Below are 57671 nucleotides of genomic sequence, written 5' to 3'. Positions count from 1 at the left end.
ACAGGTATTCCGTCCACTACAAAACAACGATCTTATCGTTGGTGCGGTTGGTGTACTTCAGTTTGATGTGGTTGTGGCACGTCTTAAAGCTGAATACAACGTTGAAGCGATTTATGAAGGCGTTAACGTAGCAACTGCACGTTGGGTTGAATGTGATGACGCGAAGAAACTTGAAGAATTCAAGCGTAAAAACCAATCTCACCTAGCACTCGATGGCGGTGATAACTTATCTTACATCGCACCAACCATGGTTAACCTAAACCTTGCTAAAGAACGTTTCCCTGAAGGTGATTTCCGCGCCACTCGCGAACACTAATCCTCTCACAGGTTACTAATACCAAAAAGGCCGTATTCATCTGAATATGGCCTTTTTATTGGTCTTTATTTATAGGTACTTTATAAGTAAATCAGCCAAAAGGCATAAACATATACGCCATGATCAACGCATCTTCACGACCATCAACCGCAGGATAATAACCAACACGACGATTGGTTTCATTAAATCCGGTTGCTTCATAAAGCTTATACGCACCAATGTTACTCTCACGTACTTCAAGCCAAATTTCTTCCGCTTGTTTTGCTTCTAACGCATCAATAAAACCATTAAGTAATAACTTACCGTAGCCTTTACGTTGCTGAGCTGGATCAATGGCAATATTCAATAAAGTACCTTCACCTGCGACAACTTGGCCAAAGCAATACCCAACCACTTGCTCATCAACCACTAATACATAGTTGGCCGCAATTCGGTTAGGCTCTTTGCGAATCATTGATTCTGCCCACGGAAAGGTATTCGCTGCTTGTTCTATACGCCAAACATCATCGGTATGGTGTGCTTCTAATGGAATAATTTTATGAGTCATAACTACAAATCTGTTGCCATAATGCTTTCTTAGATGAAGGATCATTATGCATAAGTTTTAATGAGGCCGAATTCAGAACCTGACAACCCGTCGGGTATGTCCCTTGGCAACCCGCAAACCAACACCACGTTAAATGATGCGCTGCGATTTGATCAAGTGCCGATAGCGGCAAGGATAATGCTTGCTCTGGCGTCAATTTCATACTTGATAAAATACGTCCAAACAACCAAGCATCATGCTCATTCAATTCCTCAGCCGAAATAAAAAGCAGCTTACACTCAGCGGGCAGATTGATCACAGGTAGCACTTGGTTAGGAAAAAGCTCAGGCTTTCGCACTTGCCAATAAGTGATCCCCATTTCCTGTAACACCTGAATATCGCGTTGCTTCATACCCTACCTGCTATGGAATATAAATGGAGGCTGATCCTAGCAAATCTGCACTGCTTTGTACTCATAAACTATCATCTTTTGTCTCTAATGGTTTAAAAACAACAATGCCGACATAATGTCGGCATTGATTATTATTATTCAGCCATTATCAGCATGACATTTTAGTCATGGTAACGTTGTGCTAATGCATCAGCAGCAACCATTGCTTGGTAGACGCGGTCAGCATTGACCTTAACCGCCATATTACACATAGTGTCACCTTCAGCACAGGCAATCTCAGCCACTTGACGCCATTCAGATTCCACCATTTCTTCAATACCGAAATCAGCTAAAGTTAATGGTAAACCAGCTGTTTTCATTACATAAATAACGTTTTCAATTTCTTCAGCATCGGCTTTTTCAAGCACTAATTGAGTTAGCAAACCAAACGCTACTTTCTCACCATGCTGAATATGGTGTAATTGTGGTAATGAAGACATACCGTTGCTAACAGCGTGCGCAGCCGCTAAACCACCAGATTCAGCACCGATACCACTGAGGTAAATCGTTGCTTCAACCATTTCTTCTAATGCTGGAGTCACCACATGGCGACGCGCGGCATCCATTGCCATTTCTACGTTTTCAACGATCAACTCATAGCACATAAGCGCCATGCCAAGACCGGTACGTGATACGCGTTTTTGTACTAGGTTTAAACCGTCAGCATAACAACATGCACGAGCTTCAAAGAAGGTTGCTAGCGCATCACCAATACCTGCGGCAAAGAACTTAGTTGGCGCTGCTGCAATAATACCGGTATCAGCAATAACAGCATCTGGGTTTTGAGGTAGGAATAAGTAACGGTCAAATTCACCGTCATCTTTATATACCACAGATAACGCAGTACAAGGTGCATCTGTTGACGCAATAGTTGGGAAAATAATAACGGGAATGTGAGCAAAATGCGCAACCGCTTTAGCCACATCCATGGTTTTACCACCACCAATACCCACAACTACATTTGCGCCAAGGTGTTTTACGATCTCATGGATACGACCAATTTCAGTATCAGTACATTCATATTGAAATTGTTCTGCATGAGCAGTAATGTCCGCTTGTTGTAACGCTGGTAGTGCTTCTTCTTTAACTTTATTAAGAATAAATTCATCACAAATCAATACAGCATTATTACCAAAATCTTTAATAAAACCGCCAAGTTGTGGCAATAGGTTTTGACCAATAATGAATTTTTTTGGTGAGGTAATACTACGAGGGATCATGAATGTCATTCCTTAATGATTTATTATTAGCAATAAAATACCACCACCAAATATTAAGCTAAATGACAAATAAAGAGTTCTTACTTCTCAATATTAACCTTATTGCAGTGCAATATTAATAGGCTATTAATGGATATAAAAAAACCACGCTCCTCCTCGCAGATAGTAATAAAACTATCGTATTAAAAGGAAGAGCGTGGCTTATTAGTTACTGCCGAAAAGTCAGTACTTCATTTATTATGCTAAAGCATTAAACTCTTCGCAGTATTCAACCAATCCTTGATGTTGCTGTACACTACCCGGCGCAATTTCTAATACCATAAAGGCAGCTTCTGTTCCTGGCCAACGGCAAGTTAAACCATGTGGTAAAGCTGCTTCATAGCCAGCACGATGGTAATAATTAGGATCACCTAATACCACCACCGCAGGATAATCAAAATCAGCTAATGTTGCTTGCGCTTCTGCTAATAATGCTAAGCCAACCCCTTGATTACGATGGTCTTGATGAATAGATAAAGGTGCAAGCCCTTGCCAATTTGTTTCTTGTCCTGCCACCGTTACTGGGCTAAAAAAAGCATGCCCAATCACTTCACCCTCATCAGTACAAGCGACTAATGATAAGGTTCGGCAACCATTTTCACGCAAGCGCATCACTAAGTTCGCTTCGGCATCGGTGTCAAACACTGATTTTAATAATGCATCGATCAATAAAATATCAGCGGGTGCTTCAGATCTAATGAGCATGTGTAACCTCTTTATCAATCACGTTAGCCTGCATTCCCTGATGAATAAAATCAGCTGATTGCTGTAACACAAATTTCACGGCAGAAGGCAAAGAATCAAGATCAATACTGTCCATCAAGTTCTTCACTTCCAAACCCAATTCAGTATCACCTTCAATACGAAGGCGACGTTGGAAAAACAGTGTATCAGGATCTTCTTTACGTGCTGCAATTAACACTAAGTCATTACACTCGCCACTAAAGCTCACATCATGGTGTTCACAGTGTTCCGTTACTACCAATGCTTCATCTTGATAACTAATGAACCACTGTAATCCTAAATCACGCACTTCAACTTTTAACCAGCGATCCTCCAGAAATTCAAAATCGCCATCGGCCAATGCTTCTTTGAAAACCATCGCAAGGCTATCTAACATGATCTTTTTTTGAATAGAGAAAGGTGTCAATTTTGCAGGGACACGTAATAATGCCGGACCATGTTGAACCAATTGTTTTCTAAGTTGAGCAATCACTATTTGTATTCCCGTTTAAAGTCGAACGCTAAAAATGAATTGTATGGCAATCTTAACCATTTGTTTTATGCCTTAAGTCAAAAAAAAGCAATTGCCTCACTAAAACAAGTCATTATTTTGTTAATAAGCGTTATATTTACGCCTGCTAACATTTACACTAGTTATCAATTAATCGCACCTTATTATTAACATTCAACTCATAGAGCCAAGGATTAAACATTGATGCAGATAGAGCAACTTGACTATTGGTTTCCTCTTTTAACAAATAATAGTCCTTTCCTGTTTGCGATTATTGACGATCAACACTGTTACCATCGAGTGAATAATCGTTATAGTGATATTAGTGGTAAATCACAGCATCAATTAATTGGCAGTAATGACACAGATACCCTTGGTCACTATTATTACCAATGTTTAAAACCGTATTATGAGCGAGCATTTAATGGTGAAGTTATTGAAGCGGAAGTGACCATCAATGACACGCCATATCACACCTGTTTACATATCAGTCTGGCGCCTTTGACAAATACCTCAGGTAAAATCAGTCATATTATTTCGCATTCAATTGATACCTCAGAACGTCATATTTTAATTCATTCATTACAAGAATCTGAGCATCAATTAATCCAACTTCAAAACCTAATGACCGATGGAATCTGCATTGTAGAAAAAAATATCATCAAAAATGCCAATCAACATGCTGTCGATCTATTAGGTATGACATCTAAGCCAGCTTTAGTTGGACAACAACTTGAGCACTTATTGTTAGATAATAACCACCAACCTTGCCACAGTAAAAAATTCATCTCAGCATTCCAAGATACTAATCAGCATTATTATGCCATTAATAATATTGAGCGTGCGCCATTAACCATCACAACGATACCAATAACCATCCTCGGTGAGTCAGCGTTATTGATCAAACTAACACCTGTATTCTGTACCAATGATCAACAACATAAAATAGAACAACTTACTCAACTTGATCCATTAACAGGGCTCTATAATCGCTATGGTTTTAGTCGCCAGCTAGAGCAATTAATGAAAGCCAATACACCGCTGTTCATGCTCTATATAGACATTGATAACTTTAAAAATATTAATGATTCATTAGGCCACCATATCGGTGACAAAGTATTACAAGAAATAGCTCAACGACTACAGCAACTGTTACCTGAAGATGCCATTATTGGTCATCTAAGTGGTGATGAGTTTGCGGTTATATTGACTAACCCAGAACATGAAAACAGTGGTGAAATGATCGCAGAGCAGATTATTGCACTGGTTAATTTACCGTTTGATCTACGTTATTTCAGTAAGCACCTTTCATGCTCAATCGGCATGGTCAAATCACCAGGTAATGGCCATGATGCTCGAATGATGCTGCAAAATGCCGACACCGCCATGTATGAAGCAAAAAATCGTGGTCGTAATCGACTCGTCATTTTTAGTGAAGCGATGAGCAAAGAAGCAAGAATGCGCTTATGGCTTGAAATAGAACTTCAAAAAGCATTGCAAAATAATGGCTTAGAAGTGTGGTATCAACCTAAAGTCAATGCCAAAAACTTTGAGATTGACGGTGCGGAAGCATTAGTACGCTGGAAACACCCCGTTGAAGGTTATATTAGCCCGGCACAATTTATTCCCATTGCTGAGCGGTCAGGATTGATCGAACAACTTGGTCGTGTTGTTATGCGAGAAGTATTTACCACAGTTAATCACTGGAAAAAACAACAGTTACTAAAAGGTCGCGTCGCGATAAACCTGTCATCACAACAGTTTGAGAATCCGAATCTCATTAGTTTTGTTGATAAATTACGCCAATCAACTGGGATCAATGCTGATGATTTTACCTTTGAACTCACCGAAAGTACGGTAATGAGTGATGGTGAGCATACCATCCAAATGCTAAATGCAATTAAGCAACAAGGGTTTGCGTTATCTATTGATGATTTTGGTACTGGCTATTCATCATTGTCTTATTTAGCCCGCTTTCCCCTTGATGAACTTAAAATTGATCGCGCGTTTATTAAAGATATCGACACCATCCCTAAACAAATTATTCTGATTGAAAATATCATTAATATTGGTAAATCACTTAATATGAGTGTTGTCGCTGAAGGCATTGAAACCCATCAACAAGCCACCTTACTTTCAAACCTAAATTGTGATTATATTCAAGGGTTTCATTTTCATCGCCCAATGCCAAAGCAAGAATTAGAAAGCTTATTATTAAAAGAAAAAATTTATCTCAACGATTGATATAAGTCTAAAAACACTATTATTTAGTAACAATTTTATTGTTTAATATCAACAAAACCTGCCTCGCATCAAGATCTATAGGCCTAAACACTTCTACTATGAAGCTATCGTTTTTACGCAAAGATTGGATAATTAAATAACATGGAGCTTCTTTGCCCTGCTGGTAATCTTCCAGCATTAAAAACCGCCATTGATAATGGTGCGGATGCGGTTTATATCGGTTTTAAAGACGATACTAACGCCCGCCACTTTGCTGGTTTAAACTTCACTGAGCGCAAACTAGAAAAAGCAGTGCAGTATGTTAAAGATCATGATCGTAAATTGCATGTTGCTTTAAATACCTTTGCTCATCCTGATGGCTTTAATCGTTGGGCAAAAGCGGTTGATAATGCGGCGGCAATGGGTGTTGATGCGCTGATTGTGGCTGACATTGGCGTACTTGAATATGCCGCAACAACTTACCCTGATTTAGAATTACACCTCTCTGTTCAAGCATCAGCGACTAACACTGCCGCGATTGATTACTATAAACAGAATTTCAATATTAAACGCGTGGTGCTGCCGCGAGTATTGTCCATGCATCAGGTAAAGCAATTAGCCCGTAACACTGATATGCAGTTAGAGGTATTTGCATTTGGTAGCTTATGTATTATGTCAGAAGGTCGCTGTTATTTATCTTCATACATGACAGGCGAATCGCCAAATACTGTTGGGGCTTGTTCACCCGCAAAGTATGTACGTTGGCAAGAAACGCCTCAAGGGTTAGAATCGCGCTTAAATGAAATCTTAATTGATCGCTACGCTCAAGGCGAAAACGCAGGCTATCCAACCCTATGCAAAGGCCGTTTTGATATTAATATCGATGGTGAACAAAAGCGTTATCATGCGCTTGAAGAGCCAACCAGCCTTAACACACTTGATATTTTGCCTGAATTATTTAAAGCCAATATCGCCTCAGTCAAAATTGAAGGTCGTCAACGTAGCCCTGCATATGTTGAACAAGTGACACGTACTTGGCGCGCGGCGATTGATCACTATTTAGCTAATCCTGAAGGCTACAGTGTTAATCCAGCATGGAATGCATGTTTAGGTAATCTGTCAGAAGGCAAACAAACAACATTAGGTGCATACCACCGTAAATGGCAATAAGGGATCATTATGAAATATTCACTTGGGCCATTACTCTATTTTTGGCCTCAGCATGATGTTGAAACCTTCTATCAACAAGCTAAGCATAGCAACGTTGATATTATTTATTTAGGGGAAACAGTATGCTCTAAGCGTCGCGCACTTAAAGCGGCACAATGGATTGATATTGCAAAAGATCTTGCCACCAATGGTAAGCAAGTCGTGCTATCAACCATGGCATTGCTAGAAGCCCCTAGCGAAGTTAACATCATGAAAAAATATATCGATAATGGCGACTTTATTGTAGAAGCTAACGATGTATCTGCTATTCAGTTAGCTTCACAAAACAAAGTTCCGTTTGTGGTTGGACCCGCCGTTAATTGCTATAACGCCCAAACGCTACAACTGTTTGTTAAACAAGGCATGACTCGCTGGTGTATGCCGGTAGAACTGTCTCGTGATTGGTTAAGTAATACGCTAACCGAATGTGAAAAACTGGGGATCCGCCAACAATTTGAAACTGAGGTCTTTAGTTATGGCTATCTACCATTAGCTTATTCTGCCCGCTGCTTTACTGCTCGTGCTGAAAATAAAGCCAAAGATGATTGCGAAACTTGCTGTATTAAATACCCGCAAGGGATCACAGTTAATAGCCAAGAAGATCAAAAAATCTTTACGCTTAATGGCATTCAAACTCAATCGGGTTACTGTTATAACTTGATTAATGATTTGAAAGGTATGAAAGACATGGTCGATGTGGTGCGATTAAGCCCAATGGGGTTAGACACGCTGACATTGATTGATGACTTCCGTGCTAATGAACAAGGTACGATTCGTCACCCGCTTGCGGATGGGCATCAATGTAATGGCTATTGGCATAATCTAGCAGGATTGGATATTCGCTAAAGGTTCGAGGTTCGAGGTTCGAGGTTCGAGGTTCGAAAAGAATAAAAATAGCCGCTAATGATAGCGGCTATTTTTATCGACATTATTTCACTGATGCACTTGGCGAAGGAGACGCCGCGGCTGCATTTTCTTCTGCTGTAAAAATACGATTTAGTTCTAATATAGAGAATCGATGTTCAACAAATTCATACACATTTCCCGCTAAAGCAAGCTTATATAACATCACCGCCGTTGGATAATCTTGTTTATTTTGATAGGTCTGTGCTAAATAAAAATACCCTTCCGTCAGTCGCAGTGCTAATTGTTGATTATCTTTACTCTGCTCGGCAATCTCGGTTAAGAACTGCTCTTCAGTGATCTCACCAAGATACATTCTAACGATCTGCCAACCCCAATCTTTTTTATCACTGACCGCATAACGTTGTTGAAGTAAGGTTCTAGCTTGCTCTGGCGTATATTTCAAATCATTAATGTATAACCAAATAACACGGTAAGGATCATTTATATTAAGCAGGTAATGAGGCAATAAATCTTCATTTGCAAGTGTATAACGTTCGCCATAATAAAGCGCTATACCACGATTTCGGTGAGCGTAAGGATGCTCAGGGGCTAAATCTAACGTTGAATCAAACGATTCATAAGCAGAATCAAACATGCCCATTTGAGTAAAAATCACCCCAGCTACATTAAATAAATCCGGCTGGTTTGGATTAATCGTGAGTGACTTATTAAAATCAAGTCGCGCCAAATCACGTAGACCTAAACTGTCATGCAACAAACCACGATCATAATAAATAGTGGCTAGTGTTGTTGGCGGAATATTGGGTTGTTGTAATATTTGTTCAATCCGTGCCAACTGAATCTGTTGTTGAAAATTAGCTTGATAAGGGACAGCCATCGGAGGCTGAGTCCATTGGGTTGGTGCTGTTGAACATCCACTGATAACCAGTGCAGTAGCAATTACAGCATATCGAATATGACGTATTATCAACTCAGTTCTCCCTGTGACATTAATGACGATCCAGCGTCTATGACAATATTTAGATCAAAAAAAGGGGCTATTAAGCCCCTTTATATCATGATATTAGCAAAACGCTTAGCCTTGTGGCTGTTCGTCTTGTGCAGGAGCTGCGGCTGGCGCTTCTACTGCTTCTTTCATGCTTAGACGGATACGGCCTTGACGGTCGATTTCAAGTACTTTAACTTGAACTTCTTGACCCATCTGTAGGTAATCAGACACTTTCTCTACACGATCTTGTGAGATTTGAGAGATGTGAACTAGACCTTCTTTAGTACCGATAACTGATACAAACGCACCGAAATCAACGATACGCATTACTTTACCAGTGTAAACACGGCCAACTTCAACATCAGCTGTGATTTCTTCGATACGACGGATTGCTTCTTGTGCAGCAGTACCTTCAGTCGCAGCGATCTTCACTGTACCATCATCTTCGATTTCGATTGTAGTACCAGTTTCTTCAGTAAGTGCACGGATAACTGCACCACCTTTACCGATAACATCTTTGATCTTCTCAGGGTTGATCTTCATCATGTGAATGCGAGGAGCAAACTGAGAGATCTCTTCACGAGGAGAGTTAATTGCATTATCCATTACGCTAAGGATGTGCTTACGCGCGCCTTTAGCTTGGTTAAGTGCAATTTCCATGATCTCTTTAGTGATACCTTCAATCTTGATATCCATCTGAAGTGCTGTGATACCGTCGTCAGTACCCGCAACTTTAAAGTCCATGTCACCTAGGTGATCTTCGTCACCAAGGATGTCAGAAAGAACAACGAAATCATCGCCTTCTTTCACAAGACCCATTGCGATACCCGCAACAGATGATTTGATTGGCACACCAGCATCCATAAGTGCTAGTGAAGTACCACATACAGAAGCCATTGAAGATGAACCGTTAGATTCAGTGATTTCTGATACTACACGTACTGTGTATGGGAATTCGTCAACAGATGGCATTACTGCAGCAATACCACGCTTCGCCAACTTACCGTGACCAATTTCACGACGCTTAGGCGAACCAACGAAACCAGTTTCACCTACACAGTATGGAGGGAAATTGTAGTGAAGAAGGAAGTGATCTTTCTTCTCACCCATGATGCTATCAATGATTTGTGCATCACGTTGTGTACCAAGCGTTGCCGTAACAAGTGCTTGTGTTTCACCACGAGTAAATAGTGAAGAACCGTGCGTACGTGGAAGTACACCAGTACGTACGTCTAGCGCACGAACCATGTCTTTTTCACGACCATCGATACGTGGAAGACCAGCAATGATGCGGCCACGTACAACTGTCTTCTCTAGATCGTGGAAGATAGTGTGGATTTCTTTTGCGTTTGCATCAACATCTTCAGCAAGAATCGCGTCGTTTACTTCAGCAGCAATCTCGTGGATGCGATCGTAACGCGCCATTTTTTCAGTGATTTGGTAAGCTTCAACCAGCTTAGCTTCAGCTAACTCAGCGATCTTAGTTTTAAGCGCTGTGTTCTCAGCAGGTGCAGCCCAATCCCAAGCAGGAGTTGCAACTTCAGCAGCAAACTCATTGATTGCATTGATAACAACTTGTTGTTGATCGTGACCGAAAACAACTGCTTGTAGCATTTGCTCTTCAGATAGACGATCAGCTTCTGATTCAACCATTAGCACTGCGTCTTTAGTACCAGCAACAACAAGATCTAGACGGCTTGCTTCTAGCTCTTCATTGCTTGGGTTAAGAACGAATTGATCGTTAATGTAACCAACACGTGCCGCACCGATAGGACCATTGAATGGAATACCAGAAATAGCAAGTGCTGCAGAAGTACCAATCATTGTAACCATATCAGGGTTAACAGCAGGGTTTACAGAAACCACTGTTGCAATAACTTGTACTTCGTTTTTGAAATCGTCAGGGAATAGCGGACGGATTGGACGGTCGATTAGACGTGCAGTCAGTGTTTCGCCTTCAGAAGGACGGCCTTCACGCTTGAAGAAACCACCAGGGATTTTACCTGCAGCGTAAGTACGCTCTTGGTAGTTTACTGTTAGCGGGAAGAAGTCTTGGCCTTCTACTGCTGTTTTCTTACCAACAACAGAAACGAACACTGAAGTGTCGTCCATGCTAACCATTACTGCAGCAGTCGCTTGACGTGCTATAACACCAGTCTCTAGAGTAACCGTGTGGTTACCGTACTGGAAAGTCTTTACGATAGGATTCACGTGAATTTCCTTAAATATATTCCGCTTTCTATTTGCAGGTCAATTATAACCAACACAAACATAAGCGTCATGTAATGATGTCCACTTTTGTAATGATTTACGTATCGCGACTAATGAAAGTTCTCATAATCAAGAAAAACTTTTATTAGCCGCGACCTGAAGGTCGAGGAAAACGACTCGCAAAGTCATAACAAGTGGAAATAGGCAGTTATTTACTCGGCACCCATCATATCTCTGCGAAAGCATTCATACAACAAACTTGAGCTTAACTCCGGTACAGATAGTAGACGAAATTATGAAAGATGACAGGGGGACGTATAAATAATAGCGGTATCTATAATAAAAAGAGCAGATAAAAAGAAAGGAGCCTAGGGCTCCTTTCTTAAAGCAATCTTAGCGACGTAGGCCTAGACGCTTGATCAAGTCTTGGTAACGATCTAGGTTTTTACCTTTAAGGTAATCTAGAAGCTTACGGCGACGAGAAACCATGCGTAGTAAACCGCGACGGCTGTGGTGGTCATGCTTGTGGTTAGCAAAGTGACCTTGAAGGTGGTTGATTTGCGCTGTTAAAAGTGCAACCTGAACTTCAGGAGAACCAGTATCATTTTCACATTGTGCGTAATCTGCAACGATTGCTGCTTTAGTTTCTGCATTCAGAGACATAACTCATTCCTAATACAAGATGTTTTAATTTGTGCCGCCAATCTCTGATTCAGCCGACACCCAAGCCGCGGATTATACTGATCAGCGGAACTAACTACAAGCGAATAATTAACCAGTTTTATTTTTAATCTCAAGCAACTCACACACAATAATCATGATGATTTCGTGTGCATAATAACGAGCGATCGGCTGGTATCATTATTGTTCTTGTTCGTTTGCCATTACTCGTTTTGGTGCCAACATGCCTTTTGCATCAATGGTACCAACACCAATAAACTCAGCAGTATCCCCAACGGTAATACGCACTAAAGTGCCTTCAGCGGGAACAACCTCGGCAGCAACAGGATTACCATGTAGTACATGCACAGCCGCTTCTGCTGTAATATTTACTGCTGGTAAATCTTGTACCGCAGTATCAGTTGGCAATAATAATGCATCTAATACTGTACCGGGTTCAATTTCATCCGCTATAGCTTGGTCAAGCATCGCCTGTAGCTGCTCAATCGTTACCATACGCTCATAAGGAAAGTTAGATACGCCAGTACGACGTAAGTAAGTCACATGAGCGCCACAACCTAGCATTTCACCAAGATCATCAACAATAGTACGAATGTATGTGCCTTTTGACACATGCAGTTCCATTTCAACTTCGTTGTTATCAAAGCGCAGTAACTCAACTGAATACACGGTAATCTTACGCGATTCACGAGGAATAGAAATTCCTTCACGCGCGTATTCATATAATTTACGGCCTTGATACTTTAATGCTGAGTACATCGATGGAATTTGATCAGTCGTGCCACGAAAGCTATCAATACAAGCTTCAAGTTGATCGCGTTCAACATTTACAGCGCGGGTTTCAACCACTTCACCATCAGAATCAGAGGTATCAGTACGCTCGCCTAATTTAGCAACCACACGATAACGCTTATCTGAATCTAATAAAAATTGTGAAAACTTGGTCGCTTCACCAAAACAAAGCGGTAACATGCCCGTCGCTAAAGGATCAAGCGCACCAGTATGGCCCGCTTTTTGTGCAAAAAAGATACGTTTCACTTTTTGCAGGGTATCGTTAGAACTAATGCCTGTTGGTTTATCAACCAAGATCACACCGTTAATTGGACGACCTTTACGACGACGTGCCATGTTTACTCCTCGCCTTTTTCTGCTTCGTCTTCATCACCACGACGATCTTCATCGTCACGTACCGCTTTAGATACTAGGTTTGAAATACGCATACCTTCAGTTAACGACTGATCGAAAATGAAGTTAAGTTCAGGTGTCACACGTAGGCGAATCTCTTTACCTAGTAGTGAACGGATGTAAGGTGCCATTTCACGTAATGCTTCTAAACTACCTTCAGCAGTTTGCTCACCAATTGGGAAAAACGTTACATAAATTTTGGCGTAGTTCATATCACGCGATACATCAACACTTGAAATAGTAGTCATTGCAATCGCAGGATCTTTGATCTCACGCTGTAAAATTACAGCCAATTCTTTTTGTAGCTGTTGCGCTACACGTTGGGTACGGCTAAATTCTTTTGCCATTTTCTTGCTCTCTCTAAGAATAATGCTCTTGAAAGAATGGGGAGCCGAAGCTCCCCATTATCATTATCATGTTGAAAAACAACTATCTACACTGATTATTAATCAAGTGTACGTTGGATTTCAATAATTTCGAATACTTCGATCTGGTCACCAACGCGAACGTCGTTGTAGTTCTTAACGCCGATACCACACTCGTAACCGTTCTTAACTTCAGGCACGTCATCTTTAAAGCGACGTAGTGACTCAAGCTCACCTTCGTAGATAACTACGTTTTCACGTAGAACACGAATAGGGTTGTTACGCTTAATAGTACCTTCAGTAACCATACAACCAGCGATTGCGCCGATCTTAGGTGACTTAAATACGTCACGTACTTCAGCAAGACCAATGATCTCTTGCTTGAACTCAGGAGACAACATTCCGCCCATCGCCGCTTTAACTTCGTCGATTAGTTGGTAGATGATTGAGTAGTAACGTAAGTCTAGGTTTTCATTTTCGATTGTTTGACGCGCAGACGCATCAGCACGAACGTTGAAACCAAGTACGATAGCGTTAGAAGCTGCTGCAAGTACTGCATCAGTTTCAGTGATTGCACCAACACCTGAACCTACAATGTTAACTTTAACTTCATCAGTTGAAAGTTTACGTAGTGAGTCAGCAATTGCTTCAACAGAACCTTGAACGTCAGCTTTAAGCACAACGTTTAGCTCAGCAACTTCACCAGCTTCCATGTTAGCAAACATGTTTTCTAGTTTAGATTTTTGTTGACGTGCTAGTTTAACATCACGGAATTTACCTTGACGGTAAAGTGCAACTTCACGTGCTTTACGCTCATCACGTACAACAGTCGCTTCGTCACCTGATGATGGAACACCAGAAAGACCAAGGATCTCAACAGGAATAGATGGACCTGCTGATTCAATTTCTTGACCTTGTTCGTTGCGCATTGCACGAATACGACCATGCATTAAGCCACAAAGAACGATATCGCCTTTACGCAACGTACCTTCTTGAACAAGTACAGTTGCAACAGGACCACGGCCTTTATCAAGACGTGATTCGATAACTACGCCAGATGCCATGCCTTCTTCAACTGCTGTTAGCTCAAGAATTTCTGACTGAAGTAGAATTGCTTCTAGTAGACCATCGATGTTAGTACCTTGTTTCGCAGAGATGTGAACAAACATGTTCTCACCGCCCCACTCTTCAGGCATAACGTCGTATTGAGCTAACTCATTCTTCACGTTGTCTGGGTTTGCATCTTCTTTATCGATCTTGTTTACCGCAACGATCAAAGGTACACCAGCCGCTTTTGCGTGCTGAATCGCTTCGATTGTTTGTGGCATTACGCCATCGTCTGCTGCAACTACAAGTACAACGATATCAGTCGCTTGAGCACCACGAGCACGCATAGCGGTAAACGCTGCGTGTCCAGGAGTATCAAGGAACGTGATCATGCCGTTTTCAGTTTCAACATGGTAAGCACCGATGTGCTGTGTAATACCACCTGCTTCGCCTGAAGCAACGTGTGCTTTACGAATGTAGTCAAGTGTTGATGTTTTACCGTGGTCAACGTGACCCATGATAGTAACAACAGGTGCACGAGAAACTTTCAGTAGGTCGTCTGCATTACGGTCAGAAAGCACAGCTTCTTCAAGCTCGTTTTCTTTACGTAGAATAACTTTGTGACCCATTTCTTCAGCAACTAGTGATGCAGTTTCTTGGTCAATGATTTGGTTGATAGTCGCCATAGCGCCCATCTTCATCATTACCTTGATAACTTCAACGCCTTTAACAGACATTTTGTTCGCTAGCTCAGCAACGGTAATCGTTTCACCGATAACAACATCTTGCTTAGCAACTTGTGCTGTTTTATCAAAACCATGCTGCATTGAAGCAGGTTTGTTCATTTGAGGCTTACCGCGACCACGTTGGTTACGACCGCCACGGCCACCACGTTCGTCTTGCTTAGCCGCTGGCTTTTTCTTTTTACGACGGCGAGAAGTTTCTTCTTTGCGGTCTTGTTCGTCTTCTGCAGCACGAGCATATGTTGATGTCGTTGTATGGTAATCAGATTTTTCCATACTTACTGCTTGCTCAGGTTTTATCCCGTTTTTCTCGTTCTGTTCTGCCATTTTGCGAGCCTCTTCTAGCTGACGCTGACTTTCTTCTTCGGCTTTTCGCTTGGCTTCCTCTTCCAGACGACGCTGTAGTACTTCAGCATCTAACTTAGCCTGTTTGTCAGCGACGATGCGCTTAGCTTTTTCGTCAGCTTTACGCTTATCCTGTTCGGTACGATTCGCTTTATCCTCAGCGTCACGCTTCAATTTCTGTTCTGCTTCACGCTCAGCAGTTTCTGTTGCCTTACGCTGCTCTTCAGCTTGACGTAATGCAGCTTCCTCTGCCTTACGTTTCGCTGCTTCTTCTGCGGCTTGGTGAGCAATCGTATCAGCTTCACGTTGCGCTTCAGCTTCTGCTTCGCGCTTAACAGCATCTTCTGCTGCACGTTGTTCATCCTCAAGTGCTGAACGTTTCACGTAGGTGCGCTTTTTGCGCACTTCTACTTGAACATTTTTGCTCTTACCACCGTTGCCAGAGACACTTAATGTACTACGTGTCTTGCGCTGCAGAGTCAGACGAGTTGGAGCGCCGTCAGTATTGCCGTCACTACCATGCTCCTTTTGGAGATGGTTAAGTAACGCCTGTTTTTCGGTTTGGCTTACATTTTCATCAACATTCTTAGCAATCCCAGCATCTGAAAGCTGTTGAAGTAAACGGTCAATTGGCGTACCAATTTCTTCCGCCAATGTTTTAACTGTAACCTCTGACATAATGCTCCTCCCTTGCTTTATTTTTTGATTACGCTTCGTCGCTGAACCAGCAAATATTACGCGCAGCCATAATTAGCTCACCCGCTTTTGCATCGTCCACGCCTTCAATGTCGGTCAAGTCATCAGTTCCTTGATCAGCAAGATCTTCAAGCGTACAAATACCTTTTGCTGCAAACTTAAACGCTAACTCACGCTCAAGACCTTCCAGACTTAATAAATCTTCTGCAGGTTCTACACCGTCAAGCGTTTCTTCTTTAGCAAGCGCTAATGTAGTCAATGCAGCTTTTGCACGGCTACGTAATTGCTCGATAGTCTCTTCATCAAGACCGTCAACATCCATTAATTCACTTAATGGAACGTAAGCAATTTCTTCTAGTGTAGTAAAGCCTTCTTCCACCAATACAGTTGCGAAGTCTTCATCAATATCAAGGTGCTTAGTAAACACTTCAATTGATGCTTGTGCTTCTGCTTGGTGTTTTTTCTGTAAGTCTTCAACTGTCATTACATTTAGTTCCCAGCCAGTAAGCTGTGATGCTAGACGTACGTTTTGACCGTTACGACCAATTGCTTGTGCCAGATTATCTTTCTGTACAGCAATATCCATTGTGTGGTTGTCTTCATCAACAATGATTGAATCAACTTCCGCTGGAGCCATTGCATTGATCACATATTGTGCAGCATTTTCATCCCACAATACGATATCAATACGCTCACCGCCAAGCTCACTAGAAACAGCTTGAACACGTGCGCCACGCATACCAACACACGCACCCACTGGGTCAATACGCTTATCGTTAGTTTTTACTGCGATTTTCGCACGAGAACCAGGATCGCGAGCTGCGCCCATAAGTTCAATCAGTTCTTCGCCCATTTCTGGCACTTCAATACGGAACAGCTCAGATAGCATCTCTGGCTTAGAACGCGTCATGAATAACTGGAAACCACGAGCTTCAGGTGCAACTTTGTACAATAGACCACGAACGCGGTCGCCTGGACGGAAGTTTTCACGAGGAAGTTGATCATCACGTTGGATGACTGCTTCTGCGTTGCTACCTAAATCAATGATTACTGCGTCACGATTTACTTTCTTAACAATACCAGTGATTAGCTCACCTTCGTTGTCAATAAACTGTGCCACAATTTGCTCACGCTCAGCTTCACGTACTTTTTGTACGATCACTTGCTTAGCTGTTTGTGTAGTAATACGGTCAAACGTTACAGATTGAATATCATCTTCAACATAATCGCCAACGGAGATTGTTGGATCTTCATACTGTGCCGCTTCTAACGTAATTTCAAGTGTTGGTTGAGTTACCTCTTCTACTGCTTTCCAACGACGGAAAGTTTCGAATTCACCTGTTTTACGATCGATAACAACACGAACTTCAATTTCTGCTTCGTGTTTCTTTTTAGTTGCTGTCGCTAATGCAATTTCAAGCGCTTCAAAAATACGCTCGCGAGGAACAGCTTTTTCGTTGGATACCGCTTCTACGACAGCCAAAATTTCTTTGTTCATTTCTAATGCCCCAATTTAGCGGTTAGAATTTTGGAACTAGGTTGGCCTTGGAGATATTGCTAAGTGCAAAGGACTCGTCATTGCCATCTACGTTAAGTGTGATCAGTTCGCCTTCAACAGCGACAATGTCACCTTTCCACTTACGACGGTTACCCATCGCCATTTTTAATACTAAGCTAACTTCATGACCAATAAATTGTTGGTAATGTGCAGCTTTGAAGAGTGGTCTTTCCAATCCAGGGGAAGACACTTCTAAGTGGTAAGCAACAGTAATAGGATCTTCAACATCCATTACTGCACTAATCTGGCGGCTCACTTCAGCACAACCGTCTACATTAATACCATTTTCATGGTCAATAAACACGCGAAGTGTGGAGTGTGCACCAGCACGGATAAACTCTAAACCAACAAGTTCAAAGCCAATAGCTTGAACAGAAGGCTCAAGTAAGTCGGTTAATTGTGTCTCTAAAGCTGTCAAGACAACCCCCCGGAAACAAAAAAAGGGCATAAAGCCCAGTAAATACCTGAATGGTCATGTTTCAGATAATAAAAAACCCCGAATACGGGGTTTTTTATTACTGGACCCTGATTACTAAGATCATGCAAGCAAGAGTCTCAGTAAGAAAACAAACATTCAAAAATAAGAATAGTCTATTTTCAGGAAAGTGGTTGCGGGGGCCGGATTTGAACCAACGACCTTCGGGTTATGAGCCCGACGAGCTACCAAGCTGCTCCACCCCGCGTCCGATTCTGAACAGAGTATACCGTTCAGATGTTACTATTACAAGTAACCAGTATAATGGTGCCGAGAAGGGGACTTGAACCCCTACACCTTGCGGCACTAGCACCTCATGCTAGCGTGTCTACCAATTTCACCATCTCGGCTAAATCTTTACTTACTGAGATTTTTCACTTGTTGCTGGTGTTGTTTCAGCAGTGTTCTCAGTCGTTTTTTCTGCTGCAACTACTTTATCAGTAGAGATTGCAGTCTTTGGTTGTTCAACAGTTTGTGTTGTAACTGGAGCCGAAAGGTCGTCCCAACCACTTGTTTCTGCTGATTTCTTAGTACTGATATTGCCAAGTACAAGACTAATCGCAAAGAAAATGATTGCACAAAGTGTTGTCATTCGAGTTAGAAAATTTCCTGAGCCGCTAGAGCCGAACAAAGTTCCTGATGCACCAGCCCCGAATGAAGCTCCCATATCTGCGCCTTTACCTTGTTGAATCATTACTAGGCCAATTACACCAAGCGCAGCGACAAGATAAATCACAAGTAGAATTTCGTACATGGGTTCCACCTATGGTAAAATTGCTATACCGACTTTGCTTTAGCAGTGCCAGCGCATTCCTCTTATCTAGAGAGCGAATGAATACTAGCGAAACCCTGTGACAGTGACAAGTAATATTTACTCAAAAAGTGAATATTCCGAACCACTTGCACAACATTTAGCCAAAAACAAAGTCATCAAAATAAAAAGGCTGACTATATTTTATTAGCCAGCCTTCACCGTTATTAATAACACTTAAAGAATTAAGCAGTTATCAACAATTGCACTTAGCAGTTTTCTTTTACTGCTGTTGCAATATCTAATGCATATTGCTTAACATCAACTGCATTTTGGCCTTCAACCATAACACGAATCAATGGCTCTGTGCCTGACTTACGTAATAATACGCGACCATTATCACCTAATTTTTTCTCAACTGCTTGAGTTGCAGCAATAACAGCAGCTGATTGTAATGGATCGCTTTCACCTTTAAAGCGAACATTTTCTAGCACTTGTGGGAACATTGTCATGCCATCACTCAGCTCTTTTAAGCTCATTTTGCTAGATACAATAGAAGCCATAACTTGTAGACCCGCTACAATACCGTCACCGGTTGTTACTTTATCAAGTAAAATAACGTGGCCAGAGTTTTCAGCACCAATTAGCCAGTTACTTTTGATTAGCTCTTCCATTACATAACGGTCACCCACTTTTGCACGTACAAAAGGAATGCCTAGATTTTTAAGTGCAACTTCCATGCCCATATTGGTCATTAATGTACCAACCACACCACCTTTTAGCTCACCACAACGTAATGCATCACGAGCAATGATGTAAGCGATCTGATCACCATCAACTTTATTACCTAGCTCGTCAACCATGATCACACGGTCACCATCACCATCAAGTGCAATACCAAAGTCAGCTTTTTCTGCTAATACTTTAGCTTGTAATGCAGCAACATCTGTTGCACCTACTTTATCATTAATATTGACACCGTTAGGCTCGCAACCAATAGTAATAATTTCAGCACCTAGTTCACTAAATACTTTAGGCGCAATATGGTAAGTTGCACCATGGGCACAATCGACAACAATCTTAAAACCTTCAAGGCTTAAATGATTAGGGAATGTGCCTTTACAGAACTCAATATAACGACCTGCCGCATCATCAATACGGTAAGCTTTACCTAATAATGCAGACTCAACACACGTTAATGGTTTTTCCATTTCAGCTTCAATTGCAGCTTCAACGTCATCGGGTAACTTTGTACCTTGCGCAGAGAAGAATTTGATGCCGTTATCGTGATAAGGGTTATGTGATGCAGAAATCACAATACCCGCTTCAGCACGGAACGTGCGAGTTAAATAAGCAACAGCGGGTGTTGGCATTGGACCAGTAAAAGCCGCTTTTAGACCTGCAGCTGCAAGGCCTGCTTCTAATGCAGACTCCAACATGTAACCTGAAATTCGAGTATCTTTACCGATTAATACTTTTTTAGTACCCGTTTGTGATAATACACGACCAGCCGCCCAACCCAATTTCATTACAAACTCAGGTGTAATCGGACCTTCACCAACAAAACCACGAATACCATCAGTACCAAAGAACTTACGTTCAGCCATTTTACACTCCTAGCTTTCTTTTTTATAAGTATATTGATTGTAATTAGCTTAGTGCTTTTTGTTACAATCATTCACTGTAATAAGGTTATATCTGCATTATTTAGAATAATTCATCACCATATTACAGACTTTAATAACATCAATTGTCTCTTGTACGTCATGAACTCGAATTATTTGCGCACCTTTCATTGCTGCAATCGTCGCACATGCCAGACTGCCAGCAACACACTCAACGGGAGGCTTATTTAATAATTTCGAAATCATTGACTTACGAGACATTCCCGCTAATAGCGGCAAGCCAAACTGATGAAACTGTTCAAGTTGTGCTAATAGTTGATAATTATGCGCCACTGTTTTACCAAATCCAAAACCAGGATCTAATATAAGCTGTTGACGAGTAATCCCATGCTGTTCACAAGCTTGAATCCGTTCAATCAAAAATTGATTAACGTCTACAATCAAATCGTCATAGTTTGGATCGGACTGCATTGTACGCGGTTGGCCTTGCATATGCATCAAGCATATAGGAACATTTGCTTGTGCCGCAGCGTCTAATGCACCTAAATCTTGTAATGCGCGAACATCATTAATTAAATCAGCCCCCGCATTAACCGCTTCAGTCATCACTTGCGCTTTACTAGTATCAATTGAAATCCAACAATCAAACCGTTGTCGAATTGCCTCTATTACTGGAATAACACGAGCCAGTTCCGTCTCAACATTAACATCAGCCGCCCCTGGTCGCGTCGATTCACCACCAATATCAATGATCGTCGTGCCAGCCTCAATCATAGCTTCAACATGACGTAATGCGTGATCTAACTGGTGATATTTACCGCCATCAGAAAAAGAATCTGGCGTAATATTAACAATCCCCATCACTTGAGGCGTTGTAAGATCAAGAATCTTACTTTTACTGATTAGTTGCATATTATGACTCCGCAAATTTCAACAAAAAAAAACCCCGACCTAAGTCAGGGTTTTCTATTTACTTAGCAATTATGCTCGAGGCGTACTATCTGTATCATCTTTCTCAGATAGCGCATCGATACCGTCGCCAACTGGCTCATCAGGAGCAAGTTCAGTTTCAGGTGCATTTCGCAACGTATCGCCATCATCACTCCAGCCTTTTGGTGCTCGAATTTCAGCTTTACGTTCCATTAAGTCATCAATCTGACCTGCGTCAATGGTTTCATATTTCATCAATGCATCTTTCATTGCATGCATGATATCCATATTATCAACCAAAATCTGACGTGCGCGTTGGTAGTTACGATCAATCAGAATACGAACTTCAGTATCAATCAGCTTCGCTGTGTCATCAGACATATGCTTACTTTGTGTTACTGAACGACCAAGGAATACTTCACCTTCGTCTTCTGCGTACAATAATGGACCTAACTTGTCAGAGAAGCCCCACTGAGTCACCATCTTACGTGCAATATCAGTAGCGCGTTCAATGTCGTTTGATGCACCTGTTGATACTTTCTCACGACCATAGATAAGTTCTTCAGCCAGACGACCACCGTAAAGACTTGAAATCATAGATTCTAAGAATTCACGAGAATGACTTACACGATCTTGTTCAGGTAAGTACATTGTCACACCTAACGCACGACCACGTGGAATAATGGATACTTTGTACACAGGATCGTGATCCGGTACTAAGCGACCAATAATTGCGTGACCGGCTTCATGGTATGCCGTTGATGCTTTCTGATCTTCAGACATCACCATTGACTTACGCTCTGCGCCCATCATGATTTTGTCTTTTGCTAGTTCAAATTCAACCATTGAAACAGTGCGCTTATCACCACGAGCAGCAAACAACGCAGCTTCGTTAACAAGGTTTGCAAGATCGGCACCAGAGAAACCTGGTGTACCACGTGCAATCAATGATGGATTCACATCACCGTCTAGCGGTACTTTACGCATGTGAACTTTAAGAATCTGCTCACGACCACGTACATCTGGAAGACCAACAACAACTTGGCGGTCGAAACGGCCAGGACGAAGTAAAGCTGGGTCAAGTACATCGGGACGGTTAGTTGCGGCAATAACGATAATACCTTCATTACCTTCAAAGCCATCCATTTCAACCAGCATTTGGTTTAGTGTTTGTTCACGTTCATCATGACCACCACCAACACCAGCACCACGTTGACGACCTACAGCATCGATTTCATCGATAAAGATAATACAAGGCGCTGCTTTCTTCGCTTGTTCAAACATATCACGGACACGGGATGCACCCACACCGACAAACATTTCAACAAAGTCAGAACCAGAGATAGTAAAGAACGGTACTTTAGCTTCACCAGCAATCGCTTTTGCTAATAAAGTTTTACCCGTACCAGGAGGACCAACCATCAACACACCTGTTGGGATTTTACCACCTAGCTTTTGGAAACGGCTTGGATCACGTAAGTAATCAACCAATTCTTTAACGTCTTCTTTAGCTTCATCACAACCCGCTACATCAGCAAAGGTTGTTTTGATTTGGTCTTCACCCATCATACGTGCTTTAGATTTACCGAACGACATGGCACCTTTGCCACCACCGCCCTGCATCTGACGCATAAAGAAGATCCAAACACCAATTAGTAACAACATTGGGAACCACGAAATGAAGATTGAAGCTAAAAGGCTTGGTTCTTCAGGAGGTGTACCCGCAACAGCTACATTTGCGTTAATTAAATCGTCTAACAGTTTAGGATCATTTGCGACAGGTAAGTATGTTACATAGCTCGCATTATCACGTTTGGTTACAGTGATTTCACGATCATTGAATCGTACTTCCTTTATCTGATCCTGACCGATTTGACGGACAAATGTCGTATAATCGACTTGGCCTTTGGTACTATTACTATTGGTTCCGAAACTCTGGAATACAGACATAAGAACAACAGCAATGACCAGCCATAAAATCAAGTTTTTTGCCATGTCACTCAAGGTGTTAACCTCGCGATAACTAAAAGATGAATGTAGATTACTACAGTTTGTAACCTGTAGCCACAATATAGACTTCACGCGAACGATCTCGCGAGGAATCTGGTTTACGAATTTTGACCACTTTAAACATGCTACGAATATCAGCGAGATATTGGTCAAAGCCTTCGCCTTGGAAAACTTTTACCGTAAAACTGCCATTCGGTGCAAGTACTTGTCGACACATATCTAATGCAAGTTCAACAAGGTACATAGCTCGAGGTTGGTCGGATGCAAGATTACCACTCATATTAGGTGCCATATCAGACATTACCACATCGACCATTTCTGGTTTAATGCGTGCCAATAAAGCATCTAATACTGCTTCTTCACGGAAATCACCTTGAAGGAAACTAACTCCAGGTAGTGAATCCATTGGTAAAATATCACAAGCGATGACCTGTCCATCATCACCTACAATTTCTGCCGCATACTGTGACCAACCACCAGGTGCAGCACCAAGGTCAACTACAGTCATGCCAGGTTTTAATAATTTATCTTTATTTTGAATTTCTTCAATTTTAAAGAAAGCACGAGAACGATAACCTCGTTTCTGCGCTTCTTGTACATATTTATCGTCAAAATGTTCTTTTAACCACCGGCCGGAGCTAGCGGATTGTTTTTTTCTACTCATGCTAAACCTAATGCGTTGCCATACTTAGTAAGTATACGTCGGCTAAAGACTTTATCGCACCTAATTCACTAGATTGCGCCCTAAAAATGTGCAGTGCAACATAATCACTGTAAATTTTCCGACTCTCATCTATTAAACAAATTAGTCTTCTAGACTAGATGGCGGTAGAATGTCGCGTTTTCAACCCTTGTAACTAAAAAAATAGAGTCATCATGAATCTAAGCACAAAACAAAAGCAATTCTTAAAAGGTCTAGCTCACAACCTAAAACCTGTTGTTCTTATGGGTGCGAATGGTCTTACTGAAGCAGTATTAGCCGAAATCGACCTTGCTCTAAACCACCACGAACTGATTAAAGTAAAAGTAGCGTCTGAAGATCGTGAAACTAAACTTTTAATCGTTGATGCTATTATTCGCGAAACTAAAGCGGAAAAAGTACAAGTGATTGGTAAAACTTTAGTGATTTACCGCCAAAGCGAAGATCGTAAAATCGAACTTCCTCGCAAATAAAAAAGGCCGCCTAGCGGCCTTTTTTATTGCTGTCGTTGGCAATAATTTCTTTTTGCTAACGACAAACTCTACCGTTATTAATAAGTTAACGCTTATTTGTCAAACATAGTCTATATTTTTAGTTACGACAAACAGCAATTAATTATTAAACGTATTGTACATCCATGATTTCAAATTCTTTTAAACCACCTGGGGTTGTAATTTGAACTTCATCACCGACTAATTTACCAATTAAACCGCGTGCAATCGGTGAGTTTACTGATATCAAGTTTTGCTTAATATCGGCCTCATCATCACCCACGATACAATATGTCATTTCTTTATCACTATCTAAATCTAATAGTTTGATAGTCGTACCAAAAATAACTTTGCCCGTATTCGCTAATGTTGTTACATCAATCACTTGAGCAACAGATAGTTTGTATTCAATATCACGAATTTGCGCTTCACAAATACCCTGTTCTTCACGTGCAGCATGGTACTCAGCGTTTTCCTTTAAGTCACCAAGTTCGCGAGCTTCAGCAATTGCTTGAGAAATCAGCGGACGACGCTTCAATAACACCTCAAGTTCTTTTAGTAGCTTCTGTTCACCGCGAACAGTCATTGGTACTTTTTCCATAAATAAATAGCCTCTGTAACCTGATAGCGCTCGCCAATTTCAGGTAAAAATAGTCAACCTAACATTGAGCTAGCCTGACAGAATAAAAATGATTTGGTTTATTTTAAACAAAGATGACCCAGAGATCATCATTGATAAATGATAATCCGCATTTAACTGTTATTTATCGACGAATTATTTTGTTATACCGCGATTAAAACACCAAAGCTGAATATTGACGATAATAATAATCAGTATTTATTTGTTGTTAGCGCTTACTATCCCTTCTGGCTTTATCTCTAAATACAAAAAAGACACCTTGCTTAATCAACATTAAAAAGCGCGTCAAATCACACTATTTGAAATAAAAATATTTTTTTTAAGCATAAAAAATATATTAATTTCTAAATAGAGCTAAAATATAAAAAATAATTAGAACTTTTACTTATTATAATAACACACTGATTAATAAAATAATAAACGACAAAAAAAACCTAAAAATGCTGCATGTAAACTATTTTTCAGTTTTTTTTACTAACATATTATCAATGACACAAGTAAAAAGAACGCCATAGCATTCAGCATCGAAATGCAACTTATAAAAAAACTATATATAAAGGATTCGGCAATGAACAAGAACCTAATTGCTCTAGCAGTAGCAGCAGCGACTTTCTCTGGCGCAGCATCAGCAGCAACAGTTTATTCAGACGACACTTCTAGCCTAGCTATCGGCGGCCGTGTAGAAGCTCGCGCTCAAGGCTTAAATGGTAATATTCAAGATACTTCACGTGTTCGTGCAAACATCGATGCAAAAACAAAAATCAACGATGACCTTACTGCACTTGGTTTCTGGGAACGTGAATACAAAACAGACCAATCAGCAACTGATGGCGAACATAACGACAGCAACTCAGCTGATGGCGAAACTGATTACAACCGTTACCTATATGTAGGTGTTAAGAGCAACACTTATGGCCAAATCGTTTACGGTAAGGCTGACGGCTCTCTAGGTATGCTAACTGACTTTACCGATATCATGGAATACTATGGTAACGAAGCAGGTAATAAAATTGCGGCTGCTGACCGTACATCAAACAACCTAGCTTACACAGGTACTTTCGGTGGTTTAACTGTTAAAGCTAACTACGTTGCTAATGGTAAAACTGACGATAGCCAGAAAAATACTACTGGTTATTCTGTTGCAACTAAATATGATTTCAATAACGGTCTAGCTATGGGTGTTGGTTACGGCCAACAGAAAAACCAAGGCGACAACATTCAAAACAATCTAGATGCAAACCAAACTTTCGCATCAGTATCTTACACTATGGGTGATTTATACGTTGCTGGTCTATACCAATACGCACGTAACGTAGGTTACTTATATTCAGCAGACGATGCTACAAATACTGATTACCAAGGTTTCTCTCTAGCTTCTGCTTACACAATCAATAAAGTTGTTCTACGTTCTACATATAACTTTATGGAAAACACAGATTCAAACAACAAGATGGCAAATGCGCTAGACTTTGATGCTACCTACTTCTTTACTCCTAACTTCCGCGCTTACGCAGGTTACACTATTAACCTACTAAACAAAGCAAATGCAGAGAAGATTACAGCAAATCCTTCAGCATCTCTATATGACGACCAATTCGCTCTAGGTGCTCGTTACGACTTCTAATTTTAATAATTAAAAGTGTACTAAAAAAGCGTCGACTTCGGTCGGCGCTTTTTGTTATTTAATCGTAACTGAACACTTAGGCGGTACATTTTTACTAAAGACATTAAAAAAGCTATCATTACAATTAACTCTATTTATACAATTGTATTCTGATATGCTAAAACGACTTATTTGCTCAGCCTTGCTATTAACAAGCATGCCTTCATTTGCTGCATTTTCGCCTCAGCAAGCCCTCAAGCAATTACCGACAGGTAGTGACGCCTCACTATTAGTTGTTAACCCAACGACCAATAAAGTCATCTACCAGCACCAAGCAAGCCATTTACAAGCCCCAGCGAGTACACAAAAGCTATTAACTGCACTTGCAGCTAAATTGTATTTAGGTAATGACTTCCGTTTTAGCACTAACCTTGAGACTCAAGGTAATAATGTTATTTTAGACTTTAATGGTGATCCAACATTAAAAAGCACTGATATTGCTAATCTGCTGCGCCAACTCAAACAGCAAGGTACAAACACCATCAAAGGCAATCTTTACCTTAATGGTGGCCATTTTACAGGCTTTGAACATGCCGTTGGCTCACCATGGGATATGCTGACACAATGCTACAGTGCGCCATCAAGCAGTATTACGTTAGAACATAACTGTTTTGAGGGGGCGTTATATTCAAATATGGCCTTTGGTGCTAAAACACGTTTAAATATTCCAAGCCATCAACCAGTAACGGCAACAAATGATGCTATTGTAGTAACGAAAGCTCAGCAAAAAGAACAATTATGTGAATTATCATTACAAGCAAATGATAGCAACCACTACCATATCACGGGTTGTATTCAACCAAAGAAAGATCCACTACCACTTCGGTTTGCAGTTCAAAATACCACGTTGTATTCAACAGCAATTATTAAGCAGCAATTAAAACGTGCAGGTATACATTTAGACGGTAAAATTTTACGTAATGACACCATTACAGGAAAGATTGTTGCCACTCATCAATCAGCACCGTTAACCACTCTGCTGTATATTATGCTTAAACGCTCAGATAATTTATTTGCCGATAACCTTGCGAAAACCATGGGCGCTAAATTCTTTAATCAAGCAGGTAGTTATACCAATGGTGTAGCTGCTATTAAGGCAATTCTAAAACAAAAAGCCAATATTGATTTATCAAACACCATCATGGTTGATGGCTCAGGTTTATCACGCAATAATCGTTTAAATACGCATGATTTAATGGAAGTGCTTACTTACATTTATCATCACCCTAAACTAGGATTAATGACCGATTTACCCGTTGCAGGCAAAAGTGGCACCCTTCAATATCGTAAAAGCGTCCGTAACGCACCATTAAAAGATCATATTATTGCTAAAACAGGATCGTTATTTGGTACTTATAACCTTGCAGGTATTATTAAAACCAAATCAGGTCAACCATTATTGTTTGTACAGTTGGTCACCAACTATTACCCAACTGCGGCTGAAGTAAAAAACAGTCCACTGCCACCAATCAATCAATTTGAAAAGCAATACTATACATCTCTGTATAATAATTACTGATTCACTGTCGCTGTTATTAAGCGAATCGTAACAACTAAAAAGCCCCATTTATTGACGATACCTTAAAAAGTAGTTATCAATAAATGGGGCTTTTTTTTATCTTTAATAACAGCAGTTATGACCATTAATCACATATTCAGCATCAAGTACCACAATTAATGGCCTAAAGCTAAAATCCAATTAATAGTACTAAAATAAATAACCATTCCCGTAATATCCACCATTGATGCTAGCACCGGACTTACAAGTACCGCTGGATCTAAATTAAATGCACGCGCAATTAGCGGTAATAACCCACCAGCACTAGTCGATACCACGACTTGAATAGAAATAGCAATACCAATGGCTAGCGCAACCATATAAAGACTGATCCCTGTGGGTAATAGCACATGACCACTAAAAAAGACCACCCGCCCAACGATCACAGCAGCTAACCCAATAGCAATCACTAGCGACACTCGAAATTCTTTCCATAATACCGCTATCCAGTCACGGGATCGTATTTCATCCATCGCTAATGCGCGTACCACTAACGTTGCCGCTTGTGATCCGGTATTCCCTCCCGCAGCTGCAATCACGGGCATGTAAATAGCCAACAAGACTAACTGGCTCAATGTATCTTGATAATGAGAAATAATCAGCCCAGATACAATCCCCATCAGCGCTAGGCCAACAATCCAACCTATACGTTCGCGCACATGGTTAAAGACACTATTTTGTAAATAATGTCCCACAGGTTCAACTTCAGAGCAGATCAAACCTAGCCCGTTAGCGAGTTGGCGCACTTTGACATCTTCTTTACGTTCATCAAGCCGATCAAGTAATAATTGAACATGGCGTAAAGGACATTCATGAAGCATAACTAAGGCTTCAGACAAGGGCATTTTAGCTAATAATTGTGCTTGCTCATCTAAATCATATTTTAGAAAAGCATTACGCACAGCCAGTGCATCACGTTGATCTAAGTGGGCACCTGTTGCGGCAGCATAGGCTGCAAAATTCATTACTGTCATGGCGTTTTATCCGGTTAACTGATACTCAAACAAGAGTAATAAGTAGCGACCGTCGCAATTTAAAACTTGAACCACACAATTTCAGGCATGCCATTAGGCCTACCGCGAATAACAGCCATTAAGCGACTGATAGTGAGGGTATTCAATAATTAAATTGCACTGAAATATAAACGGGAAAATCGAGGAAGAATGTCGTGGATAGGCTATCGCACAAAAAGAAGGACATAGTATTCCGAGCCTGGCAGCACGGAACTGTTACGAATACCGTTACTAGGCTTGATTTTCCACCATCATACTCGGGGGCTGGTCGGTATCGTTCACTTACATCTCCAAAAATATATCGCCTACTGCGACGACTGCATTGTACGCTATTAGTACATTGCTGCAACTAAATCTGGCCTTTTCTAAAACACAAAAAGCAATAACATTAATAGTTAACTCTTTCAGGTATCGCGTAATTTAAAATAATGCCATAAAAAATAAAAAGCCGATCATTTTCATGATCGACTTCTTAACAATGACACCATCAGTGCTATTTTATAACCGATAACAATTCTGCTATGTGGTTATTTGATCATTGCATGTAGCTCTTGAATAGAGGTTACCGTATTACGATCATCGGCAGTATGCGCCAAACAAGCAGCAAAACCAGCATTCAAGGTTGTGGTGTAATTTACCTTCTCAGCGAGAGCACTACGACGTAGTACTTTTGAATCTTCAATTGCTTGACGACCTTCCGCTGTATTAACAATGTAGGTGTATTCATTATTCTTAATACGGTCAAGAATATGAGGACGACCTTCATGTACTTTGTTAACTAAACGAGGATTAATACCCGCTTCACCTAAGATAATCGCGGTACCGTGAGTCGCATCAAGTTGATAACCAAGTTTGATTAATTTAGACGCTAAATCAACCACACGTTTCTTATCCCCTTCACGTACTGATAGTAGTGCTCGACCACCTTCAGGGTACTCTTTTCCACAACCTAGTTCAGCTTTAGCAAACGCTTCTGCAAACGTATTACCAATACCCATTACTTCACCTGTTGAGCGCATTTCTGGGCCTAACAATGGGTCAACACCTGGGAATTTATTAAACGGCAATACCACTTCTTTTACTGAGTAATACGGTGGAATAACTTCTTTCGTAAAACCTTGTGATTGCAGTGATTGCCCCGCCATTACACGTGCCGCAATTTTTGCAACAGGTACGCCAGTTGCTTTTGACACAAAGGGTACTGTACGCGCAGCACGAGGGTTAACTTCAATTAAGTAAACTTCGTTATCTTTAACGGCGAACTGAGTATTCATTAACCCGCGAACCCCAAGTTCAAACGCCAAGTTCTTCACTTGCTCACGCATCACGTCTTGGATTTCTTTGCTCAGCGTATAAGCTGGCAATGAACAGGCTGAGTCACCAGAGTGAACACCCGCTTGCTCAATGTGCTCCATGATGCCAGCAATAACAACTTGTTCCCCATCACAAATCGCATCAACGTCAACTTCAATGGCATCATCAAGGAAACGGTCAAGCAATACAGGAGATTCGTTTGAAACGCTAACAGCTTCATTAAAGTAACGACGTAAATCTTGCTCATCGTATACAATTTCCATTGCGCGACCACCAAGTACATACGATGGGCGTACAACTAACGGGAAACCGATGATTTTTGATTTCTCAATCGCCTGTTCCATCGTCGTAACTGTTGCGTTTTCTGGTTGTAATAAACCTAAACGGTCAACAGCTTGCTGGAAACGTTCACGATCTTCAGCGCGGTCAATGGCATCAGGGCTAGTACCGATAATTGGCACACCAGCCGCTTCTAATGCGCGAGCAAGTTTAAGTGGTGTTTGACCACCGTATTGAACAATCACACCTTTAGGTTTTTCAACACGTGCAATCGCTAATACATCTTCCAGAGTGACGGGTTCAAAGTATAAACGGTCTGAAGTATCGTAGTCAGTTGATACCGTCTCAGGGTTACAGTTAACCATGATAGTTTCATAACCATCTTCACGTAATGCTAGTGATGCATGAACACAACAGTAATCAAATTCAATACCTTGACCGATACGGTTAGGGCCACCACCAAGAATCATGATCTTTTCTTTAGTGGTTGGATTTGCTTCACATTCCTCATCGTATGATGAGTACATGTAAGCCGTGTCTGATGAAAACTCAGCTGCACAAGTATCAACACGCTTGTACACTGGGTGAATATTAAATTGGTCACGCAGTTTACGAATTTCAGCTTCAGCAACACCAAGTAGTTTCGCTAAACGTGCATCTGCAAAACCTTTACGTTTTAGGCTACGCAGTGCTTGCTCATTTAAGCCCGCAAAACCTGCCGCTTTAACGCGTGCTTCATCTTTAATAATGTCTTCGATTTGAACCAAGAACCAGCGGTCAATACCGGTTAGATTAAAGATACCATCAACAGACATCCCCGCACGGAACGCATCGCCGATATACCAAATACGCTCAGCACCCGCGGCTTTTAATTCATAACGAATTTTACTCATTGCATCCGGTTCTTCAAGATCAACCATCTCATCAAAACCGTTAGCACCCACTTCGAGGCCACGTAATGCTTTGTGTAATGACTCTTGTTGGTTACGACCAATAGCCATTACTTCGCCCACCGACTTCATCTGGGTGGTAAGACGGTCATTGGCACCGACAAACTTTTCAAAGTTAAAACGTGGAATTTTCGTTACAACATAATCGATAGTCGGTTCAAATGACGCAGGGGTTGCACCACCTGTAATATCATTCATCAGTTCATCAAGGGTAAAACCAATCGCCAGTTTTGCCGCTATTTTAGCAATAGGGAAACCCGTCGCTTTAGATGCTAATGCTGATGAACGAGAAACACGTGGGTTCATCTCGATGATAACCATACGGCCATCTTCAGGATTGATACCAAACTGAACGTTTGAACCACCCGTTTCAACACCAATCTCACGTAATACTGCTAGCGATGCATTACGCATTAGCTGGTATTCTTTATCGGTTAATGTTTGCGCTGGCGCAACCGTGATTGAGTCACCCGTGTGAATCCCCATCGGGTCAAAGTTTTCAATCGCACACACGATGATACAGTTGTCGTTCTTATCACGAACCACTTCCATCTCATATTCTTTCCAGCCAATCAGTGATTCATCAATCAACAATTCACTTGTTGGTGATAAATCTAGACCGCGAGAACAGATTTCTTCAAATTCTTCTTTATTGTATGCAATGCCACCACCAGTACCACCCATCGTAAATGACGGACGAATAATACAAGGGAAACCTACCATATCGAGCACTTTATACGCTTCTTCCATGGTGGTTGCAGTATCAGCACGAGGACACTCAAGGCCAATCGCTTTCATTGCTTTATCAAAACGAGAGCGGTTTTCAGCTTTATCAATTGCGTCAGCTGTTGCACCAATCATTTCGACATTAAATTCTTTTAATACGCCATACTTTTCAAGATCTAAGGCACAGTTAAGCGCAGTTTGGCCACCCATCGTTGGCAATACTGCATCAGGACGTTCTTTTTCGATGATCTTGCGTACTACTTCCCAGTGAATAGGCTCTATATATGTAGCATCCGCCATATCAGGGTCGGTCATGATCGTTGCAGGGTTAGAGTTAACCAGAATAACGCGGTAACCCTCTTCACGCAGCGCTTTACATGCTTGTGCACCAGAGTAGTCGAATTCACACGCTTGACCGATAACAATCGGACCAGCACCTAAGATTAATACACTTTTAATGTCAGTACGTTTTGGCATTTTTTACTACTCCCGGTTTAAGCGCTGTGTTTCTTAATTAATTCGATAAAGTGATCAAATAGTGGTGCTGCATCATGAGGACCAGGGCTTGCTTCAGGGTGGCCTTGGAAACTAAATGCAGGCTTGTCGGTACGATGGATACCTTGTAGAGAGCCATCAAACAGGGATTTATGTGTTGCACGTAAATTATCAGGCAATGTTGCTTCATCAGCGGCAAAACCGTGGTTCTGGCTAGTGATCATTACCACATCACGTTCAAGATCTTTTACTGGATGGTTTGCACCATGGTGACCAAATTTCATTTTCACCGTTTGAGCACCACTCGCCAAAGCTAAAATCTGGTGCCCAAGACAGATACCAAAAATAGGTAAGTTCTTATCTAGAAATACTTTGGTCGCTTCAATCGCATAAGTACATGGCGCAGGATCGCCAGGACCATTTGATAAGAAAACGCCATTTGGATTTAATGCTAACACTTCTTCCGCTGTTGTTTGCGCAGGAACAACCGTTAGACGGCAGCCACGATCAACCAGCATACGTAAAATATTGCGTTTAGCACCAAAGTCATAGGCAACAACATGGTACGGTAGCTCACTGTCATCTTTCGCTGCGGGTAAACCGCCCGTTAATGTCCATGAACCTTGCTTCCAACTATATGTTTCAGTTGTAGTCACCTCTTTCGCTAAATCCATGCCTTTAAGACCGGGAAATGCTTGAGCTTGAGCGAGTGCCGCAGCTTCATCAAGATGGTCACCTGCAACGATACAACCGTTTTGAGCGCCTTTTTCACGTAGAATTCGCGTTAATTTGCGAGTATCAATATCAGCGATACCGACAATATTTTGCGATTTAAGATAGTCAGAAAGGGATTGTTCACTGCGGAAATTAGAGGCGATAAGAGGAAGATCACGAATTACCAAACCTTGAGCATGAATTGCCGTTGATTCTTCGTCTTCAGTATTAGTGCCGGTGTTGCCAATATGGGGATAGGTAAGAGTAACGATCTGTTGCGAGTAAGAGGGGTCAGTGAGAATTTCCTGATACCCCGTCATCGAGGTATTAAAAACAACTTCACCAACAGCCGAACCATCTGCCCCAATGGACACGCCGCGGAACACTGTCCCATCTTCAAGGACTAACAGCGCAGATTTGCTCAAGACAACCTCCAAAAAATAAAAATGCAATTAAAACAGATAAATTTGCAACTACCCATTCCATTTAACGCCAAAAACCCTTAACTACTGATTTTTGACAAATTGCGCAAATTCTATGGATCAGTTAGCAATCTGTCAACATTTAACCGTAATTAAATTTAAAAAATCACACACAATCACCACTTTCTGGCTCAAACACTGTAAATAACAACTTTCATTGCAGGTTTAGGACTATCGAACAACATTAGTTAAAATGTAATCGATTGCCTAGGTTGCAAATACGTTAATCTAAATTAAAATCACACGCAAACGATAAAATAACCAAACTTAAGTAATACAAACAATCAAAAATAATCAAAACAAGCACCAAACGCTAATTATTACAACAAAAGCCAGCGTTATTTCAGCCTTTTACTCTAGTTGATATTTCAAACAACAACCTTACCTCCACAGTGACAATTTATGCATAACTATCCTGTTAATTTACATAAACAACAATGGTGTTCTTATTAATTTAGATATAAAAAAACCTGCCATTAGGCAGGTTATCGACAGTTATTGATGTGCTTTTTATAATCGATCTAAATCAAGTACATCAGTCATAGTATAAAAACCCATTTGTTTTTGGTTTAACCATGCCGCTGCACGTACTGCACCATTGGCAAATGTCATTCTATCAGTCGCTTTGTGGGTAATTTCAACTCGCTCACCAATATCAGCAAACATTGCGGTATGTTCGCCCACAATATCGCCAGCTCGAATAGTTGCAAAACCAATCTCATCACGACTGCGTTCACCTGTAATGCCTTCACGTGAATACACAGCAACATCACTGAGCTTGTTCCCCATCGCTCCCGCAATTGCTTCCCCCATACCAATGGCTGTTCCTGATGGTGCATCAACTTTATGGCGATGATGTGCTTCAATGATCTCAACATCACAATAGTCACCCATCACTTTGGCAGCTTTCTCTAGCAATTTAAACACCAGGTTAACACCGACACTGTAATTAGGCGCCATAACAACAGCTATCTGCTCCGCGGCAGTATCAATCAATTGACGTTGTGACTCAGTGAAACCGGTTGTGCCAATAACAATTTTTTTATGATGTTGCAAACACAATTCAAGGTTAGCGAGCGTCACAACGGGTGCCGTGAAATCAATTAACACATCAAAGTCATCAATTGCTTGACGTAAATCGTCAATAATCATTACATTCGCTAAACCAATACCCGCTAATTCTCCAGCATCGGCCCCTACCAAGCTTGAACCAGCACGCTCAGTTGCAACCGTTAATGTCGTTGCATTTGATAATGCAGTGGCTTTAATTAGTTGACGCCCCATTCGTCCGGCTGCACCGGCTATCGCAATTCTGACCATTAACGTGCATCTCCTACACTATTCATAATAATATGTTCCACTGTAGCTTGTTGACTATGATAAAAAAAGCCCCAGTTTTCACTGAGGCTCATCGTTAACTAACAAACACTGTCTTAGATATTTTTCACTTGTAATTCTCGTGGTACTTCAAAGAACATGTTTTCTTCTCGACCGGATAATTCTTCAACATCAGCGGCATTAGTGAGCTGTTTAATTCGTGTAATGATTTGGTTCACTAACTCTTCAGGCGCTGAGGCCCCCGCAGTAACACCCACGACATTCAGACCTTCAAGCCATTGTGGATCAATATCTTCAGCACTATCAGTTAAATAAGCAGGTGTACCTAATTTCACTGCAAGTTCACGTAATCGATTTGAATTTGATGAATTTTTAGAACCGACAACAATCATAGCATCAACAGTTGCAGCCATTTCACGCACCGCATCTTGACGATTTTGGGTTGCATAACAGATGTCATCTTTACGCGGGCCTTGAATCTCTGGAAACACCTGGCGTAGACGATCAATAACATCAGCAGTTTCATCAACCGATAACGTTGTTTGACTAACAAAATGCAAGTTTGACGGATCTTTTACGACGAGCATATCGACATCTTCTGGTTTTTCAACCAAATACATACCACCGTCATGATTAGCATATTGTCCCATGGTGCCTTCCACTTCAGGATGACCCGCATGACCAATTAATACCACTTCCATCGCTTTACGGCTTGCACGTGCAACTTCCATATGAACTTTAGTCACTAACGGACAGGTTGCATCAAAGACCGTTAATTGACGTGCTTTCGCTTCATTCCTAACCGCTTGTGATACCCCATGAGCTGAGAAGATAACAATATTGTCGTCAGGCACTTCGGTTAGATTCTCGACAAAAATAGCACCGCGCTGCTTTAGCCCTTCAACAACGAAACGGTTATGAACCACTTCATGACGCACGTAAATAGGTGGCTGATACATTTCTAATGCACGTTCAACAATGCTAATCGCACGATCAACACCAGCACAAAAACCACGGGGATTTGCGAGTAAGATTTTCATCAATAATGGCTCTTAACGTTCAATGGAGACAACTTCGACCTCAAAGGTAACTGTTTTGCCTGCTAATGGATGATTAAAATCAACGGTGACAGAATCACCCACTACTTGTGTAATTATTCCAGGAATATCATGTCCATCAGGGCCAGTAAAAGCGATAATACGCCCCACTTCAGCGGGAGTATCAGCACTAAACTTACTCAATTCGACATGGTGAATATTATTGGGATTTGAAGGGCCAAAAGCATCTTCAGGCGCTAAATCAAACTGTTTTTTTTGTCCCGCTGCTAAACCTAATAAACATTTTTCAAAGTTCTCAGTTAAACTACCATCACCGATACGAAAAATGACCGGTTTAGCATTAGCGAACGTCGATTCAGCCACCGTCCCATCAGCTAATTTGATTGAGAAGTGCATCAACACTTCACTATTATCCTTGATCACTGACATATATTATTCCCTACTCTTAGTTACTACTATTTAACAACAAAGTGCCGCGGGTATCAACGTATGGACACTAGGGTTTTATCGCTACTCACGAATAACAATCCGCTTTCAAACCTCAACTCGTCTTTTTCAAGCTGCTTAATAGATATAATATTACGCCACAAAAAATAGCCACATCGGCTAAATTGAAAATAGCAAAGTGATGGTTTTTATAATGAAAATCTAGAAAATCAATCACAAATCCATACTGTATACGATCAAAAAGATTACCCAGTGCGCCGCCAATAATAAAAGCACAACCAATATTATGTGCCGTTTGAGTAATTGAAGCCTGTCGCATTTTATAACTTAAAAAACCACAAGCAACGACAGCAATCAGGGCTAACAACCATCGTTGCCAACCGCCTTCAGTACTAAGAAAGCTAAACGCGGCCCCCGTATTATGAACATAATACAGATTAATAAATGGCAATACCGTAATCGGCGTTGAGCCATTAACCGTCATTGTGCCAATAATAAAAACCTTACTCAGGTAATCAATCATAAAAATAATTATGGCCAACCATAGCCAGCGAAGGCCTGAGCGTTGATCAAATTTTGAGTGTAACTTTACGTTAGACATTTGATACTCCTTAATGATGCCATAGGAGCGCCGCGACAACCTGGCAGCGTTACTACCTGCAATGTGTTATTTCCAAACATAAACCATCAGAATATTAATCAAAAAAAAACGCCACCAGTCAAAACAGGTAGCGTTTTATTTTAATAACGAATTAAAACTTAGTGAGCTTTAACTGCTTTATCAGCTTTAAAGCCATCAAGAATTAACAATACAGCACCCAAACAAATGGCTGAATCGGCAATATTAAATGCAGGCCAATGATAACTACCGTAATAGAAATCAAGAAAATCGACCACAAAACCATGGTAAAGGCGATCAAATAAGTTACCTAACGCGCCACCAATGATCAACGCATACGCAATATTAGCCATTTTATTGGTTACTGGCGTACGACGCATCCACAATGTTAATAAGCCACAAACACCAAACGCAATCGCTGCAAACAACCATCGTTGCCAACCACCCGCACTACTTAAAAAACTAAATGCGGCACCAGTATTGTGCACATACAGTAAATTAAAAAACGGCGTGATCTCAATCCGGTTTGGCCAGCCATAGCCCATCGTGTCCATCACCAATAGCTTAGTGCCATTGTCGATAATAAATACCAGAATCGCTAACCATAGCCAGCGAATACCCGATTGTTTAAGCGTCAACGCTTGCTGAGGTGCTGAATTAGTCATTAGGCAAATTTACGCTCTTCGCCGTCGCCATCGATGTTAGTTACACAACGACCACACACTTCTTCGTGTCCAGCAATAGTGCCTACATCAGCAACATGGTGCCAACAACGCTCACACTTCGCCGCTTCAGAAGCATTCACTGTCACAAATAATCCTTCGATATCTGTTTCTTGTGCGCCTTCAGGCTTGCTATCAGCAACCACAACGTGTGCTTTTGATGTTAGCAATACAAAACGTAATTCGTCTTCTAGCTTATTCAGTTTAGCGGCAAGCTCTGCATTTGCAGCTAGCGTTACTTCTGCTTGTAGTGAACCACCGATAACTTTTTCGCTACGTGCAGTTTCAAGTAACTTGTTCACAGCACCACGAACTTGTTGAATCTCAGCCCAGAAATCGTTGTTTAGCTCTTCATTTTCAGCAAGACCGAATAAACCGTCGAACCACTCACCAGTAAACACGAATTGATCACGCTTACCTGGCATTTCGTTCCAGATTTCATCGGCTGTGAATGACATGATAGGTGCCATCCAACGAACAAGTGCTTCTACGATATAGTAAAGCGCAGTTTGACAACTACGTTGTGCATGACCACCACGTTTTGCTGTGTACTGACGGTCTTTAATCACGTCTAAGTAGAAAGAACCCATTTCCACTGAACAGAACTGCATTAAACGCTGAGTTACTGTGTGTAGATTGTAGTCTTCGTATGCTTTAACGATCTCTTCTTGAGCCGCCATTGCACGACCTACAGCCCAGCGATCCAGTGCAACCATTTCTTCAACAGGCACACAATCAGTTTCAGGATTGAAGCCATTTAAGTTAGCAAGGAAGAAACGTGCAGTGTTACGAATACGACGGTAAGCATCTGCTGAACGCTTAAGAATTTCGTCAGAAACAGCCACTTCACCCGTGTAGTCAGTTGATGCAACCCATAGACGAAGAATATCAGCGCCAAGCTTGTTAGTGACATCTTTCGGTGCAACCACGTTGCCCACTGATTTCGACATCTTACGGCCTTGACCATCAACCACGAAGCCGTGTGTTAACACTTGCTTGTACGGGGCTTTGTCTTTCATCGCTACAGATGAAATCAATGATGACTGGAACCAACCACGGTGTTGATCTGAACCTTCTAGGTAAAGATCTGCTGAATGACCATGAAATTCAGGACGGCTATCAACCACAGAGAAATGGGTAACACCTGAGTCAAACCATACATCAAGAGTATCAAGTACTTTCTCGTAAATCGCTGCATCTTCTGCGCTCATTACGTCAGTCAGTTCTAGATCCCACCAAGCTTGAATACCCTTTTGCTCAACAAGCTGTGCTACTTTTTCAATTAGCTCAGATGTTTGTGGGTGAAGCTCTTGCGTTTCTTTATGGATAAATAAGGCAATTGGCACACCCCAAGTACGTTGACGAGAGATACACCACTCAGGGCGACCTTCGATCATACCTTCGATGCGGCTTTGGCCCCATTCAGGCATCCATTGTACGCTCTTGATTTCTCCTAATGCTTTTGCACGCAGACCAGCTTTCTCCATTGAGATAAACCACTGTGGCGTTGCACGGAAGATAATTGGCGTTTTATGGCGCCAGCAATGTGGGTAGCTGTGAGTGATCTTAGAGAAATGTAATAATGAACCATGTTCACGTAATACATCTACAACCACTTCGTTTGCTTTAAATACGTGTTGACCAGCAAAGATCTCAGTATCAGGTAAGTAAACACCGTTACTACCTACAGGGTTAGCAATTTCAAGATTGTATTTTTGACCTACCACGAAGTCTTCTTGACCGTGGCCAGGTGCAGTATGTACACAACCTGTACCAGATTCAGTGGTAACGTGATCAGCAAGCACAACTGGTACATCAAAGCTGTAGAATGGGTGATTAAAGCGCATTAGCTCTAATTCTTCACCTTTACAGAAACCTAGGATTTCTGACTCTTCAAAGCCAACACGTGCCATTACTTCTTTTACAAGCTCTGCCGCTACGATTAAACGTTGTGGTTGAGTGTGTACATCTGTAACAGGTGTTTGTACCAATGCGTATTCAAGATCAGCACTCACAGCAACACCGCGGTTAGCAGGCATTGTCCATGGTGTCGTTGTCCAAATAACAATCGACACGTCGCCTTCACCTTGGTCAGCAACACAGCCAAACTTCGCTAATACCGCAGCTTCGTCTACCGCTTTAAATTTAACGTCGATAGATAGCGATACTTTATCTTGGTATTCAACTTCAGCTTCAGCCAATGCAGAACCACAATCAGTACACCAATGAACAGGTTTAAAACCTTTAAGTAGGTGATCTTTATCTGCGATTTTACCTAGTGCACGAATGATGTTCGCTTCAGTGCCGAAATCCATTGTACGGTATGGCTTGTCCCACTCACCTAGAACACCTAGACGCATGAAACTTTCTTTTTGACCTTCAACTTGGCCTGCCGCGTAAGCACGACATTTCTCGCGGAATTCAGCTGCCGTTAATTTTTGACCCGGCTTACCAAATTTCTTTTCTACCATTAATTCAATTGGTAGACCGTGACAGTCCCAACCTGGGATATACGGTGAATCAAAGCCAGAAAGCGTCTTTGATTTAATAATAATATCTTTAAGAATCTTGTTTAACGCGTGACCGATGTGAATATCACCGTTAGCGTAAGGAGGGCCATCGTGTAATACGAAAGATTTTTTACCTTTCTTAGCTTTACGAATTTCACCGTAAAGATCTTCATCATACCAACGCTTAAGCATTGCAGGCTCACGTTGAGCTAGGTTGCCTCGCATCGGAAACCCTGTTTCAGGCAGGTTCAGGGTATCTTTATAGTCACTCATGGATTCTAGATTCCGTTACTTGGGCGAAGTTGGACATTATTACGCTCAGACAGCCACACCCGTGCTGCTTGAGCATCTCGTTCGATTTGTAATTTCAGCGCATCGAATGATTCAAATTTTTTTTCGTCACGCAACTTATGGCGCAACACGACTTCAAGCTGACGACCATAAAGATCCGCTTGATAATCAAATAGGTGTACTTCAAGTTGCTGTCGTACACCTTTTACCGTTGGTCGGTGGCCAACATTAGCCACACCAGCAATAGGCGCGGCGGTAATACCCAATACTTCAACCGCATAAACCCCTGCGACAGGTGTTACGCGACGTTTAAGTGGAATATTCGCTGTTGGAAAGCCGATAGTACGGCCTAATTTTCTTCCGTGTGAGACACGGCCACGAATACTGTATGGTCGACCAAGCATTTGTTCTACTTGATCTAATTCATTATTCGCTAAAGCGTGACGAATTGCAGTACTGCTTACTCGCTGCTCAGAAACACAAAAACTTGTTGTACTAATTACTTCAAATCCGTATTTCTTACCAGCGGCCACCAGCATCGCAAAATCACCACGTCGCTCTTGACCAAAACGAAAGTCATCACCAATAACCAGAAATTTAACACCCAATTGCTTTACCAACAAGCATTCGACGAAATATTCAGCAGTCATTGATGCAAAATGATGATTAAAATTAACACACAATAATCGATCAATACCGACTTTTTTCAATTCTACATATTTCTCGCGAAAACGGGTCAACCTTGCTGGGGCTTTATTACCCGCAAAAAGCTCTTGTGGTTGCGGTTCAAACGTCATTACCGTGGCGGCTAACCCCATTGAGTGCGCTTTGGCTATGACTTGTTTAAGCAACGTTTGATGGCCAAGATGGACACCGTCAAAATTGCCAATGGTCAGCACACAACCATGATGACGTGGCTGAATATTGGGTATACCTCGAATTAATTCCATAGGTAATTTAACTATGTCAGTACTCATAAGGCTATTTGCTCATCCTACAATAAGATCACTTGTTTATATGATGACCAATAACAGCCAAAAAAATTAATAACTGCGGTAACTAATCCACCACCATTACGGTTAAAAACCACTTTTTAGCGTAACGCTGGTGAATTATATACTACTCGGCGGTTTCAATCAGCTCTCTGCACGCAGATGACGCGGGCGAACACCCAAAACAATGGCACACAACAGATAAATACTACTACCGCCTAAAATCAAGCCAAAGAGCCATACAACACGCTCAAATAAATGGAACGCTAGCCATTGCTCGGTAGAAGGACTGAACCATAATAATCCACTGACCATGACTGCACCTGCAATGACTAATCGCAGTACAAACAATAATGTCTGGCGACTCACTCGGTAAATATTTTCTTTATGTAAACCTCGGTATAACAACCCTGCATTTAGCAATGCTGATAACACACTCGCAATGGAAAGGCCGACATAACCATAAAATGGTGCAAAGATACCGTTAAAGACCATATTGCTAACCATGGCAATAATACCAATTTTCACTGGCGTTTTGGTATCTTGACGAGCGTAATAACCAGGGGCAAAAATTTTAATCAACATGTAGTTAAGTAAACCAGCTGATACCACCCACAGTGACATTGCGGTTTGATTGACATCATAAAGATCAAATTCACCGCGCATGAACATCACCATCAACATCGGTTTGGCTAAGGTGATCATACCGAGCATCGCAGGAATACCCAAGATCAACACCATTCGCACTCCCCAATCCATCGTATCTGCAAATTGTTGAGGTGATTTATCAACATGTTTACGCGACAAGGCAGGTAAGATCACGGTGGCAATCGCAATACCAAATAAACCTAACGGGAATTCTAATAAACGATCAGAGTAATATAACCAACTGATTGAACCGGTCATTAGAAAACTGGCAATTAACGTATCGAGCAATAAATTGATTTGCGTAACCGAAACACCAAACAGTGCCGGTAGCATTAATTTACGTATTTTCGTCACCCCAGGGTCATTCCAGCCCCATTGTGGTCGAACTAAATACCCTTCTCGATATAAAAATGGCAATTGAAAACAAAACTGCACTAAACCACCGATAAAAACACCAAGTGCTAAACCAATTTCTGGCTTGGCTAGATGAGGCGCAATAAATACCGCACAGCCAATAATGGCGATATTAAGAAACACCGGCGTAAACGATGAAATCGCAAATTTACCCAATGTGTTTAAAATAGCACCTGATAATGCTACAAAAGTCACAAACCACAGATAGGGAAAAGTAATTTTCAGCAATAAACTGGCTAACTCAAATTTTTCAGCTCCGGGAGACGTCCCTTGCATCCAATCCCAAAACCAACCAAAACCAAATAATGCCGTAACGGCACCAGATCCTAATACCCCGAGCAAGGTCACTATGGTAACAATACCACCCAGTGTACCTGCAGCACGTGCAATTAATAATCGGGTTCGATCAACATCGCCAGCTGCATGGTATTCAGTTAATACTGGTACGAAGGCTTGCGAAAAAGCCCCTTCAGCAAAAAGACGGCGTAAAAAGTTAGGAATTTTGTTGGCAAAGAAAAAAACATCGGCCGCAGCCCCTGCTCCCATGAGGTTAGCCACTACCACATCTCGGACCAAACCGAGCACGCGAGACACTAAAGTCATGGCGCTAACTATCATTCCAGAGCGTAAAAGACGCTTACTCACAAAAAAACCTCATAAAAGATGTTCAGAAAGGTGACTTCTGAATCGAAATACTGGTAAAATCTGTCGCCATATTAACCGTGTTAATCCGCAAGTGCCAACTAGATTGGTATGGCGGTTATTTGCACGAATCATTTGACAATGATTAAGATTAAGGGCATAGTCCTCGGCCTTAAATTGTCACCATACCAAGATTTGGGAGTTACACCCTTGGCAAATATCAAATCTGCTAAGAAACGTGCACTAACTTCAGAAAAACGTCGTCAGCATAACGCTAGCCGTCGTTCTATGATGCGCACTTTCTTCAAGAAAGTAATTATCGCTATTGAAGCTGGTAATAAAGAAGCTGCAACACAAGCTTTCGCTGAAATGCAACCTGTTATGGATCGCATGGCTACTAAAGGCCTGATCCATAAGAACAAAGCTGCACGTCACAAAGCTCGTCTAACAGCGAAAATCAAAGCTCTTTAATTTTAATTAATGAGTCTAGATTAAAAAAAACCGACCTTAGGGTCGGTTTTTTTATGTCTATTTATTAACCATTGCCTATAAAACTAGCATTTAGAGACAAAATCTTGTTAATTTTATAGCTGAATTTATTTCACATCTTCGAGCATAAAATGAAAAAAACGCTGTTACGCGGCTTGTTCAACGTTCTGCCGCTAGTATTAAGTATTTGGTTATTCTGGTCACTTTTTGAGTCATTAGATGAAGTAGGCAATTTTTTATTTGGTCTAGTTCACATTACCGAACTCTTCAAAGGTGCGGGTTTTTTACTCATTTTGATCTTATTGTTCGTTGCTGGATTACTTTTTTCTGTCAGCCCTATCGCATGGCTATATGATTTTGTGATTCGCCAATTGATGCGATTTCCATTTTTTAAAACGGTTTATAGCAGTATTAATGATATTGCCTCACTGATGAGCAGTGACAATAAAAATAAGAGCCAGCAAACCGTGCTAGTGCATCAAGCTAATAATACCTACGTAGTAGGGTTCATTATGTCTAACGACACGCCAGAACCGCTTACAAACGCATTACCTGATGGAAATTGGGTACCGGTATTGTTTCCACTTAGCTATCAAATCGCGGGGATTACAACGCTGGTGAAACGTGAGGACTTAACGCTCGTTGATTGGTCGTTTGAAGATGCAATGCGTTATAACTTAACGGCCGGCATTTCAATTTCAGCCAAAGATAAAGAAGAGAAAGAAAAAGAAAAAGAAAAAGAAAAAACCACTACCGACGCTACCACGACAAAAACACCGTTATAGTAGCAACGATTAACGCCTTACTATTATTGTTTCTAATTGAAATGTATAAGGCGTTAATAGATCATCAATACATTAAAATAATGTACTAAAATCAGCGGCACAAATGCGTTTTACTGCTGGGTGCATGATCATTCGCTCAGCAAAAATAACAAAATATTCATCACAAATATCTGTCACTCGCTTTACTTCATAAAGGCGACTATTGCTAGTCAATTCATCGGCATAAATAGACGGCGCGATAAACATCGATTTATGATAACAAGCAAACGCCTTCATTAGCGCAGCATCATCAAACTCACCTAAAATATTTGGCGTAATGCCTTGTTGATCAAACCATTGATGCAATTTGCGTCCCATTGCGGAACGGCGACTGGGTACCAACAACTTATAATCTTCAATACACGCCGGAAAATCTGCATCAGATAAATCGTCGGTACAAAAAAAACTCATCGCTGATTCACCCAATTTTTTACTGTATAAACCTGGGTTTTGGGTCGAACTCACCGGACAATCCGATAAAATCATGTCCAATTTATGTTGAGATAACTGCTCTAACAACATTTCGTGGGTTGATTCAAAGCAACTTAATTGAATGCGTTGATCGTTAGGAATGCCTTCTAGCAACACTTGACTCACTAACCGTTTTGACAACGCATCAGCCACGCCCACTTCAAATAATTGGTTATCTCGTTGAGTGTAATTAATGCGATCGAGCATTTGATAGCTTAAATCAAACATCTTATCAGCATATTTAAACACTAATTGACCAAGCTCTGTTGGTTCAATATTACGTCCAACGCGTTTAGTTAGCTTACCTTTGAGGCGATCTTCTAATGATCGAATCTGACCCGTCACCGTCTGTGGGGTTAGAAATAATGCATCAGCAGCTTTCGTTACTGAACCTTGCTTGCAGACCATCCAAAAATAATAAAGATGGTTATAATTTAAGTGAGACATTGCCGCTATTTTAAATAAAAAAACCCAGCGGCAAAGCTTACGCTGTGCCTCTGGGCTGTTCAATCTTTGACGGCATAAATTACAATAAAATCAAACCAAGGTCGTATTTAAATTGTAATTAACGTTGCTGTCGTTCTAAGTTACGTACTCGTTCGCCGCCACGCTGTTCTAATGCTCGTTGACGAAATGTACTTTCATTATCAACTGTCGTTGTTTTAACGACTGTCGCTTTAGCGTCGTTGATTCCTTGTAAGTACGCTTGGCATAACTCAGAACGATCGCCATTAATACACTGCTGATAATCTGCAGCAACACTGGGTAGTGAAAATAAACACGTGATAATAACTAGCAACGTTTTCATATTACACCTCTGATTTAGGTAGTGTTTTACTCAACATTATGTAACCAACGACAGCGGCAACTGTTGAACCTAATAAGATTCCAAGTCGTGAATAAGTTGCAAAACTCTCGTCTGCACCAACAAATGCCAGTGATGAAATAAAGATCGACATGGTAAAACCGATGCCACACAGTACTGACACTGCAAAAATATGCTTAAAGTTAATTCCATCTGGTAATTTAGCTAATCCTGTTTTCACTGCAATAACACATGCAGTAAATATGCCGACAGGTTTACCAATAAATAATCCAGCTGCAATACCCACAGGTAACATTGACGATAGGCTTGCCAGTGATACCCCTGTTAATGAAATTCCCGCATTTGCAAATGCAAATAATGGCAAGATTAAGAAAGCAACATAAGGGTGTAATGCATGCTCAATTGTTTTAAGCGGTGAATGGGTATCTGTACGGCCATCTTTGCCCGCTAATGGCACTGCAAAACCTAACACAACACCCGCTAATGTGGCGTGAACACCTGATTGCAGCACGCTGAACCATAAAATAGCACCGACAATTAAGTACAGTGGAATACTGGTGATATTTTTGAGGTTCATAATAACCAGTGTCGCTGTTGCAGCAAAGGCCACGGTGAGCGCAATAGTTGATAAATCAGAACTATAGAATAAAGCGATAATAACAATCACGCCTAAGTCATCAATGATGGCTAATGCTAATAAGAACACTTTTAGACTTACCGGAACACGGTTACCCAGTAATGCCATCACACCCAATGCAAAAGCAATATCGGTTGCCGCTGGAATCGCCCAGCCTTTAACTGCCATTGGATCGCCGTAATTAAATGCGGTATAGATTAACGCAGGGGCAATCATACCGCCCACCGCAGCAATAGCAGGAAAAATAGCCTTTTCTTTAGTATTTAGCGCACCTTCAATCAGCTCACGCTTCACTTCTAATCCAATCAAGAAAAAGAAAATCGCCATCAGACCATCATTGATCCAATGTGCTACTGATAATCCTGCAATATAGCTATGTAGCGTATCGGTATATAACGATGCCAATGGTGAGTTAGCAATAACCATTGCAATTAATGCGGCGATAATAAGAATAATACCGCCAGCTGATTCTAATTTAAGAAACTTACGAATAGCATCGGTCATCAACCGTTACTCCTTTAACTATATTGTTCACGCGATCCAAGCAACCCTAACTTATAGGTTAGCTAAATACTTGGTCATCTCAATTAAATTTAGTGTAAACGGCAGTCTTACTAACTGAAAAATCGTTTGTATAGATATAAATACTCGGTAAAACCGAAAGGTTGTGGTTATAGCGCTACTATATCCGTACTGTTAAGTTGTCGTTTTTCATTATCTTTATACTAAAAACAAAATAAATCGCAAAATTTTACTTTTAATAAGTATATTTTTGTAATTTTTAACGCTAAAAACAAAAAATATTGAAAACAATTAAAAACCAATTAGAAACAATCTACTAGGGCATATTAATGCAACCTGACATTGTATAATTTAATCGGTTGCCCTCTCATTTCCCTGACAAACCCCAAACAAATATCCATTTATGACACTCAGTGTAATATTTCTGAAATATAACCAAACTACTATTCACGCAGATTTCAACAAAATGACACCAAAACGACATATTCCTGTCATGGAGAAATGATTATGACTACCCAAGCCACTACTGCTGCATCTAAGTTCAGCTCTATGCGTTGGGTCCGCTGGGCCAACCTAGCGTTCATGCTATATTTGTTACTCGTTGCTGTATCTATGGTCAGCGGCGGCTTTAAATGGTCTGTAGGCGAACAAGCAAAAACATTATTTGAGTTTGCCTCTCACCCTGTTGCAGGCTTAATGATTGGTCTGATTGCTACCGCACTTATTCAATCATCAAGTACAGTAACCTCAATTATCGTTGGTCTTGTGGCGGGTGGTTTACCTGTCGAAACGGCTATTCCAATGGTAATGGGTGCTAACATTGGCACCACATTAACAAATACATTAGTTAGTTTAGGTCACGCTCGTTGTAAAGAAGAATTCCGCCGCGCATTTGCAAGTGCGACGGTACACGATTTCTTTAACTTATTAGCGGTTGCCATTTTCCTACCATTGGAAATGATGTTTGGTATTCTTGATAAGTTATCAGGTTGGTTAGTGTCACCGTTCTTAAAAGCGGGTGACATGAGCATGAACGGCATGGATTTCATGAAGCCGTTAACGCAACCAGCCGTTGATTTAGTAAAAGGCCCACTAGAAGTATTTGGTCATAACGGTGGTTTTGGTCTGATCGTTCTAGGTATTGCGTTAATTTTTGTCTCTATCACGTTAATGGGTCGCCTAATGCGAGGCCTAATGGTAGGTCGTGCACGTGATATTTTAAAGAGCGCAATCGGTCGTGGTCCATTACATGGTATTGCTTCTGGTACTGCGGTAACCGTACTTGTGCAGTCATCATCAACAACAACAAGTTTGATGGTACCTCTTGTTGGTACAGGTGTATTAACAGTACGTGAAGTTTACCCGTTTACCCTTGGTGCAAATATCGGTACGTGTATCACAGCTCTACTAGCAGCAACGGCAGTATCAGGCGAACATTCAGTGTTTGCACTACAGATTGCACTGGTGCACTTATGCTTTAACGTGTTAGCGACAGTATTGATTTACGGCGTACCGTTCTTACGTGAAATTCCACTTAAGTGCGCGTTCTTCCTTAGCGATTTAGCAACGAAGAATAAAGCCGCTGTTGCGGGTTACCTTGGCCTAGTGTTCATTGCAATCCCAGGTTCAATCCTAGCGTTTACTGCTTAATCGTTACGCTAAGTTAAATAGCACAAAATAAAAAGCCCCGCACAAGCAATTGTGCGGGGCTTTTTGTTATCTCTAATTCACCATCAATAAATTATGATCATCGAGCTAGATAATCGTATTGTTATACTGAAAATGGGTATTGAATTGGCGCATGATGCTCATAACCCACCACCTCAAAATCATCTAAGGTTACCCATGTTTCTAAATCTTCTAACGAAGTGATCTTAGGGTTAATAATTAATTGTGGTGATGCAAATGGTGTACGGGTTAGTTGCTCATCGCGCATTAATGGTAATTGATCTTCATAAATATGAGCATTAATGATTTTATGGTAAGCCTGACCTGGTTTTTTACCCGTAATTTGCGCCATTAACGCCAACAAAGTAAATACTTGGACTTGGTTAAAATTAAGCCCTAACGGCACATCGCAAGAACGTTGAGCACTGGTGAGATACAACGTATCCCCTAACAATGAAAACGTATGAGTATGCATACATGGACGCAAACAGCCCATATCAAACTCACCTGGATTATAAAACGTGAGAATTTCACCACGATCATCAATCCCTTTAGTTAAGTCATCTACAATCTTCTTCAATTGATCGATAACCGTTCCATCGGCTTTTTGCCAGCGACGACCTTGAACGCCATAAACACGCCCCATATCATCTTCACCCTTACGGTACGGATTATTAAGCCATGCTTGATTATCGTTAGCATTGGCATTCCACGTATTACAGCCAATAGCACGAAATTGTGCCGCGTTATCATAACCGCGTAAGTAACCTAGCAATTCAGCAATCGCGGCTTTCCAAAAACTTTTACGGGTAGTAATTAGTGGAAACTGATTATTAGCAACATCATAGGTTAAATCAGCATTAATCACTGTCAGGCAACGTTTACCAGTTCGTTCATTTTCAATCCACACACCGTCATCAACGATCCGCTGACACAACGCCAAGTACTGTTTCATTTATCCTACCCGTTAAATTAATGACGCCCAGCAAAAGCTAGGCGTCGAAAAGTCGTTACTCTTAATTCTATCAGAAGATAACAAAATTAAATCTAGCCGATATCAACTCAAGAACATTTTAATACTAATAATAAGCAGCAGTATCGCAAACAGCTTTTTAAGCGTTGCTGTTGGTAAACGCGTCACCAATGCCGCACCATAGCGCGTGGTCATCATTGAAGTGGCGGCAATCCCTACTAATGCAGGTAAATATACATAGCCCAGGCTATATGCCGGTAAATCGGCACTACCGACACCAGCAAAGATAAAACCAATCATGCCCGAAATGGCAATCAAGAACCCAACCAGTGAGGCCGAACCAATAGCTCGTCGCATTTCAATGCCAAAATAGCTTAAATACGGCACAGTTAATGACCCGCCACCAATACCCGCTAAACTAGATAATAAGCCAATTACACCGCCGCCAATCGCTGATGCCAGCGGACTCGGAAGTGGTCGAGAATGGGTAACTCGCAACGATAACATCATTTGTAGAGCAAGCAGCAATACGATCACTGCAAACACTTTTGGCAAATACTGCGCAGGCACTAATTCCGCCACCACACTGCCGCCAAGGCCACCAATAATAATGCCAGGCGCCAACACTTTAACTACTGAAAAATCAACATTTCCCAATCTAAAGTGATTGCGGGCAGAAGCCATTGATGTCATTACGATACTTGCGAGTGAAGTTGCAAGTGCAATATGCATTAACATTGCTGGCTCAATACCTATTTGCGGTAACAACCATACCAATGCTGGTACCACCAGCAAACCACCGCCAATGCCCAATAATCCAGCTAATAAACCGACAACGGAGCCTAAGATTAAACACATCAAAAACAGCCACATCACGCTTTCATGCATCATAATCACCCACACATTTTTTCACACTACACCACCGTTATTTATTACCTGCACGAATAAAACCACCCAGCTGATATTGTTCAATAAATGCTGTCGTTAATTGACGAACATCATCAGCAACATCAACTTGTAGCGCCTGAGTTGCTAATGATGTCATATCTGAACCATTAATATGCCGTAAAATATATTTAATTTTCGCGACATTACGCGCATTCATACTCAACGAACGATATCCCATACCGACTAACAACACCGCTCCAACAGGATCGCCCGCCAACTCACCACAGACACACACAGGTAATTGATACCGTTTAGCACTATCGACAATATGTTTTAAGGCATGTAAAACTGCAGGATGAAGCGCATCATAGACATTCGCTACCCGCGCATTATTACGATCAACAGCCAATAAATATTGGGTTAAATCATTACTCCCCACTGAGATAAAATCGACCCGTCCAACTAAAGCATGCAATTGATATAACATCGACGGCACTTCAATCATGATCCCAATTCGAGGCTTATGCAGCTGTTGTCCTGCCGCTAATGCCGTTTGAGCGACATCGGTATATGCTCGTTCAATTATGGCTTTAGCATCATCGAGTTCATTTATCCCCGAAATCATCGGCAATAAAATATCTAAATTAGTCAGCCCAATACTGGCTCGCAGCATGGCACGTACTTGAATCATAAATATTTCAGGATGATCAAGCGTAAACCGAATGCCACGCCAACCAAGAAACGGGTTATCTTCTTCAATGGATAAATAAGGTAATGGTTTATCGCCACCAATATCTAATGTTCGCATCACCACGGGTTGATCGGGGTAAGTGTGCAAAATTGCACGATACTGGTTAATTTGTTCTTCTTCGGAAGGAAAACTGCGTTGTAGCAAAAACGGCACTTCAGTGCGGTATAAACCCACCCCATCAATGCCTTTGTTTAATGCTAAATGTGAATCAGCACTTAATCCGGCATTAATATGTACCATGATCCGCTGCTGATCTTTGGTTACTGCATGTTGCTGTTGATTGCATTCAACGATCTTTTCAAGCTCATCATCTTCACGCAATAAACGACGATACTCAGCCAACACATGCCGATTAGGATTAACCAGTAAATCGCCACGATAACCATCAACCACCACCAAATTGTTGTGTACAGTTTGAGGTGTAAAATCGACTCCCATGATGGTCGGAATACCTAATGCTCGCGATAAAATGGCGGCATGAGAGTTAGCCGCGCCTTCTTGAGCAACCACTGCTGCTAGTTTTCCAGCAGGTACAGTGGCTAACATTGCCGCCGTTAATTCACGAGTCAACAAGACAATCGGTTCATCCCATTGTTGTTCATTAGGTTTATCATCACATAAAAAATATAATAGCCGTTGTCCTAACTCACGAATATCACGCGCGCGCTCTTTAAGGTAAAGATCTTTCATGTTAGCAAAACGGTTTGAATATGTTTCAACCACTTGCCGTACAGCCCATTCGGCTTGATCCCCTCCAGCTATATGATGTTTAAGATCCTTACGTAACAAAGGATCATTAAGCAGGTGACTAAATAAGTCAAAAATGGCGAGAGTTTCTTTTTGTAAGTCGCTATCAAACCGCTTTCGCAACCGTCGAAATTCTTTACCCGCAGAATCTATCGCAATGGTTAAGCGTTCTTGTTCAGCATGGCAGTCTAAACATGATGCTGGCGCCACATGCTCTAATAATGGCTGTGTGTCATCCCACCATGCTTTGGCAATCGCGACCCCAGTTGATGCAGCTGATCCCGTGAGGTGTAATCGGTGGCCTTTTTCAAACCACATCCCTTGTGCTTTCGCATGCGCTAAAATACCCGCCAACTGAGCTGCTAGCGTAACTAAAAAAGACTCTTCACTTTCGGTAAATTCACGTTGCTCGCGCTGCTGGACAACAATAACGCCGAGAACTTGGCGTTGATGAATAATGGGAGTACCAAAAAAGGATCGAAAAGATTCCTCTCCGATCCCTGGTAAATGTTTAAAGCGGGGATGTACTCGAGCATCTGCAACATTTAATGGCTCAGCTCGTTGACCCACTAATCCTACTAATCCTTGATCAAAGCGTAAGCTAATGCGTCGTCGAGATTTATTCAATCCCTGTGTCGCCATCAGGGTATAAACCTGACGCTGATGATCGGCAATGTACACCGAACAACAATCGGTTTTCATTACCAAAGTAGTATTGGAAACTAATTGATCCAATGCATCAATCAATGTGTGGGTGCTGACAACCTTGTCAACAATTTCTCTTAGCTGTGTCAGCATAACGAGCCTTTAATTGTTCCCTGTGAGCCAATAACCTCGACTTGCTAATTACGTTTTTTAATGCGCTTAAATTTACGTTCTTTCCATTCTTTAAATGGCATTGCAACAGCTGCAAACTCCTTTAATGCTCGACGATATACGTCACGCTTAAAAGAGACAACTTGCCTTACTGGGTACCAATAACTTACCCAGCGCCAACCATCAAACTCAGGTGTTACACCACGCTGCATATTGACCTTGGACTCATCGCATTCCAAACTCAGCAAAAACCACTTTTGCTTTTGACCGATACAAACAGGTTTTGAATCCCACCGCACAAGACGCTTCGGTAATTTATAACGTAACCAGTGTCGGCTTGACGCAATTATCCTGACATCTTTTTTGGTTAATCCTACTTCTTCATACAATTCACGGTACATAGCTTGCTCAGGGGTTTCACCTTCATCAATGCCACCTTGCGGAAATTGCCAAGAATGTTGTCCATATCGTCGAGCCCAAAATACCTGGCCATGGCCATTGCAGATAACGATCCCTACATTAGGGCGGTATCCATCGCCATCAATCACTGGACGACCTCAAGTATAAATATCTATTAATAGTGATTTTTTCATAGTAGACGTGATCGGTAAACAAACATTCATCAATATCGCCGAGTTTTACACAATAAAAACCAGATTCTGGATAACTTTGCACACTGATTACTTTACAGACAGCCAAATGAGACATGTCCCACATTTATTCACTCTTTCTGTGGATAGATTTGTGCAGAAACCTAAAAAAAGCCGATTTTAGTAACAAACGACACCTTAGTCACGCATCACTATAATTGAATTAATTTTTATTTTTATTATTAAAAACATCAATATAAAACCAATTCACCGCTATAATAAAATAAAATAAAGACAACTTTCACATCACCAAAAAACGATCGGTTAAATATCAACCAATAATGACGTTACCCACAATTACCGCCTCCTCACTGTGAACAACACCGCATCATAATGGTTATTTTTACAACTTATTACTGTATAAATACTCAGTTATACTATTATGAAATATTTTCAAAAAAAAAGCTGTGGATATCTTTTTATTTTAAACTTCGTATTAAATAACATCGACCTGTCATCAAAGATAAAAGCCTCAACCCCTGCTACAACGCCTATTCAGCAGCAATGATCAACCACAATCAACATTCACTACCAATGATCAACACCGATCCTCATCCACCAACCCATACGAATATGATAGTATTAATTGCGATAAAAAATTGAATATAACTGACTATCACGACACTTTATGAATATAAAAATCATCCGTTCAACGCCAAAAACAGAAGCTGAATTACTCAATCGAGCCCAACAATTGGCTGGCATGACTCTTGGTGAATTAGCCGCAATCGCGGGCATCATTCCCCCTCCGGATCTTAAACGTGATAAAGGTTGGGTTGGTCAATTATTAGAATGGCACCTCGGTGCAACGGCGGGCAGTAAACCGGTTCCCGATTTTATTGAGCTCGGCATAGAACTAAAAACCATACCGATCAGTTATCAGGGGAAGCCACTTGAGACAACGTTTGTTTGTGTTGCCCCTTTGATTGGAGTGCAAGGCTTACAATGGCACAGCAGTCATATCAGACAAAAACTGGCACGGGTATTGTGGGTCCCCGTCGAAGGAGAGCGGGATATTCCACTTGAAGATCGCCATGTTGGTTCAGCATTACTGTGGAGTCCGAGTGCCGAAGAAGAAGCACAACTACAGCAAGATTGGGAAGAGTTAATGGATATGATCGTGTTAGGGCAAGTAGAAACCATCACCGCCCGTCATGGTGAAGTACTGCAATTACGCCCAAAAGCCGCCAACAGTAAAGTCCTCACCGAAGCTTATGGCGCAAATGGTCAACCGATTAAAACCTTACCGCGTGGCTTCTACTTAAAAAAACAATTTACCGCGCAATTGCTGCAACGGCATTTTATTTAGTCATATTGATTCCAATAGATTAATCAGGCGTGACTTTGACGAAAACACCGCGGTGGTGGAATTAATTGATGCTTATTTAATAAACGATACATCGTCGCACGTGAGACACCAAGTTCACGTGCCGCTGCTGATATCTGCCCTTTATTATTTTCTAATACGGTTAATAATGCATTTCGCTCAGATTCTTCACGCACTTTTTTTAAACTTAATTTATCGTCAATTACGCGAGGAATATCTAACTGATCCGCTTCAATGCATTTATTTTCCGCAAGCAATACTGCCCGCTTTATTTGGCAAATAAGCTCCTGCACATTACCCGGCCATGGATATTGTAATAACATCGCTTGCGCCTGTTCAGATAAGTATTTAGCGACGCTGTTATATTGACGTGCATATTTTAATAATAAAAACTCAGCCAAGAAAATAATATCATCACTGCGCTCACGTAGCGGCGGCACAGTAATAGAAACGACATTTAAGCGGAAATATAACTCACGTCGTAACGTCGCTAATGTCACCAGATTATCAAGCGAGTGATGTGTTACTGAGATAACCCGCATATCAACGGCAATCGCATTACCATCAGGGTCGTAGTAACTCCCTTCAGTTAACACTTGATACAGAGATTGCTGGCAAGCGTCTGTTAATATGGTAAACTCTTCAAGCACTAACACCCCATTATTGGCCGCTTCAAAAACAGATTGGGGACCATGTTCTGTCTCTATTATCCAATCAGCGGTCATGGTTTCACAGTTAACCCGTATTACCTGCTGTTTTGCACGCGCTGAAGCTTTAAAAATAGCATCAGCAACTAATATTTTTCCGGTTCCAATTTCACCACTAATCACAGCAGAGACATCACTTAATGCAATCCGCTTTACTTGATCGCGCAATTTTTTCATCACTGCCGTAGAGCCTTGTAGCCCTTGCTGGCCAAAATTACCTAATTGTGGCCATACCTTACGCTCTAAATTAAGCATACCAATCTGATGGCCAATCGTTTGTAATAATCGCTCTGGCGGAACGGGGACTGAAAAATAATCAAGACAGAAATTAACGATAAATTGGCCTATCGCTTCATTGGCAAGTTGCTCATCACGCACTATCGCAATCCAGCGTACTTGTTTATTACGATTTACCATTGCAGAAAAGCTATGAATACTAAAATCATCATGGCTAAGGTCAACAACACCAATGCAAGGGCCGATTTCTAACAGTAATGTTTCTGCTGTTCGTAAATCATAACAACGATGACATAACCAACCAGCACTTTCCATTGCTGGTAACCACTGCTGATTATTACCGCCAAAAATAACTAAGGTATTAGGAATAACAGCCTTAGCTTTTTTTACCATCCCGATAGTCATTCTTCCCTCCATTAATAACGCAATTATCTCTTTAGTGGTATTTAACAACTGCTTTATTAATAATATACGAACAAGTGCAACTTGTTTAGTATAATGTGGTTTTGGTAATATAATCTGTTGATGTAACTCGAATTTTTATAAAACAAATCGCTATTTGTCGCTTTTTTGACTCTTTTTTCGAGACAAAAAAAAACCACCGCATTAGGCGTAATGCATGTGAATTAAGATAATTTACGCTTCCTTGAAGGCCTAGTCGCATAGCGACTAGGCCTTTTCTTTACTGCCCTTGGATAACTTCTTTCCTGCCTTTCTGGTAGTACAAAGCTTTCTGC

The 57671-nt window shown here is 41.2% G+C and carries 49 protein-coding genes and 2 tRNA genes (1 of these 51 running past the window's edge); 11 read left to right on the top strand and 40 right to left on the bottom strand.

Annotated elements, in window-relative coordinates:
• Positions 1-316, top strand: partial view of a peptide chain release factor 3 gene (gene prfC / locus C9I86_RS14045; protein WP_369925825.1) — the 3' portion only. Its footprint begins 1280 nt before the window's first position; only the last 316 of its 1596 coding nucleotides appear in the window; its start codon lies beyond the left edge, outside the window; its stop codon occupies positions 314-316.
• 91 nt (positions 317-407) lie between these two features.
• On the opposite strand, the gene rimI is transcribed toward prfC, so the two are convergent.
• The 5 genes from rimI to C9I86_RS14020 all read right to left on the bottom strand — a co-directional run bounded on the left by rimI (position 408) and on the right by C9I86_RS14020 (position 3768).
• Positions 408-863 carry a ribosomal protein S18-alanine N-acetyltransferase gene (rimI, locus tag C9I86_RS14040; protein ID WP_080158440.1) on the bottom strand — a complete coding sequence of 152 codons (456 nt, stop codon included), beginning with the start codon at positions 861-863 and terminating at the stop codon, positions 408-410.
• The gene (locus tag C9I86_RS14035; RefSeq protein ID WP_107276696.1) at positions 853-1254 is read right to left on the bottom strand and encodes a DNA polymerase III subunit psi; all 402 of its coding nucleotides are present in this window, start codon (positions 1252-1254) and stop codon (positions 853-855) included. Before C9I86_RS14035 ends, rimI begins: the two co-directional genes overlap by 11 nt.
• A 161-nt stretch (positions 1255-1415) precedes the next feature.
• Positions 1416-2513 carry a glycerol dehydrogenase gene (locus tag C9I86_RS14030; protein ID WP_080158442.1) on the bottom strand — a complete coding sequence of 366 codons (1098 nt, stop codon included), beginning with the start codon at positions 2511-2513 and terminating at the stop codon, positions 1416-1418.
• Positions 2514-2750: 237 nt separating this feature from the next.
• Positions 2751-3257: a GNAT family N-acetyltransferase gene (locus tag C9I86_RS14025; RefSeq protein WP_080158443.1), complete on the bottom strand. Its 507-nt coding sequence runs from the start codon at positions 3255-3257 to the stop codon at positions 2751-2753.
• The gene (locus C9I86_RS14020) at positions 3247-3768 is read right to left on the bottom strand and encodes an SCP2 domain-containing protein (protein ID WP_080158444.1); all 522 of its coding nucleotides are present in this window, start codon (positions 3766-3768) and stop codon (positions 3247-3249) included. The genes C9I86_RS14025 and C9I86_RS14020 overlap by 11 nt, the downstream gene beginning before the upstream one ends.
• A 222-nt stretch (positions 3769-3990) precedes the next feature.
• On the opposite strand from C9I86_RS14020, the gene C9I86_RS14015 reads away from it, so the two are divergent.
• The 3 genes from C9I86_RS14015 (at position 3991) to C9I86_RS14005 (ending at position 8064) form a co-directional block, all read left to right on the top strand.
• Complete coding sequence (locus C9I86_RS14015) at positions 3991-6030, top strand: EAL domain-containing protein (protein WP_107276695.1); 2040 nt, start codon at positions 3991-3993, stop codon at positions 6028-6030.
• Positions 6031-6171: 141 nt separating this feature from the next.
• Positions 6172-7179: a peptidase U32 family protein gene (locus C9I86_RS14010; RefSeq protein ID WP_080158446.1), complete on the top strand. Its 1008-nt coding sequence runs from the start codon at positions 6172-6174 to the stop codon at positions 7177-7179.
• Between the two features lie 9 nt (positions 7180-7188).
• Positions 7189-8064: a U32 family peptidase gene (locus tag C9I86_RS14005; protein ID WP_080158447.1), complete on the top strand. Its 876-nt coding sequence runs from the start codon at positions 7189-7191 to the stop codon at positions 8062-8064.
• An 82-nt stretch (positions 8065-8146) separates the two neighbouring features.
• On the opposite strand, the gene nlpI is transcribed toward C9I86_RS14005, so the two are convergent.
• From nlpI to rlmE, 15 genes are all read right to left on the bottom strand, one after another.
• Positions 8147-9055, bottom strand: coding sequence for a lipoprotein NlpI (nlpI, locus tag C9I86_RS14000; RefSeq protein WP_199190799.1), 909 nt, complete (start codon positions 9053-9055; stop codon positions 8147-8149).
• A 105-nt stretch (positions 9056-9160) separates the two neighbouring features.
• A complete protein-coding gene (gene pnp / locus C9I86_RS13995; RefSeq protein WP_080158448.1) occupies positions 9161-11284 on the bottom strand; it encodes a polyribonucleotide nucleotidyltransferase in 2124 nt (707 codons plus the stop codon).
• A 393-nt stretch (positions 11285-11677) separates the two neighbouring features.
• A complete protein-coding gene (gene rpsO / locus C9I86_RS13990; protein WP_006646210.1) occupies positions 11678-11947 on the bottom strand; it encodes a 30S ribosomal protein S15 in 270 nt (89 codons plus the stop codon).
• 198 nt (positions 11948-12145) lie between these two features.
• Positions 12146-13093, bottom strand: coding sequence for a tRNA pseudouridine(55) synthase TruB (truB, locus tag C9I86_RS13985; protein ID WP_080158449.1), 948 nt, complete (start codon positions 13091-13093; stop codon positions 12146-12148).
• A gap of 2 nt (positions 13094-13095) precedes the next feature.
• Positions 13096-13497, bottom strand: a complete 402-nt coding sequence (rbfA, locus tag C9I86_RS13980) for a 30S ribosome-binding factor RbfA (RefSeq protein ID WP_080158450.1) — start codon at positions 13495-13497, stop codon at positions 13096-13098.
• Between the two features lie 98 nt (positions 13498-13595).
• Entirely contained in the window at positions 13596-16328 is a 2733-nt protein-coding gene (gene infB, locus C9I86_RS13975; RefSeq protein WP_107276694.1) for a translation initiation factor IF-2, read from the bottom strand.
• A 28-nt stretch (positions 16329-16356) separates the two neighbouring features.
• The gene (nusA, locus tag C9I86_RS13970) at positions 16357-17844 is read right to left on the bottom strand and encodes a transcription termination factor NusA (protein ID WP_080158452.1); all 1488 of its coding nucleotides are present in this window, start codon (positions 17842-17844) and stop codon (positions 16357-16359) included.
• Between the two features lie 22 nt (positions 17845-17866).
• A complete protein-coding gene (rimP, locus tag C9I86_RS13965; RefSeq protein ID WP_080158453.1) occupies positions 17867-18322 on the bottom strand; it encodes a ribosome maturation factor RimP in 456 nt (151 codons plus the stop codon).
• A 188-nt stretch (positions 18323-18510) separates the two neighbouring features.
• Positions 18511-18587 (bottom strand) — tRNA-Met (locus C9I86_RS13960).
• 57 nt (positions 18588-18644) lie between these two features.
• Positions 18645-18729 (bottom strand) — tRNA-Leu (locus tag C9I86_RS13955).
• A gap of 11 nt (positions 18730-18740) precedes the next feature.
• Entirely contained in the window at positions 18741-19133 is a 393-nt protein-coding gene (gene secG, locus C9I86_RS13950) for a preprotein translocase subunit SecG (RefSeq protein WP_080158454.1), read from the bottom strand.
• A gap of 266 nt (positions 19134-19399) precedes the next feature.
• Positions 19400-20737, bottom strand: a complete 1338-nt coding sequence (gene glmM / locus C9I86_RS13945) for a phosphoglucosamine mutase (protein WP_107276693.1) — start codon at positions 20735-20737, stop codon at positions 19400-19402.
• A 96-nt stretch (positions 20738-20833) separates the two neighbouring features.
• Positions 20834-21667, bottom strand: coding sequence for a dihydropteroate synthase (folP, locus tag C9I86_RS13940; protein WP_080158456.1), 834 nt, complete (start codon positions 21665-21667; stop codon positions 20834-20836).
• 69 nt (positions 21668-21736) lie between these two features.
• A complete protein-coding gene (gene ftsH / locus C9I86_RS13935; protein WP_080158457.1) occupies positions 21737-23680 on the bottom strand; it encodes an ATP-dependent zinc metalloprotease FtsH in 1944 nt (647 codons plus the stop codon).
• 49 nt (positions 23681-23729) lie between these two features.
• The gene (gene rlmE / locus C9I86_RS13930) at positions 23730-24359 is read right to left on the bottom strand and encodes a 23S rRNA (uridine(2552)-2'-O)-methyltransferase RlmE (protein WP_080158458.1); all 630 of its coding nucleotides are present in this window, start codon (positions 24357-24359) and stop codon (positions 23730-23732) included.
• Between the two features lie 212 nt (positions 24360-24571).
• On the opposite strand from rlmE, the gene yhbY reads away from it, so the two are divergent.
• On the top strand, positions 24572-24868 hold the full coding sequence (yhbY, locus tag C9I86_RS13925) for a ribosome assembly RNA-binding protein YhbY (protein WP_107276692.1): 297 nt from the start codon (positions 24572-24574) through the stop codon (positions 24866-24868).
• A 145-nt stretch (positions 24869-25013) separates the two neighbouring features.
• Here the strand turns inward: yhbY and greA are convergent, their stop codons facing one another.
• Complete coding sequence (greA, locus tag C9I86_RS13920; RefSeq protein ID WP_080158460.1) at positions 25014-25487, bottom strand: transcription elongation factor GreA; 474 nt, start codon at positions 25485-25487, stop codon at positions 25014-25016.
• A gap of 607 nt (positions 25488-26094) precedes the next feature.
• Between greA and C9I86_RS13915 the strand changes: the two genes are divergently transcribed.
• On the top strand, positions 26095-27150 hold the full coding sequence (locus C9I86_RS13915) for a porin (RefSeq protein ID WP_045036065.1): 1056 nt from the start codon (positions 26095-26097) through the stop codon (positions 27148-27150).
• A 154-nt stretch (positions 27151-27304) separates the two neighbouring features.
• Positions 27305-28708, top strand: a complete 1404-nt coding sequence (dacB, locus tag C9I86_RS13910) for a serine-type D-Ala-D-Ala carboxypeptidase (RefSeq protein ID WP_107276691.1) — start codon at positions 27305-27307, stop codon at positions 28706-28708.
• Between the two features lie 155 nt (positions 28709-28863).
• On the opposite strand, the gene C9I86_RS13905 is transcribed toward dacB, so the two are convergent.
• From C9I86_RS13905 to murJ, 11 genes are all read right to left on the bottom strand, one after another.
• Positions 28864-29721, bottom strand: a complete 858-nt coding sequence (locus C9I86_RS13905; protein WP_107276690.1) for a magnesium transporter — start codon at positions 29719-29721, stop codon at positions 28864-28866.
• A 566-nt stretch (positions 29722-30287) separates the two neighbouring features.
• Entirely contained in the window at positions 30288-33506 is a 3219-nt protein-coding gene (gene carB, locus C9I86_RS13900) for a carbamoyl-phosphate synthase large subunit (RefSeq protein WP_107276689.1), read from the bottom strand.
• Between the two features lie 17 nt (positions 33507-33523).
• Positions 33524-34663 (bottom strand): glutamine-hydrolyzing carbamoyl-phosphate synthase small subunit, encoded by a 1140-nt coding sequence (gene carA, locus C9I86_RS13895; protein WP_080158465.1) that lies wholly within the window; start codon positions 34661-34663, stop codon positions 33524-33526.
• A gap of 567 nt (positions 34664-35230) precedes the next feature.
• Entirely contained in the window at positions 35231-36040 is an 810-nt protein-coding gene (gene dapB, locus C9I86_RS13890) for a 4-hydroxy-tetrahydrodipicolinate reductase (protein WP_107276688.1), read from the bottom strand.
• 113 nt (positions 36041-36153) lie between these two features.
• Complete coding sequence (gene ispH / locus C9I86_RS13885) at positions 36154-37098, bottom strand: 4-hydroxy-3-methylbut-2-enyl diphosphate reductase (protein ID WP_080158467.1); 945 nt, start codon at positions 37096-37098, stop codon at positions 36154-36156.
• Positions 37099-37110: 12 nt separating this feature from the next.
• Positions 37111-37545, bottom strand: coding sequence for an FKBP-type peptidyl-prolyl cis-trans isomerase (gene fkpB / locus C9I86_RS13880; RefSeq protein WP_080158468.1), 435 nt, complete (start codon positions 37543-37545; stop codon positions 37111-37113).
• Positions 37546-37657: 112 nt separating this feature from the next.
• Entirely contained in the window at positions 37658-38164 is a 507-nt protein-coding gene (lspA, locus tag C9I86_RS13875; protein WP_107276687.1) for a signal peptidase II, read from the bottom strand.
• A 158-nt stretch (positions 38165-38322) separates the two neighbouring features.
• Positions 38323-38847, bottom strand: a complete 525-nt coding sequence (gene lspA / locus C9I86_RS13870) for a signal peptidase II (protein WP_080158470.1) — start codon at positions 38845-38847, stop codon at positions 38323-38325.
• On the bottom strand, positions 38847-41687 hold the full coding sequence (gene ileS / locus C9I86_RS13865; protein ID WP_080158471.1) for an isoleucine--tRNA ligase: 2841 nt from the start codon (positions 41685-41687) through the stop codon (positions 38847-38849). The genes lspA (C9I86_RS13870) and ileS overlap by 1 nt, the downstream gene beginning before the upstream one ends.
• A 5-nt stretch (positions 41688-41692) precedes the next feature.
• The gene (gene ribF, locus C9I86_RS13860; RefSeq protein ID WP_080158528.1) at positions 41693-42655 is read right to left on the bottom strand and encodes a bifunctional riboflavin kinase/FAD synthetase; all 963 of its coding nucleotides are present in this window, start codon (positions 42653-42655) and stop codon (positions 41693-41695) included.
• A 186-nt stretch (positions 42656-42841) separates the two neighbouring features.
• Positions 42842-44404 carry a murein biosynthesis integral membrane protein MurJ gene (gene murJ / locus C9I86_RS13855; RefSeq protein WP_199190798.1) on the bottom strand — a complete coding sequence of 521 codons (1563 nt, stop codon included), beginning with the start codon at positions 44402-44404 and terminating at the stop codon, positions 42842-42844.
• 207 nt (positions 44405-44611) lie between these two features.
• Between murJ and rpsT the strand changes: the two genes are divergently transcribed.
• A complete protein-coding gene (rpsT, locus tag C9I86_RS13850; protein WP_036796485.1) occupies positions 44612-44872 on the top strand; it encodes a 30S ribosomal protein S20 in 261 nt (86 codons plus the stop codon).
• A gap of 149 nt (positions 44873-45021) precedes the next feature.
• A complete protein-coding gene (locus tag C9I86_RS13845) occupies positions 45022-45675 on the top strand; it encodes a DUF502 domain-containing protein (protein WP_107276686.1) in 654 nt (217 codons plus the stop codon).
• A 72-nt stretch (positions 45676-45747) separates the two neighbouring features.
• Here C9I86_RS13845 and nhaR read toward each other — a convergent pair whose 3' ends face one another.
• The 3 genes from nhaR to nhaA form a co-directional block, all read right to left on the bottom strand.
• Entirely contained in the window at positions 45748-46632 is an 885-nt protein-coding gene (gene nhaR / locus C9I86_RS13840; protein ID WP_080158530.1) for a transcriptional activator NhaR, read from the bottom strand.
• Positions 46633-46750: 118 nt separating this feature from the next.
• Positions 46751-46993 carry a hypothetical protein gene (locus C9I86_RS13835; protein WP_080158473.1) on the bottom strand — a complete coding sequence of 81 codons (243 nt, stop codon included), beginning with the start codon at positions 46991-46993 and terminating at the stop codon, positions 46751-46753.
• Position 46994: 1 nt separating this feature from the next.
• Positions 46995-48152: a Na+/H+ antiporter NhaA gene (gene nhaA, locus C9I86_RS13830; protein ID WP_080158474.1), complete on the bottom strand. Its 1158-nt coding sequence runs from the start codon at positions 48150-48152 to the stop codon at positions 46995-46997.
• 525 nt (positions 48153-48677) lie between these two features.
• Between nhaA and C9I86_RS13825 the strand changes: the two genes are divergently transcribed.
• Entirely contained in the window at positions 48678-49820 is a 1143-nt protein-coding gene (locus C9I86_RS13825; RefSeq protein ID WP_080158475.1) for a Na/Pi symporter, read from the top strand.
• A gap of 121 nt (positions 49821-49941) precedes the next feature.
• Here the strand turns inward: C9I86_RS13825 and C9I86_RS13820 are convergent, their stop codons facing one another.
• From C9I86_RS13820 to rppH, 4 genes are all read right to left on the bottom strand, one after another.
• Positions 49942-50793 carry a thymidylate synthase gene (locus C9I86_RS13820; RefSeq protein WP_107276685.1) on the bottom strand — a complete coding sequence of 284 codons (852 nt, stop codon included), beginning with the start codon at positions 50791-50793 and terminating at the stop codon, positions 49942-49944.
• Positions 50794-50895: 102 nt separating this feature from the next.
• Positions 50896-51699, bottom strand: a complete 804-nt coding sequence (locus C9I86_RS13815) for a sulfite exporter TauE/SafE family protein (protein ID WP_080158477.1) — start codon at positions 51697-51699, stop codon at positions 50896-50898.
• 37 nt (positions 51700-51736) lie between these two features.
• A complete protein-coding gene (gene ptsP / locus C9I86_RS13810; protein ID WP_107276684.1) occupies positions 51737-53995 on the bottom strand; it encodes a phosphoenolpyruvate--protein phosphotransferase in 2259 nt (752 codons plus the stop codon).
• A 44-nt stretch (positions 53996-54039) separates the two neighbouring features.
• Entirely contained in the window at positions 54040-54561 is a 522-nt protein-coding gene (gene rppH, locus C9I86_RS13805; protein ID WP_080158479.1) for an RNA pyrophosphohydrolase, read from the bottom strand.
• A 730-nt stretch (positions 54562-55291) separates the two neighbouring features.
• Here rppH and mutH point away from each other — a divergent pair.
• Entirely contained in the window at positions 55292-55972 is a 681-nt protein-coding gene (gene mutH / locus C9I86_RS13800) for a DNA mismatch repair endonuclease MutH (protein ID WP_199190797.1), read from the top strand.
• 23 nt (positions 55973-55995) lie between these two features.
• Here mutH and C9I86_RS13795 read toward each other — a convergent pair whose 3' ends face one another.
• Positions 55996-57339, bottom strand: a complete 1344-nt coding sequence (locus C9I86_RS13795; protein WP_206748826.1) for a sigma-54 dependent transcriptional regulator — start codon at positions 57337-57339, stop codon at positions 55996-55998.
• Positions 57340-57671: the final 332 nt, after the last annotated feature.

This window comes from Photobacterium sp. NCIMB 13483 (genome assembly GCF_003025475.1).
GTDB classification, from domain to species: Bacteria; Pseudomonadota; Gammaproteobacteria; order Enterobacterales; family Vibrionaceae; genus Photobacterium; species Photobacterium piscicola.
This window is presented reverse-complemented; position numbering and strand designations above follow the sequence as displayed.

Excerpts from the sequence above, each read along its gene's own strand:
- ribF (WP_080158528.1), bottom strand. The coding sequence starts at position 42,655 with ATGGAATTAATTCGAGGTATACCCAATATTCAGCCACGTCATCATGGT.
- rlmE (WP_080158458.1), bottom strand. The coding sequence starts at position 24,359 with ATGAGTAGAAAAAAACAATCCGCTAGCTCCGGCCGGTGGTTAAAAGAA.
- C9I86_RS13825 (WP_080158475.1), top strand. The coding sequence starts at position 48,678 with ATGACTACCCAAGCCACTACTGCTGCATCTAAGTTCAGCTCTATGCGT.
- C9I86_RS13845 (WP_107276686.1), top strand. The coding sequence starts at position 45,022 with ATGAAAAAAACGCTGTTACGCGGCTTGTTCAACGTTCTGCCGCTAGTA.
- yhbY (WP_107276692.1), top strand. The coding sequence starts at position 24,572 with ATGAATCTAAGCACAAAACAAAAGCAATTCTTAAAAGGTCTAGCTCAC.
- glmM (WP_107276693.1), bottom strand. The coding sequence starts at position 20,737 with ATGGCTGAACGTAAGTTCTTTGGTACTGATGGTATTCGTGGTTTTGTT.
- C9I86_RS13795 (WP_206748826.1), bottom strand. The coding sequence starts at position 57,339 with ATGACTATCGGGATGGTAAAAAAAGCTAAGGCTGTTATTCCTAATACC.
- C9I86_RS13915 (WP_045036065.1), top strand. The coding sequence starts at position 26,095 with ATGAACAAGAACCTAATTGCTCTAGCAGTAGCAGCAGCGACTTTCTCT.
- ispH (WP_080158467.1), bottom strand. The coding sequence starts at position 37,098 with ATGAAAATCTTACTCGCAAATCCCCGTGGTTTTTGTGCTGGTGTTGAT.
- lspA (WP_107276687.1), bottom strand. The coding sequence starts at position 38,164 with ATGTCTAACGTAAAGTTACACTCAAAATTTGATCAACGCTCAGGCCTT.
- folP (WP_080158456.1), bottom strand. The coding sequence starts at position 21,667 with ATGCAACTAATCAGTAAAAGTAAGATTCTTGATCTTACAACGCCTCAA.
- C9I86_RS14035 (WP_107276696.1), bottom strand. The coding sequence starts at position 1,254 with ATGAAGCAACGCGATATTCAGGTGTTACAGGAAATGGGGATCACTTAT.
- dacB (WP_107276691.1), top strand. The coding sequence starts at position 27,305 with ATGCTAAAACGACTTATTTGCTCAGCCTTGCTATTAACAAGCATGCCT.
- C9I86_RS13815 (WP_080158477.1), bottom strand. The coding sequence starts at position 51,699 with ATGCATGAAAGCGTGATGTGGCTGTTTTTGATGTGTTTAATCTTAGGC.
- secG (WP_080158454.1), bottom strand. The coding sequence starts at position 19,133 with ATGTACGAAATTCTACTTGTGATTTATCTTGTCGCTGCGCTTGGTGTA.
- dapB (WP_107276688.1), bottom strand. The coding sequence starts at position 36,040 with ATGGTCAGAATTGCGATAGCCGGTGCAGCCGGACGAATGGGGCGTCAA.
- C9I86_RS13905 (WP_107276690.1), bottom strand. The coding sequence starts at position 29,721 with ATGACAGTAATGAATTTTGCAGCCTATGCTGCCGCAACAGGTGCCCAC.
- C9I86_RS13820 (WP_107276685.1), bottom strand. The coding sequence starts at position 50,793 with ATGAAACAGTACTTGGCGTTGTGTCAGCGGATCGTTGATGACGGTGTG.
- rimI (WP_080158440.1), bottom strand. The coding sequence starts at position 863 with ATGACTCATAAAATTATTCCATTAGAAGCACACCATACCGATGATGTT.
- rpsO (WP_006646210.1), bottom strand. The coding sequence starts at position 11,947 with ATGTCTCTGAATGCAGAAACTAAAGCAGCAATCGTTGCAGATTACGCA.
- truB (WP_080158449.1), bottom strand. The coding sequence starts at position 13,093 with ATGGCACGTCGTCGTAAAGGTCGTCCAATTAACGGTGTGATCTTGGTT.
- nhaR (WP_080158530.1), bottom strand. The coding sequence starts at position 46,632 with ATGTCTCACTTAAATTATAACCATCTTTATTATTTTTGGATGGTCTGC.
- ftsH (WP_080158457.1), bottom strand. The coding sequence starts at position 23,680 with ATGGCAAAAAACTTGATTTTATGGCTGGTCATTGCTGTTGTTCTTATG.
- C9I86_RS13835 (WP_080158473.1), bottom strand. The coding sequence starts at position 46,993 with ATGAAAACGTTGCTAGTTATTATCACGTGTTTATTTTCACTACCCAGT.
- mutH (WP_199190797.1), top strand. The coding sequence starts at position 55,292 with ATGAATATAAAAATCATCCGTTCAACGCCAAAAACAGAAGCTGAATTA.
- infB (WP_107276694.1), bottom strand. The coding sequence starts at position 16,328 with ATGTCAGAGGTTACAGTTAAAACATTGGCGGAAGAAATTGGTACGCCA.
- C9I86_RS14030 (WP_080158442.1), bottom strand. The coding sequence starts at position 2,513 with ATGATCCCTCGTAGTATTACCTCACCAAAAAAATTCATTATTGGTCAA.
- greA (WP_080158460.1), bottom strand. The coding sequence starts at position 25,487 with ATGGAAAAAGTACCAATGACTGTTCGCGGTGAACAGAAGCTACTAAAA.
- carB (WP_107276689.1), bottom strand. The coding sequence starts at position 33,506 with ATGCCAAAACGTACTGACATTAAAAGTGTATTAATCTTAGGTGCTGGT.
- nhaA (WP_080158474.1), bottom strand. The coding sequence starts at position 48,152 with ATGACCGATGCTATTCGTAAGTTTCTTAAATTAGAATCAGCTGGCGGT.
- lspA (WP_080158470.1), bottom strand. The coding sequence starts at position 38,847 with ATGACTAATTCAGCACCTCAGCAAGCGTTGACGCTTAAACAATCGGGT.
- nusA (WP_080158452.1), bottom strand. The coding sequence starts at position 17,844 with ATGAACAAAGAAATTTTGGCTGTCGTAGAAGCGGTATCCAACGAAAAA.
- C9I86_RS14015 (WP_107276695.1), top strand. The coding sequence starts at position 3,991 with ATGCAGATAGAGCAACTTGACTATTGGTTTCCTCTTTTAACAAATAAT.
- ileS (WP_080158471.1), bottom strand. The coding sequence starts at position 41,687 with ATGAGTGACTATAAAGATACCCTGAACCTGCCTGAAACAGGGTTTCCG.
- fkpB (WP_080158468.1), bottom strand. The coding sequence starts at position 37,545 with ATGTCAGTGATCAAGGATAATAGTGAAGTGTTGATGCACTTCTCAATC.
- rbfA (WP_080158450.1), bottom strand. The coding sequence starts at position 13,497 with ATGGCAAAAGAATTTAGCCGTACCCAACGTGTAGCGCAACAGCTACAA.
- C9I86_RS14010 (WP_080158446.1), top strand. The coding sequence starts at position 6,172 with ATGGAGCTTCTTTGCCCTGCTGGTAATCTTCCAGCATTAAAAACCGCC.
- ptsP (WP_107276684.1), bottom strand. The coding sequence starts at position 53,995 with ATGCTGACACAGCTAAGAGAAATTGTTGACAAGGTTGTCAGCACCCAC.
- C9I86_RS14005 (WP_080158447.1), top strand. The coding sequence starts at position 7,189 with ATGAAATATTCACTTGGGCCATTACTCTATTTTTGGCCTCAGCATGAT.
- C9I86_RS14025 (WP_080158443.1), bottom strand. The coding sequence starts at position 3,257 with ATGCTCATTAGATCTGAAGCACCCGCTGATATTTTATTGATCGATGCA.